The 57,671-nt window shown below is 73.1% G+C and carries 45 protein-coding genes and 1 tRNA gene (1 of these 46 running past the window's edge); 28 read left to right on the top strand and 18 right to left on the bottom strand.

Going from position 1 to position 57,671, the window contains the following annotated elements; genetic code table 11:
- On the top strand, positions 1-984 hold the 3' portion of the coding sequence (locus ACWDD7_RS16575) for a cytochrome P450 (RefSeq protein WP_450457818.1). It extends 582 nt beyond the left edge of the window; the window shows 984 of its 1,566 coding nt (coding positions 583-1,566); its start codon lies off the left edge, out of view; it ends in the stop codon at positions 982-984.
- Positions 985-1,064: 80 nt separating this feature from the next.
- Here the strand turns inward: ACWDD7_RS16575 and ACWDD7_RS16570 are convergent, their stop codons facing one another.
- On the bottom strand, positions 1,065-1,907 hold the full coding sequence (locus tag ACWDD7_RS16570; protein ID WP_450457817.1) for a pentapeptide repeat-containing protein: 843 nt from the start codon (positions 1,905-1,907) through the stop codon (positions 1,065-1,067).
- 200 nt (positions 1,908-2,107) lie between these two features.
- On the opposite strand from ACWDD7_RS16570, the gene ACWDD7_RS16565 reads away from it, so the two are divergent.
- Complete coding sequence (locus tag ACWDD7_RS16565; RefSeq protein ID WP_450457816.1) at positions 2,108-3,262, top strand: glutathione-independent formaldehyde dehydrogenase; 1,155 nt, start codon at positions 2,108-2,110, stop codon at positions 3,260-3,262.
- A 46-nt stretch (positions 3,263-3,308) separates the two neighbouring features.
- On the opposite strand, the gene ACWDD7_RS16560 is transcribed toward ACWDD7_RS16565, so the two are convergent.
- On the bottom strand, positions 3,309-4,610 hold the full coding sequence (locus tag ACWDD7_RS16560; RefSeq protein WP_450457815.1) for an alpha/beta fold hydrolase: 1,302 nt from the start codon (positions 4,608-4,610) through the stop codon (positions 3,309-3,311).
- Positions 4,611-4,901: 291 nt separating this feature from the next.
- On the opposite strand from ACWDD7_RS16560, the gene ACWDD7_RS16555 reads away from it, so the two are divergent.
- The 4 genes from ACWDD7_RS16555 (at position 4,902) to ACWDD7_RS16540 (ending at position 8,984) form a co-directional block, all read left to right on the top strand.
- Positions 4,902-5,657 carry a (Fe-S)-binding protein gene (locus ACWDD7_RS16555; protein ID WP_351878334.1) on the top strand — a complete coding sequence of 252 codons (756 nt, stop codon included), beginning with the start codon at positions 4,902-4,904 and terminating at the stop codon, positions 5,655-5,657.
- Positions 5,654-7,129: a LutB/LldF family L-lactate oxidation iron-sulfur protein gene (locus ACWDD7_RS16550; protein WP_450457813.1), complete on the top strand. Its 1,476-nt coding sequence runs from the start codon at positions 5,654-5,656 to the stop codon at positions 7,127-7,129. The genes ACWDD7_RS16555 and ACWDD7_RS16550 overlap by 4 nt, the downstream gene beginning before the upstream one ends.
- Positions 7,126-7,767, top strand: coding sequence for a LutC/YkgG family protein (locus ACWDD7_RS16545; RefSeq protein WP_351878339.1), 642 nt, complete (start codon positions 7,126-7,128; stop codon positions 7,765-7,767). The genes ACWDD7_RS16550 and ACWDD7_RS16545 overlap by 4 nt, the downstream gene beginning before the upstream one ends.
- 62 nt (positions 7,768-7,829) lie before the next feature.
- Positions 7,830-8,984: an ATP-binding cassette domain-containing protein gene (locus tag ACWDD7_RS16540; RefSeq protein ID WP_450457812.1), complete on the top strand. Its 1,155-nt coding sequence runs from the start codon at positions 7,830-7,832 to the stop codon at positions 8,982-8,984.
- A 24-nt stretch (positions 8,985-9,008) separates the two neighbouring features.
- Here ACWDD7_RS16540 and ACWDD7_RS16535 read toward each other — a convergent pair whose 3' ends face one another.
- Genes ACWDD7_RS16535 through ACWDD7_RS16525 form a run of 3 tightly spaced genes read right to left on the bottom strand, consistent with a single transcriptional unit; the run spans position 9,009 to position 11,321 of the window.
- Entirely contained in the window at positions 9,009-9,944 is a 936-nt protein-coding gene (locus ACWDD7_RS16535) for an ABC transporter substrate-binding protein (RefSeq protein ID WP_450457811.1), read from the bottom strand.
- Positions 9,941-10,612, bottom strand: a complete 672-nt coding sequence (locus ACWDD7_RS16530) for an ABC transporter permease (protein WP_450457810.1) — start codon at positions 10,610-10,612, stop codon at positions 9,941-9,943. Before ACWDD7_RS16530 ends, ACWDD7_RS16535 begins: the two co-directional genes overlap by 4 nt.
- Before the next feature lie 28 nt (positions 10,613-10,640).
- Entirely contained in the window at positions 10,641-11,321 is a 681-nt protein-coding gene (locus ACWDD7_RS16525; RefSeq protein WP_450457809.1) for an ABC transporter permease, read from the bottom strand.
- 199 nt (positions 11,322-11,520) lie between these two features.
- Here ACWDD7_RS16525 and ACWDD7_RS16520 point away from each other — a divergent pair, with 199 nt between their 5' ends.
- The 6 genes from ACWDD7_RS16520 to ACWDD7_RS16495 all read left to right on the top strand — a co-directional run bounded on the left by ACWDD7_RS16520 (position 11,521) and on the right by ACWDD7_RS16495 (position 17,500).
- A complete protein-coding gene (locus tag ACWDD7_RS16520) occupies positions 11,521-12,378 on the top strand; it encodes an AAA family ATPase (RefSeq protein WP_392213526.1) in 858 nt (285 codons plus the stop codon).
- Positions 12,375-13,721: a VWA domain-containing protein gene (locus ACWDD7_RS16515; protein ID WP_450457808.1), complete on the top strand. Its 1,347-nt coding sequence runs from the start codon at positions 12,375-12,377 to the stop codon at positions 13,719-13,721. The genes ACWDD7_RS16520 and ACWDD7_RS16515 overlap by 4 nt, the downstream gene beginning before the upstream one ends.
- Before the next feature lie 125 nt (positions 13,722-13,846).
- Positions 13,847-14,815, top strand: a complete 969-nt coding sequence (locus tag ACWDD7_RS16510) for a D-cysteine desulfhydrase family protein (protein WP_450457806.1) — start codon at positions 13,847-13,849, stop codon at positions 14,813-14,815.
- 667 nt (positions 14,816-15,482) lie between these two features.
- Positions 15,483-16,139 (top strand): RNA polymerase sigma factor, encoded by a 657-nt coding sequence (locus ACWDD7_RS16505; RefSeq protein ID WP_450457805.1) that lies wholly within the window; start codon positions 15,483-15,485, stop codon positions 16,137-16,139.
- Positions 16,136-16,468 carry a hypothetical protein gene (locus tag ACWDD7_RS16500; protein ID WP_450457804.1) on the top strand — a complete coding sequence of 111 codons (333 nt, stop codon included), beginning with the start codon at positions 16,136-16,138 and terminating at the stop codon, positions 16,466-16,468. The genes ACWDD7_RS16505 and ACWDD7_RS16500 overlap by 4 nt, the downstream gene beginning before the upstream one ends.
- Positions 16,469-16,534: 66 nt before the next feature.
- A complete protein-coding gene (locus tag ACWDD7_RS16495; protein ID WP_450457803.1) occupies positions 16,535-17,500 on the top strand; it encodes a pirin family protein in 966 nt (321 codons plus the stop codon).
- 131 nt (positions 17,501-17,631) lie between these two features.
- Here the strand turns inward: ACWDD7_RS16495 and ACWDD7_RS16490 are convergent, their stop codons facing one another.
- Positions 17,632-18,261, bottom strand: coding sequence for an LUD domain-containing protein (locus ACWDD7_RS16490; RefSeq protein WP_351877181.1), 630 nt, complete (start codon positions 18,259-18,261; stop codon positions 17,632-17,634).
- Between the two features lie 158 nt (positions 18,262-18,419).
- Here ACWDD7_RS16490 and sigJ point away from each other — a divergent pair, with 158 nt between their 5' ends.
- The 4 genes from sigJ to ACWDD7_RS16470 all read left to right on the top strand — a co-directional run bounded on the left by sigJ (position 18,420) and on the right by ACWDD7_RS16470 (position 24,232).
- The gene (gene sigJ / locus ACWDD7_RS16485; RefSeq protein ID WP_351877182.1) at positions 18,420-19,358 is read left to right on the top strand and encodes an RNA polymerase sigma factor SigJ; all 939 of its coding nucleotides are present in this window, start codon (positions 18,420-18,422) and stop codon (positions 19,356-19,358) included.
- A 302-nt stretch (positions 19,359-19,660) separates the two neighbouring features.
- Positions 19,661-19,867 (top strand): hypothetical protein, encoded by a 207-nt coding sequence (locus ACWDD7_RS16480; RefSeq protein WP_351877183.1) that lies wholly within the window; start codon positions 19,661-19,663, stop codon positions 19,865-19,867.
- Between the two features lie 3 nt (positions 19,868-19,870).
- Positions 19,871-23,485 (top strand): SpoIIE family protein phosphatase, encoded by a 3,615-nt coding sequence (locus ACWDD7_RS16475; protein WP_450457802.1) that lies wholly within the window; start codon positions 19,871-19,873, stop codon positions 23,483-23,485.
- 102 nt (positions 23,486-23,587) lie between these two features.
- A complete protein-coding gene (locus ACWDD7_RS16470) occupies positions 23,588-24,232 on the top strand; it encodes a LysE family translocator (protein ID WP_392216509.1) in 645 nt (214 codons plus the stop codon).
- Positions 24,233-24,346: 114 nt separating this feature from the next.
- Here ACWDD7_RS16470 and ACWDD7_RS16465 read toward each other — a convergent pair whose 3' ends face one another.
- Positions 24,347-25,663 carry a PP2C family protein-serine/threonine phosphatase gene (locus ACWDD7_RS16465; RefSeq protein WP_450457800.1) on the bottom strand — a complete coding sequence of 439 codons (1,317 nt, stop codon included), beginning with the start codon at positions 25,661-25,663 and terminating at the stop codon, positions 24,347-24,349.
- 689 nt (positions 25,664-26,352) lie between these two features.
- On the opposite strand from ACWDD7_RS16465, the gene ACWDD7_RS16460 reads away from it, so the two are divergent.
- From ACWDD7_RS16460 to ACWDD7_RS16440, 5 genes are read left to right on the top strand one after another with little or no spacing between them, the layout of a single operon-like run.
- The gene (locus ACWDD7_RS16460) at positions 26,353-30,000 is read left to right on the top strand and encodes a nitrate reductase subunit alpha (RefSeq protein WP_450457903.1); all 3,648 of its coding nucleotides are present in this window, start codon (positions 26,353-26,355) and stop codon (positions 29,998-30,000) included.
- Entirely contained in the window at positions 30,000-31,592 is a 1,593-nt protein-coding gene (gene narH / locus ACWDD7_RS16455) for a nitrate reductase subunit beta (RefSeq protein ID WP_450457799.1), read from the top strand. The genes ACWDD7_RS16460 and narH overlap by 1 nt, the downstream gene beginning before the upstream one ends.
- Complete coding sequence (gene narJ, locus ACWDD7_RS16450; RefSeq protein WP_450457797.1) at positions 31,589-32,302, top strand: nitrate reductase molybdenum cofactor assembly chaperone; 714 nt, start codon at positions 31,589-31,591, stop codon at positions 32,300-32,302. Before narH ends, narJ begins: the two co-directional genes overlap by 4 nt.
- Complete coding sequence (narI, locus tag ACWDD7_RS16445) at positions 32,299-33,042, top strand: respiratory nitrate reductase subunit gamma (protein ID WP_450457796.1); 744 nt, start codon at positions 32,299-32,301, stop codon at positions 33,040-33,042. The genes narJ and narI overlap by 4 nt, the downstream gene beginning before the upstream one ends.
- A 46-nt stretch (positions 33,043-33,088) precedes the next feature.
- Entirely contained in the window at positions 33,089-33,421 is a 333-nt protein-coding gene (locus tag ACWDD7_RS16440; protein WP_351877190.1) for a cupin domain-containing protein, read from the top strand.
- A 156-nt stretch (positions 33,422-33,577) separates the two neighbouring features.
- Here ACWDD7_RS16440 and ACWDD7_RS16435 read toward each other — a convergent pair whose 3' ends face one another.
- Complete coding sequence (locus ACWDD7_RS16435) at positions 33,578-35,605, bottom strand: cellulose binding domain-containing protein (RefSeq protein WP_450457795.1); 2,028 nt, start codon at positions 35,603-35,605, stop codon at positions 33,578-33,580.
- Positions 35,606-35,970: 365 nt separating this feature from the next.
- Here ACWDD7_RS16435 and ACWDD7_RS16430 point away from each other — a divergent pair.
- Positions 35,971-36,062, top strand: a tRNA-OTHER gene (locus ACWDD7_RS16430).
- A 161-nt stretch (positions 36,063-36,223) separates the two neighbouring features.
- Here ACWDD7_RS16430 and ACWDD7_RS16425 read toward each other — a convergent pair.
- Together ACWDD7_RS16425 and ACWDD7_RS16420 are read right to left on the bottom strand one after the other, a co-directional pair.
- Positions 36,224-37,378, bottom strand: coding sequence for a CU044_5270 family protein (locus tag ACWDD7_RS16425; protein WP_450457794.1), 1,155 nt, complete (start codon positions 37,376-37,378; stop codon positions 36,224-36,226).
- A complete protein-coding gene (locus tag ACWDD7_RS16420) occupies positions 37,375-38,034 on the bottom strand; it encodes an RNA polymerase sigma factor (RefSeq protein WP_450457793.1) in 660 nt (219 codons plus the stop codon). The genes ACWDD7_RS16425 and ACWDD7_RS16420 overlap by 4 nt, the downstream gene beginning before the upstream one ends.
- 93 nt (positions 38,035-38,127) lie before the next feature.
- On the opposite strand from ACWDD7_RS16420, the gene ACWDD7_RS16415 reads away from it, so the two are divergent.
- Entirely contained in the window at positions 38,128-38,826 is a 699-nt protein-coding gene (locus tag ACWDD7_RS16415) for a VOC family protein (protein ID WP_450457792.1), read from the top strand.
- A 73-nt stretch (positions 38,827-38,899) separates the two neighbouring features.
- Here the strand turns inward: ACWDD7_RS16415 and ACWDD7_RS16410 are convergent, their stop codons facing one another.
- Complete coding sequence (locus ACWDD7_RS16410) at positions 38,900-39,919, bottom strand: LacI family DNA-binding transcriptional regulator (protein ID WP_392216450.1); 1,020 nt, start codon at positions 39,917-39,919, stop codon at positions 38,900-38,902.
- Positions 39,920-40,298: 379 nt separating this feature from the next.
- Here ACWDD7_RS16410 and ACWDD7_RS16405 point away from each other — a divergent pair, with 379 nt between their 5' ends.
- From ACWDD7_RS16405 to ACWDD7_RS16395, 3 genes are all read left to right on the top strand, one after another.
- Positions 40,299-43,532: a glycosyl hydrolase 115 family protein gene (locus ACWDD7_RS16405; protein WP_450457791.1), complete on the top strand. Its 3,234-nt coding sequence runs from the start codon at positions 40,299-40,301 to the stop codon at positions 43,530-43,532.
- A gap of 73 nt (positions 43,533-43,605) precedes the next feature.
- Positions 43,606-44,937, top strand: coding sequence for an SGNH/GDSL hydrolase family protein (locus ACWDD7_RS16400; protein ID WP_450457790.1), 1,332 nt, complete (start codon positions 43,606-43,608; stop codon positions 44,935-44,937).
- Positions 44,938-45,017: 80 nt separating this feature from the next.
- The gene (locus tag ACWDD7_RS16395) at positions 45,018-45,704 is read left to right on the top strand and encodes a glycoside hydrolase family 11 protein (RefSeq protein WP_450457789.1); all 687 of its coding nucleotides are present in this window, start codon (positions 45,018-45,020) and stop codon (positions 45,702-45,704) included.
- Between the two features lie 66 nt (positions 45,705-45,770).
- On the opposite strand, the gene ACWDD7_RS16390 is transcribed toward ACWDD7_RS16395, so the two are convergent.
- The 7 genes from ACWDD7_RS16390 to ACWDD7_RS16360 all read right to left on the bottom strand — a co-directional run bounded on the left by ACWDD7_RS16390 (position 45,771) and on the right by ACWDD7_RS16360 (position 56,108).
- Complete coding sequence (locus ACWDD7_RS16390) at positions 45,771-47,102, bottom strand: protoporphyrinogen/coproporphyrinogen oxidase (protein ID WP_450457788.1); 1,332 nt, start codon at positions 47,100-47,102, stop codon at positions 45,771-45,773.
- A gap of 92 nt (positions 47,103-47,194) precedes the next feature.
- On the bottom strand, positions 47,195-48,205 hold the full coding sequence (locus ACWDD7_RS16385; RefSeq protein WP_450457902.1) for an AMP-binding protein: 1,011 nt from the start codon (positions 48,203-48,205) through the stop codon (positions 47,195-47,197).
- Between the two features lie 114 nt (positions 48,206-48,319).
- Positions 48,320-50,596: a lantibiotic dehydratase gene (locus tag ACWDD7_RS16380; protein WP_450457787.1), complete on the bottom strand. Its 2,277-nt coding sequence runs from the start codon at positions 50,594-50,596 to the stop codon at positions 48,320-48,322.
- Positions 50,597-50,669: 73 nt separating this feature from the next.
- On the bottom strand, positions 50,670-50,933 hold the full coding sequence (locus ACWDD7_RS16375) for an acyl carrier protein (RefSeq protein WP_351877290.1): 264 nt from the start codon (positions 50,931-50,933) through the stop codon (positions 50,670-50,672).
- Positions 50,930-52,201 (bottom strand): threonine ammonia-lyase, encoded by a 1,272-nt coding sequence (locus ACWDD7_RS16370; RefSeq protein ID WP_450457786.1) that lies wholly within the window; start codon positions 52,199-52,201, stop codon positions 50,930-50,932. The genes ACWDD7_RS16375 and ACWDD7_RS16370 overlap by 4 nt, the downstream gene beginning before the upstream one ends.
- 95 nt (positions 52,202-52,296) lie before the next feature.
- A complete protein-coding gene (locus tag ACWDD7_RS16365) occupies positions 52,297-53,784 on the bottom strand; it encodes an amino acid adenylation domain-containing protein (RefSeq protein ID WP_392216464.1) in 1,488 nt (495 codons plus the stop codon).
- Entirely contained in the window at positions 53,784-56,108 is a 2,325-nt protein-coding gene (locus ACWDD7_RS16360; protein WP_450457784.1) for a lantibiotic dehydratase, read from the bottom strand. The genes ACWDD7_RS16365 and ACWDD7_RS16360 overlap by 1 nt, the downstream gene beginning before the upstream one ends.
- Before the next feature lie 247 nt (positions 56,109-56,355).
- Between ACWDD7_RS16360 and ACWDD7_RS16355 the strand changes: the two genes are divergently transcribed.
- Together ACWDD7_RS16355 and ACWDD7_RS16350 are read left to right on the top strand one after the other, a co-directional pair.
- Positions 56,356-56,604 (top strand): MbtH family protein, encoded by a 249-nt coding sequence (locus tag ACWDD7_RS16355; protein ID WP_351877286.1) that lies wholly within the window; start codon positions 56,356-56,358, stop codon positions 56,602-56,604.
- A gap of 55 nt (positions 56,605-56,659) precedes the next feature.
- The gene (locus tag ACWDD7_RS16350) at positions 56,660-57,532 is read left to right on the top strand and encodes a 4'-phosphopantetheinyl transferase family protein (RefSeq protein ID WP_450457783.1); all 873 of its coding nucleotides are present in this window, start codon (positions 56,660-56,662) and stop codon (positions 57,530-57,532) included.
- Positions 57,533-57,671: the final 139 nt, after the last annotated feature.

Below are 57,671 nucleotides of genomic sequence, written 5' to 3'. Positions count from 1 at the left end.
TTCGGGTCCTTCGAGCGGGACCGGCCGCACCCCTTCGTCACGGCGATGATCGGCACCCTGACCTACGCACAGCGGCTCAACGCCGTGCCCGGACCGCTGGCCCCGCTGCTGCTGCGCGGCGCCGCGCGGCGCAACGCGGCCGACATGGCGCTCCTGAACCGTACGGTCGACCGCCTGGTCGAGGAGCGGCGCGGGTCGGACGGCGGCGAGGGGGACCTGCTGGACCGGATGCTGGCCACGGAGCACCCGTCGACCGGCGAGAAGCTGTCCGCGCAGAACGTCCGCCGACAGGTCATCACCTTCCTGGTCGCCGGGCACGAGACGACGTCCGGCGCGCTGTCCTTCGCCCTCTACTACCTCGCCCGGCACCCGGACATCGCCGCGAAGGCGCGCGCCGAGGTGGACCGCGTCTGGGGCGGCACCGGGCGCCCCGGCTACGAGCAGGTGGCCAAGCTCCGGTACGTCCGCCGGGTCCTCGACGAGTCCCTGCGGCTGTGGCCGACCGCCCCCGCGTTCGCCCGCGAGGCCCGTAAGGACACGGTGCTCGCCGGGGACCACCCGCTGCTCCGGGGCGCGTGGGCGCTGGTCCTCACCCCCATGCTGCACCGTGACCCCGCGGTCTGGGGCGACGACGCGGAGGCCTTCGACCCGGACCGCTTCACCCCCCAGGCGGTCCGCACCCGCCCCCCGCACACCTTCAAGCCCTTCGGCACCGGCCTCCGCGCCTGCATCGGCCGCCAGTTCGCGCTCCACGAGGCCACCCTGGTCCTCGCCCTCCTCCTCCGCCGCTACGACCTCCACGCGGACCCCGCGTACCGGCTGACGGTGACCGAGCGGCTGACCCTGATACCGGAGGACTTCCGCCTGGGGCTCTCACGCCGCACGGCACCGGGGCGGCCGGCGGCGGAGGACCCGGCGCCGGAGCAAGAGGACGGCGGGACTGCCGGGGGCGGCTGCCCGGCGCACGCGGGCGAGGGGGGCTGACCGTCCCGGCTCCGGAGCGCCGGCGCCGCCGGACGCGGCCGTTCCCGGTCATCGCCCCGCCGGCGGTACGTCCCCGCCGTTCACCCCCAGTGCGTCGGCCGGCTCAACGCCCCCGGCAGCTTCGTGCCCGCGTTTCCCCGTGCCGCGTTGACCTGCGGCTGGGTGAGGAAGAACGCGCCGGTCAGGTCGGCGTCGGAGAGATCGGCGTCGCGGAGGTCCGCGCCGATCAGGTCGGCGGCGCGGAGGTCCGCGCCGGTGAGGTCGGCGGCGATGAGGTACGCGCCGCGGAGGGTGGCTCCGCGGAGGTCGGCGCCCCGGAGCCGGGCGCCCATCAGGTCGGCGCCCCGGCGGTCCTTGCCCCTTCCGTTCTTCCCGCTCCTGCGGCCGGCCGAGCCGGCGCGGACCAGTTCGCTGGTGCGCAGGAGGAGGACGTTGACCTCCCGGCGGTGCGCGCCGACGTCCAGGACGGCCAGTTCCTCGGCGGACAGCAGGGTGAGGCGTTCGGTGTCCCCGAGCGCCCGGCGCAGATCGGCGTGGACGGGCCGGGCCGCGGGGAGGGACAGTGCCTCGGTCAGGTACCAGAGAAGCTCGTGCAGCTGTCGTACGACGGGAAAGACGTCGAACATCCGGCGGGCCCGCTCCTTGGGCGCCGTCCGCCAGTCCTGCCCGCCGAAGGTGTGCCGCGAGACCTTCTGGCCCGCGCCGAAGCAGTCGTAGACCGTGCAGCCGGTGAAGCCCTCGTCCCGCAGCCGGGCATGGACGCCGCAGCGGTGGTCGGCGGCGAGGTTGGGGCACGGCCGCCCCGCGGGCTTGTCGAGCGCGAAGTCGGCGGACGCGGCGAAGGGCAGGGCGACGCAACACAGCCCGAAGCAGTTTCCGCAGTCCCCGCGCAGCTCCGGAAGTCCGGCTGTCTGATCTGGCATGAGCACAGCCTACTGGGGTCGACCAGCCGGAATCCCGGCCCCCGGAGCCGGGGTTGCGACCCCCGGCGTACGGGCGTTACCTGGAAGTACCGGCGGTGACGCGCGCGCGGGGTTCCGGCACGTGACGAGGGCCCGGGGCGATGCTCCCCCGGCCCCGGCTCGCCGCCGTCATCCAGCGTTCCACGCGGAGGTGACCCAAGGTGAAAGCCGTCGTCTACGAAAAGCCGTTCAGCGTGACGGTGCGGGACGTCGATGATCCGCAGCTCCAGCACCCCAACGACGTGCTCGTACGCGTCACGTCCAGCGCGATCTGCGGCTCCGACCTGCATATGTACGAGGGCCGCACGGCGGCCGAGCCGGGCATCGTCTTCGGACACGAGAACCTCGGTGTGATCGAGGAGGTCGGCAGCGGCGTGTCCTCCCTGTCCGTGGGCGACCGCGTCGTGATGCCGTTCAACGTGGCCTGCGGATTCTGCAAGAACTGTCTCGCGGGCGAGACCGGCTTCTGTCTGACGGTGAACCCCGGCTTCGCCGGCGGCGCCTACGGATACGTGGCCATGGGCCCGTACAAGGGCGGTCAGGCCGAGCATCTGCGGGTGCCCTTCGCCGACTTCAACTGTCTGAAACTGCCGCCGGGCGAACAGTTCGAGACCGACTTCGTGCTGCTCGCCGACATCTTCCCGACCGGCTACCACGGCTGCGAGCTGGCCCAGGTCTCCCCCGGTGAGAGCGTGGCCGTCTACGGCGCCGGCCCGGTGGGTCTGATGGCCGCCTACTCGGCGCTGCTGCGCGGCGCGTCCAGGGTGTTCGTGGTGGACCGGGTGCCCGAACGGCTGGCCAAGGCCAAGGAGATCGGGTGCATCCCCATCGACTTCACCAAGGGCGACCCGGCCGAGCAGATCAAGGAACAGACCAACGGCGAGGGCACGGACAAGGGCGTGGACGCCGTCGGCTACCAGGCCCAGGCGCACGACGACACCCACCACGAGGAACCGGCCATCGTCCTCAACGCGCTGGTGCAGACGGTACGGCCGACCGGCAGGCTCGGCGTGCCGGGTCTGTACGTGCCGTCCGACCCGGGCGGACCCGACGAGCACGCCAAGCACGGCCAGCTGCTGGTCTCGATCGGCAAGATGTTCGAGAAGGGCCAGAAGGTCGGCACCGGCCAGTGCAACGTCAAGCGCTACAACCGCCAGCTGCGCGATCTGATCATCGCCGGGCGGGCCAAGCCCAGCTTCGTGGTCTCCCATGAACTGCCGCTGGAGGACGCGCCGCAGGCGTACGAGAAGTTCGACAAGCGGATCGAGGGCTACACCAAGGTCGTACTGCACCCGGGACACGCGCTCGCCGCATGACGGCCAGGGGTCCGGGCGCCCGGCGCGGGTGCCCGGACCCCCTGTGTCACACCTCGTCCCGGACCACCGCGAGGAGCCGGTCCAGCACCCGGGGCGCGCCGGTGCGCAGCCCGTCGTGCTCGTACTCGTCGGTGACCCAGGTGCGCAGCCCGCGGATGGCGCCGGCGGTCCGCAGGGAGTGGGCGGTGTCGACGTACATGTCGTCGTGGTAGACGGCCGCGGCGACCGGTACCTCGTTGCCGGCGAGGCGGTCGCGGTCGTACAGCGGGGGCCAGTCGCCGCGGGCGGCGAGCAGCTCGGCCGTCTCGCGCAGCGGGCGCAGCGCCGGGTCGTTCTCGAACATCCAGGGGTGGACCGTCTCGCCGGTGAACAGCACCGGGGCGTCGCCCGCGAGCGCCTTCGCGGCGTCGAACTGCGGGAACTCGGCGCGGACACGCTCGGCGGCCCAGGCGGTGGGGCGGGAGTCCTGGCCGTAGATCGACTCGTGGACGAGGGCGTAGAGGGGGTGTCCCGCGTACGACAGCAGGTTCTGGACCTGCTCCTGGAAGGAGTCCGCCAGGTCGAGGCCGGCCGGGGTGCGCACGAAGGCGTCCTCCAGCAGGTGGTGCAGGCGGTGGCTGCCGTCGCCGGTGCCGAGCATCAGGCCGAGGGACTGGAAGGCCTCGACGGTGAGGCGGTAGCCGTTCGGCAGGACCACGTCATGGGTGAGCAGGTGGTCGGCGATCCGGCGGGCCCGGTCGACGTCCTGCGGATACCGGGCGTAGTGCGCGGTGACCTTGCGTTCGATGCGGGGGTAGGCGGCGCGGTAGACGTCCTCGGCGTGCGCGTCGAGGGAGGGCAGCCCGCCGGTGATGAGCGCGGTGTCCAGGCCCTCGGGGGCGAGCGAGAGGTACGACACCGTGCAGAACCCGCCGAAGCTCTGCCCGAGCACGGTCCAGGGGGCGCCGCCGGTGACCTCGGCGCGGACGGCCTCGCAGTCGCGCACGATGGAGTCGGCGCGGAAGCGGGCGAGGTAGTCGGCCTGCTCGGCCGGGCCGCCGCGCAGCGGCAGCGTCTGCCGGGTGGCGGGCGTGGAGCTGCCGGTGCCGCGCTGGTCGAGCAGCAGCACCCGGTAGTCGTCCAGCGCCCGGTCGAGCCACGCCTGCCGCCCGACGAAACGATTCGCCCCGAAGCCCGGGCCGCCCTGGAGGTACAGCAGCCAGGGCAGGTCCTTCCCCGCCTTGTCCCCCGCGACCACCTCCCGCGCGTACAGCTCGATGCGCTCGCCACCAGGATCGGCGTGGTCGAGGGGCACGGTGAACCGGCGGTCGGTCAGGACGACGCCGGGCTGGCGGTAGCTGATGCTCAACGGGTCTCCCGGGAGGGGTGAGGCGGACGGGTCAAGTTCAGCACATGGGCGGGGACGGCAGGTGGACGGGCTTGGCGGTTGCCCGCTGGGCGGGTTCCGCACAAGCCGGCCGGCGGGGGGGACGGTCTCCTCCGGAGCCTTGGCGGGCGCCGTGCGGATGACCGACGGCGATCGCCCGGCGGCGATCCGGCCGCCCGAGCTCCACCGCCGCGCCCCGAGCCTCGGTCCGCGCCGCTCCCGATCCGGCGGTTAGGCTGCGTCGCGCCCCGTGATCGACCCCGAGGAGCCGCGATGCGTGTCGCCCTGTTCCTGACGTGTGTCAACGACACGCTCTACCCGGAGACCGGGAAGGCCGTGGTGAGGCTGCTCGGGAGGCTGGGGGTCGACGTCGACTTCCCGATGGGGCAGACGTGTTGCGGGCAGGCGCACTACAACACCGGGTACCGCCACGAGGCGGAGCCGCTGGCGCGGAGGTTCGCCGAGGTGTTCGGGGAGTACGACGCGGTCGTGACGCCCTCCGGGTCCTGCGGGGCGATGGTGCGGGAGTCGTATCCCCGGATGGGGGAACGGGCCAGGGCCGAGGGGCGGGGCGACTCGCTGGCGCGGGCCGTCGCGCCGGTCGTGCCGAAGACCTACGAGCTGACGGAGTTCCTGGTGGACGTGCTGGGCGTGACCGACGTCGGCGCCCGGTACCCGCACACGGTCACCTATCACCCGACCTGCCACGGCCTGCGCGGCCTGCGCCTCGGGGACCGGCCGCGCCGGCTGCTGGAGGCCGTGGCGGGGCTGGACCTGGTGGAGTTGCCGGGCGCGGACGAGTGCTGCGGGTTCGGCGGGACCTTCGCCGTGAAGAACCCCGCGGTGTCGGCGGCGATGGGCACGGACAAGGTGCGCAACGCCGAGTCGACGGGCGCCGAGGTGCTGTGCGCCGCGGACAACTCCTGTCTGATGCACATCGGCGGCACCATGAGCCGCCTCAGAGTGGGCATGCGGTCCGTCCACATCGCGGAGATCCTGGCGAGCACGGAGGAGGACCCGGCGGTATGAGCGGCACCTTCGTCGGTATGCCGGCCTTTCCCGAGGCCGCGCGGAGCGCCGTGGACGACCCGACCCTGCGCGGGAACCTGCGGCACGCCACCCACACCATCCGCGCCAAACGGGCCGGCGCGGTCGCCGAGTTGGCCGACTGGGCGCAGCTGCGCGAGGCGGGCCGCCGGATCAAGGACCACACGCTGCGCCATCTCGACCGCTATCTGGAGCAGTTGGAGGCGTCGGTGACCGCGGCCGGCGGCACGGTCCACTGGGCCGCCGACGCCGACGAGGCCAACCGGATCGTGACCCGACTCGTCAAGGAGACGGGCGAGTCGGAGGTCGTCAAGGTCAAGTCGATGGCCACACAGGAGATCGGGCTCAACGAGGCGCTGGAGGCCGAGGGCATCCGCGCCTACGAGACCGATCTCGCCGAGCTGATCGTGCAGTTGGGGAGGGACCGCCCCTCGCACATCCTCGTCCCGGCCATCCACCGCAACCGCGGCGAGATCCGCGACATCTTCCGCACCGAGATGGCCGCCTGGGGTCGCCCGGCCCCCGCGGACCTCACCGACACGCCCGCCGACCTCGCCGAGGCGGCCCGGCTGCACCTGCGGGAGAAGTTCCTGCGGGCCAGGGTCGGCATCTCCGGCGCCAATTTCATGGTCGCCGAGACCGGCACCCTGGTCGTCGTGGAGTCCGAGGGCAACGGACGGATGTGCCTGACCCTGCCGCAGACGCTGATCTCGGTCGTCGGCATCGAGAAGATCGTGCCCACCTGGCGCGACCTGGAGGTCTTCCTCCAGACCCTCCCCCGCTCCGCCACCGCCGAGCGGATGAACCCCTACACCAGCACCTGGACGGGGACCACCGAAGAGGACGGCCCCCGCACCTTCCACCTGGTGCTGCTCGACAACGGCCGCACCGATGCCCTCGCCGACCAGGTCGGCCGCCAGGCCCTGCGCTGCATCCGCTGCTCGGCCTGCCTCAACGTCTGCCCCGTCTACGAGCGGGCCGGCGGGCACGCCTACGGCTCCGTCTACCCCGGCCCCATCGGCGCCGTCCTCACCCCCCAGCTCCGGGGCACCACGAGCGAGATCGACGCCTCGCTGCCGTACGCGTCAAGTCTGTGCGGGGCCTGCTACGAGGTGTGCCCGGTCGCCATCGACATCCCCGAGGTACTGGTGCACCTGCGCGAACGGGTCGTCCAGGGCGGCCCCGCGGTACGGCAGGGCAACAAGGTGGTGCTGCGCCCGGCCAAGGGACACGCGGCCGAGCGGGCCGCGATGCGGGCGGCGGCCTGGGCGTTCGGCCACCCGGGCGCCCTGCGCGCCGGCCAGCGGATCGCCTCCCGCTCCCGCCGGCTGCACCCCCGGACCCTGCCGGGCCCCGGGCGGGCGTGGTCCGGCACCCGGGATCTGCCGGCGCTGCCCGCGGAGCCGTTCCGCGACTGGTGGCAGCGCACGCGCGGTGGAAAGGAAGCCAAGTGAACAGCAGGGAGCGGATCCTGGGCCGGGTGCGGCGCGCGCTCGCGGACGTACCCGCGAACGAGCGGCCGTACGAGGAGGCCGTGCCCCGGGACTATCTGCGCGAGCACGGGGAGCGGACGACCGAGGAGACGGTCGATCTGCTGGCCCGGAACCTCGCGGACTACCGCGCGATCGTGCACCGCGCCGACGCGGAGGAGTTGCCGCTCCTCATCATGCGGTTGCTGGCCGAGCGCGGCTCCCAGGAGGTGATGGTGCCGCCCGGCCTGCCGCCCTTCTGGATGGCCGCCGCCGATCCGGTGCGGATCCACGACCGGGCCGGGCTCACCCCGGACCGCATCGACCGGGTGGGCAGCGTGGTGACGGGCTGTGCCGTGGCGATCGCCGAGACCGGCACCATCGTCCTCGACGGCTCGCCCGACCAGGGCCGACGCCGGATCACGCTCGTCCCCGACCACCACATCTGTGTGGTCGAGGTCCCCGGCCAGGTGGTCGCCTCCGTGCCGCAGGCCCTCGAACGCCTCGACCCCACCCGCCCGTTGACCTGGATCTCCGGCCCGTCGGCCACCAGCGACATCGAGTTGGACCGGGTGGAGGGCGTCCATGGACCGCGCACGCTGGAAGTGATCCTGCTGGGCTGAGGGCCGGTACGACGGCCGCCGTCGCCGCGCGTCGTTCCGGCGGCGCCGCTAGCGTGGAGGACATGATCCGGTTCGAGCACGTCACCAAGCGCTACCCGGACGGTACGACGGCCGTGGACGACCTCTCCTTCGAGGTGGCCGAGGGGGAGCTGGTGACGCTGGTCGGTCCCTCGGGCTGCGGCAAGACCACGACCGTGATGATGGTCAACCGGCTCATCGAACCGACCTCCGGGCGGATCCGCGTCGGCGGCGAGGACATCGCCGGCGTCGACCCGGTGCGGCTGCGCCGCCGCATCGGGTACGTCATCCAGCAGGTGGGCCTCTTCCCGCACCGCACCGTGCTGGACAACGCCGCGACCGTGCCCGCGCTGCTCGGCTGGACGCGGGCGCGGGCGCGGGCCCGCGCCGCCGAACTGCTGGACCTGGTCGGCCTCGACCCGAAGACGTACGGGCCGCGCTATCCGGACCAGCTGTCCGGCGGGCAGCGCCAGCGGGTCGGGGTGGCCCGGGCGCTGGCGGCGGACCCGCCGGTGCTGCTGATGGACGAGCCGTTCGGCGCGGTCGACCCCGTGGTGCGCGAGCAGTTGCAGGACGAGTTCCTGCGGATGCAGGCGGCGGTGCGCAAGACGGTGCTGCTGGTCACCCATGACATCGAGGAGGCCGTCCGGCTCGGCGACCGCATCGCCGTGTACGGGCAGGGGCGCATCGAACAGTTCGACACACCGGCGGCGGTGCTGGGGGCGCCCGCGACACCGTACGTCGCCTCCTTCGTGGGCGCGGACCGGGGGCTGAAGCGGCTGTCGGTGACCCCGATCGAGCCGGACGACCTCCGGCAGCCGCCCGTGGCCCGGCCGGACGAGCCCGCCGGACGGGCCCGGGAGCGGCTGCGGGAGCAGGACGCGCGCTGGGCGGTCGTCCTGGACGCGCACGGTGATCTGCACGGCTGGGTCGGCGCCGAGGACCTCGCGGCGGGCGGCACGGTCGGGGAGCTGGCCCACCGGATGACCGCGTGGGTGCCGGTGGGGGCACCGCTGAAGCAGGCGTTCGGGGTGATGCTCCAGTACGACGCCGGGTGGGTCGCGGTGCTGGACGGGGCCCGCTTCCTCGGGGTGCTGACCCCGGCGAAGCTGCACGAGGCGCTGCGCCGCTCGGTGGACGCGGACGCGCGGGGCGTGGCGCGCGGGCAGGTGCCCTTCGACTCCGTGTCGGACGCGTGAGATCCGGCGCCGGCGGACGAGGGCCTACGCCAGCAGGCCCCTGTCCTTGAGGTAGGCACGGGCCACATCGGCGGGGAGCCTGCGCCAGCTGTCGACCTGTTCGTTCAGATCGGCCAGGTCCTGCGTGGTGAGGACGTCGTTGATCCGGCCGAGGACCCTGGTCACCCCGGCGCCGCCCGCGCGGGAGCGGTTGACGACGGGGACCACGTAGTCGGCGTTCTGGAGATGCCGGTCGTCGGCGAGCAGGACCAGGCCGAACTGGTCGAGGGTGGCGTCCGTGGTGGTCGTCAGCACCATCTGGTCCCGGCCGTCCCGCACCGCCTGCTTCGCCGGGGTGGTGCCGACGCCCTTGGGGTCGACGCCGGTCACGTCGATGCCGTACACCTGGCGCAGTCCCGGTGCGCAATACGGCCGTTGCACGCATTCGTCGCCCGCGGCGAGCCGTACCCGCAGGCCCGACGCGCCGAGATCGCCGAGCGTCCTCAGACGGTGGCGGCGGGCGTAGGCGGCGGTCACCGCGAAGGCGTTCTGGTCGACGGCCCGGCCCGGCGGGAGGACGGTGAGGCCGCGGGGGGTGGCGAGCGCGCGCAGGGCCCTCATCGTGGCCCCGAGGTCGGGCGAGCCGACCGGTTCGGCCCCGGCGCCGTGGGTCTTGGCGTTCAGCCAGTCCGCGAAGGTGGCCGCGAACTCGGGCACGACGTCGATCTGCCCGGATTCCAGGGCCGGTTCGTACAGCTCACGGTTGGAGACGGTGAGGACGGAGGTTCTGTAGCCGGCTCGGTTCAGCAGCTGCGCGTACATCTGGGCGAGCAGATCGCTCTCGGTGAAGCCGGCCGATCCGATGGTGAGGTGGTGGCTGTCCCCGGGCGGCGCGGTGACCTGACCGCGGTTCTCCAGGGAGGGGCCGGTGGCACAGGCGGTGAGGGCGAGGAGTGCGAGCACGCAGGGAACGGTCCTCATCGGCCGCCCCTGGCCCACGCCGGTCCCAGCCGTTCGGCGATCCCGAAGACGCCCTCCACGACCAGCGCGAACACCGCGACCAACAGGGCGCCCGAGACCACCTGGGGCGTGCTGGCGAGGTTGAAGCCCGCCGTGATGATCCGCCCGAGGCCGCCGCCGCCCACGAGCGCCGCGATGGTGGCGGTGGCGACGAGCTGCACGGCGGCGATCCGCACCCCGTTCAGGAGCAAGGGGAGCGAAAGGGGCAGTTCCACGTGAAACATCAGCTGCCGGCCGGTCATCCCCATGCCCCGGGCCGCCTGCACGACGCCCCGGTCGACCTCGCGCACCCCGACGTAGGCGTTGGTGAGCAGCGGCGGCACCGCGAACAGCACCAGGGCGACGACGGTGGGGCCCTCGGCCCAGTCGCCGACAGGGGTGAGGAGCAGCAGGACCAGCACGGCGAAGGTGGGTACGGCGCGGCCGACGTTGGAGATGTTCACGGCAAGGGCGCCGCCCCGGCCGAGGTGGCCGAGGACCAGGGCGACGGGCAGGGCGATCAGGCAGCTGAGGACGAGGCAGACGACGGTGAGGACGAGGTGCTGGAGCAGCCGGTGCCACACGCCGCTCTCGCCGTACCAGTGCGCGGGGTCGGCGAGCCAGTCCCAGGTGGCGGTGAGCACGCTCATGGGCGGTCCGCCCCCGCGCGGGCCCCGCTCACGCGCGCGTCACCCTCGTCCACGGCGTGAGCAGCCGTTCCACGCCCAGCAACAGGAGATCCGCGGCGACCGCGATCAGCACGCACAGCACGGACGCGGTGAGCACCTGTGCCTTGAAGTACGTGTTCATGCCCGCGTAGACGAGGTTCCCGAGGCCCCCGTAGCCGACGATCGCGCCGACCGTGACCAGGGAGACGGCGGAGACGGTCGCGACGCGCAGCCCGGCCATCGCGGCGGGCAGGGCGAGGGGCAGTTCCACGGCGAGCAGCAGCCGGATCGGGCCGTAGCCGAGGCCGCGTGCGGCCTGCCGGGTCTCCTCCGGGACCGCGCGCAGGCCCGCGAGGATGTTGCGGACGAGCAGGGTCAGCGAGTACAGCACCAGTCCGGCGACGACCAGGGTGGCGGAGAGTCCGTAGAGGGGCAGGAGCAGGGAGAACATCGCCAGGGAGGGGATGGTGTAGAGGATCGTGGTGACGGCGAGCACCGGTCCCGCCGCCCAGCCCCAGCGGCGGGCCGGCACCGCGAGCGGCACCGCGACGAGCAGCCCGATCAGGACGGAGAGGGCGGTCAGCTGGAGGTGCTGGACGACCGCGTCGAGCAGTATCCCGCGGCGGCTGCTCAGATAGGCGCCGCAGATCCAGTCGTTGCGCGCGAGGCAGTCGTCGGGGGCCGCGGTCACGGGTCCATTGGACCGGGCGGGACGCGGGGGCCGCGCGGGGTGGTGGGCCGTACGGGGGAGCGGACGGGGTGAGGCCGCAGGACCGGCGCGTGGCCCGCGCGTGACAGCAGTACTGAACAAGCGCTTAGATAGGAGCGATTGGACAGAAGCGCTCGGACAGCATCCTGGACGCTGCTCCCCGACCCGCCGGAGGACCCCGTTGTTCACGTCCGTCGACGATGTCTCCGCCCGCCTCGCCGAGACCGGCTACCTCGCCTCGCCCGCGGTCGCCACCACGGTGTTCCTCGCGGCCCGGCTCGGGAAGCCGCTGCTGGTGGAGGGCCCCGCCGGGGTCGGCAAGACCGAGCTGGCCAAGGCCGTCGCCCAGGTGGCCGGCGCCCGCCTGGTCCGGCTCCAGTGCTACGAGGGCGTGGACGAGTCCCGGGCGCTGTACGAGTGGAACCACGCCAAACAGCTGCTGCGCATCAGCGCGGGCCGGGACGAGAGCTGGGACGAGACCCGGACCGACATCTTCAGCGAGGAGTTCCTGCTCCCGCGCCCGCTGCTGACCGCGATCCGCGGCGACGAGCCGACGGTGCTGCTGATCGACGAGACCGACAAGGCCGACGTCGAGATGGAGGGCCTGCTCCTGGAGGTGCTCAGCGACTTCCAGGTCACCGTGCCGGAGCTGGGCACGGTCACCGCGACCCGACGCCCGTTCGTCGTGCTCACCTCCAACGCGGGCCGGGAGTTGTCCGAGGCGCTGCGCCGCCGCTGCCTGTTCCTGCACATCGGCTTCCCGGAGGAGGAGCTGGAGCGGCGGATCGTACGGCTGAAGGTACCGGGGCTGCCCGAGGCGCTGACGGAGTCGGTCGTGCGGGTGGTCGGGGCGCTGCGCGCGATGGACCTGCGCAAGGCGCCGTCCGTCGCCGAGACCGTCGACTGGGCGCGCACCCTGCTGGCCCTGGGCGCGGACACGCTGGACGAGACGGTCGTGCGGGACACCCTCGGGGTGATCCTCAAGCACCAGGACGACATCCAGAAGGCCGCGGCCAAGCTCGACCTGGACGCGCTGTGACGGACCCCGCCGAGCGGATCACCGGCCTGGTCGGGGCGCTGCGCGCGCACGGGGTGCGGATCGGCACCGGGGAGACGGTGGACGCGGCCCGCGCGGCCGAGGCGCTGGGGCTCGCGGACCGGGAGCTGCTGCGCGAGGGACTGGCCGCGACCCTGCTGCACGGCGCGGCCCAACGTGCCGTGTTCGACCCGGTCTTCGACCTCTACTTCCCACGTGGGGTGGGCGGTCCGGGCGGCGGACCCGCCGACCGCGAGACCCTGCGCGACCGGCTCGCCGAGGCGCTGGCGGCGGACGGAGCCCTGCTGGCCCAGTTGGCGGCTCAGGCGGTCGACGGCCTCGGCGGATACGGGAGTTCACCGCAGTCGGACGGGTGGTCGGCGTACCAGACCCTCGAACGGCTGCGTCCGCAGACCCTGTTGGCCCGTGTACGGGACGATGTGCGGGCCCGCGCGGGGGACGGCGCCTTCGCGGACCGGCTGCTGGACGACGAGATCCGGCGCCGTATCGAGGAGTTCGGGCGGCTGGTCGGGGCGGAGGCGCGGCGCCGGGTCGCGGAGCGGCGCGGGCGGGACGAGATCGCGCGGCGCGGGGTGCGGCCGACCGCCGACCGGGTGGACTTCCTGTTCGCGAACCGGGACCAACTCGCCGAGCTGCGCAGGGCCGTTCAGCCGCTGGCGCGCAAGCTCGCCACCAGGCTCGCCGCACGCCGCCGCCGGGCCGCGCGCGGCACCGTCGACCTGCGCCGGACCCTGCGTTCCTCGCTCTCCACGGGCGGCGTCCCGATGCGGCCGGTACTGCGCAGGCGCCGCCCGGTCCGCCCCGAACTCGTCCTGCTCTGCGATGTGTCCGGCTCCGTCTCGGGCTTCTCGGACTTCACGATGCTGCTGGTGCAGGCGCTGCACGACCAGTTCAGCAAGGTCCGGGTGTTCGCCTTCGTCAACCGGCTGGACGAGGTGACCGGCCTGCTCGACCACGGCCGCGCCGACCCCGAGGGCCTCGGCGCCCGCATCCGCGACGAGGCCACGCTCACCGGCTGGCACGGCAGCAGCGACTACGGCATGGCGCTGGGCGAGTTCGCCGAGCGGTACGGCGCCGCGGTCGGCCCGCGCACCACGGTGTTCGTCCTCGGCGACGCCCGCACCAACCGGAGCGACCCGAACCTGCCCGCGGTCCGCGAGATCGCCCGGCGGGCCCGGCGGGTGTACTGGCTGAACCCCGAGCCGGCCGGCCAGTGGGGCACCGGGGACTCGGTGGCGCCGGCGTACGCGGAGCTGGTGGAGATGCACGAGTGCCGGACGGCGCGGCAGCTCGGGGGGCTGGTGGGGCGGCTGTTGCCGGTGTGAGGCAGGCGGCGGCCCGCACGGCGGCGGGTGCCGGGGTGTGACGTACGACGCCGGCTGTGATCGACTGGCCGTCGTACCGCCGTCACCGTACCGAGGGCCCCGGCCCCCCGCCCGCGAGGATGTCCATGACGCACCCGCCCGTGCCGCTCGGCACCTTCCCCACCCCGCTCGAACCGGCCCCCCGGCTGGCCGCGGCACTGGGGCTCGGCCCGGAGGACCTGTGGGTCAAACGGGACGACCTGACCGGTCTCGGCGGTGGCGGCAACAAGATCCGCAAGCTGGAGTGGACGGTGGGCGCGGCGCTCGCCGAGGGCGCGGACACGCTGGTGACCACGGGCGCCGCGCAGAGCAACCACGCCCGGCTGACCGCCGCCGCGGGCGCCCGGCTGGGCCTGGACGTCGTCCTCGTGCTGCGCGGCGCGGCCGGTGCCTCCCGCTCCGGGAACCTGGCGCTGGACGGGCTGTTCGGGGCCCGGCTCGCCTGGGCGGGCGACGTGGACCGGGCGGGTCTGGACGCGGCCGCCGCCGAGGTGTGCGACCGGCTGCGCGCGCGAGGGGCCCGGCCCGCGCTGATCCCGTTCGGCGGGTCCGGGACGCTGGGCGCCCGGGGCTATGTGCGCTGCGGCGAGGAACTGCGCGCCCGAGTGCCGGACCTGCGGACGGCGGTGGTCGCGCTCGGCTCCGGCGGCACCATGGCGGGCCTGGTCGCCGCCCTCGGCACCGGTTCCGTGCTCGGCGTCGACGTCGGCGCGCTGGCCGACCCGGCCGCGGCGGTGGTGGCCTTCGCGGCGCCGCTCACCTCGGAGGCGGTCACGGCGGAGAGGCTGCGGGTACGGCGGGACCAGGTGGGCACGGGGTACGCCGCGCTGACCGAGCCGGTGACCGAGGCCCTGCGGCTGGCCGCGCGTACCGAGGGGATCGTGCTGGATCCGACATACACGGGGCGGGCCCTGGCCGGGCTGCGGGCGGCGGTGCGCGACGGTTCCGTACGGCCCGGTGAGAAGACGGTGTTCGTGCATACCGGGGGGCTGCCCGGTCTGTTCGGGCACGCGGACGCGGTGGCGGCCGCGGAGGAGGGGGCCGGGGTGTACTGAGCCGGCGCCGGCGAGGCGGTACGGGTCGTACGGGAAATCCGCCGGCCGGTACCCGCAACCTCGCCCGGGGCCGGGCGTCTGTCGGGGTGGAGGCCTCCACTTCGACCAGTCGTCCGACCCGAACCCCGAAGGAACCCATGTCCGCACACCGTGTCCCCCGCCCGAGCCGCGCCCGCAGGCTGCGCGCCGCCCTGGGGGTCTCCGCGCTGGGCGCGGCACTTGCCGTCACCGGCACCGTGGCCGCGCAGGCGGCGCAGTCCCACCACCACGCCGCGGCGACGCCGAGGCCGGTGCCGTCTGCTCCGGCGACGCCGACACCCGTACCGTCGGTTCCCGGCGGTACCGCGACCCCGACACCCGTACCGTCGGTTCCGGGCGGTACCGCGACCCCGACACCCGTACCGTCGGTTCCGGGCGGTGCGGCGAGCCCGGCTCCCGCACCGGCTCCCGCGCACCCGGCGTCCCCGGCCCCGGTGCCGTCCCCGGCGCACACCGCGACGCCCTCCCCCGTGCCGTCGGCGCCCGCCGCCCCGCACCACGGGCAGGCGGGGCCGCGGCCCGTACCGCCCCACGGCCCGGCCACTCCGGCGCCGGTTCCGCAGCACTGAGGTGGGGCGGGTGCGGGAGCCGTCGCGCGGCGGCTCCCGCACCCGGTCCCGGGAGATCCATGACGACAACCACACCACCGGCGGCCCTGCCCTGGGAACGGTCCGGTGCGGCGCAACCCCCCACGTCCTGGCGGAGGTTCATCGGGCTCCTCGCCCGCACCCGCACGGACACGACCACCGGGCCCGCACCGCGCCCCTTGCTCGACGGCACGCCGACCGCCCTTGAACCATCGCCGGGGATCGAGGAGTTGTACCACCACCGCCGACTGCCCCTGGTGCGCCTGGCGGTGCTGCTGGTGGACGATCTGCCCACGGCCGAGGACGTCGTACAGGACGCGTTCACCGCGCTGTTCCGCCGGCACGGGCATCGACTCGCCTCCCTGGACGACCCCGAGGCGTACCTGAGGACCAGCGTGGTCAACGCGGCCCGCTCGGTGCTGCGCCGCCGCAGGACCGCGCGGGCGCACACCCCCGACCCGGAGGGGCACGCGCCCGCGCCGGAGGAGGACGTCCTGCTCCACGAGGAACACCGGGAGGTGCTGGCGGCGCTGCGCACCCTGACCCGGCGCCAACGGGAGGTACTGGTGCTGCGCTACTGGTCGCATCTGACCGAGGCCGAGATCGCGGCGACGCTCGGTCTGTCGCGAGGGGCCGTCAAGTCCACGGCAAGCCGGGCCCTGGACGCGCTCGGCCGGCGTCTGGAGGGCTCCCGGTGAACCACTCGCCCGTCGAGGAACGGCTGCGCGCCGCCCTGTCCGCCCGCGCGGACGCCGTCGGTCCGGCCGACCTGCGCCCCCGGCACCCACCGACCGCCGCGCCGCGGGCCCTCCGTCCGTCCCCGCGCGGGACCCTGGCGGGCCTGCTGGCCCTGGCGGCGGTGGCGGCCCTGCTGTTCCTCACCGTCCACGGCACCCGGGCGCACCCGGCGGAACCGGCCCGCTCCCCCGCCCCGACGGTCAGCACTCCCTCACCTCACCCGAGTTCCGCGTCCCCCACCCCGCTCCCCAGGGCCGTCCCGTCGTCCCCCGCGCCTCCTCCGCGGTGAGACGGCGACCGAATCGCACCCGTTCGCGCTCACCGGTCCGGCCTCCGCACCGCTAGGTTGGGCCGTATGAGCAACCTTGACCGCGCGCCCGTGCCCTCCGTCTGCGGTGGCCGTGGCTTCGTCGTCGCCGAACCCGTCCGCGAACTGCTGAGCCCCCACCAGGTCAAGCTGGGGGAGTCGACCGAGGTGCGACGGCTGCTGCCGAACCTCGGCCGCCGCATGATCGGCGCGTGGGCCTTCGTCGACCACTACGGCCCGGACGACATCGCCGACGAGCCCGGCATGCAGGTCCCGCCGCATCCCCACATCGGGCTGCAGACGGTCAGCTGGCTGCACGAGGGCGAGGTGCTGCACCGCGACTCCACGGGCAGCCTGCAGACGATCCGGCCCCGCCAACTGGGTCTGATGACCGCGGGGCGCGCGATCAGCCACTCCGAGGAGAGCCCCCGCCCGCACGCCCGTTTCCTGCACGGCGCGCAGTTGTGGGTGGCGCTGCCCGACGCCCACCGGCACACGGACCCCACGTTCGAGTTCCACGCCGACCTGCCCACGGTCACCGCGCCCGGCCTGACCGCCACGGTGATCCTCGGCGACCTCGACGGCTCCGTCTCCCCCGGCACCGCCTACACCCCGCTCCTCGGCGCCGACCTCGCCCTCACCCGGGGCGCGGACGTCCGGCTGCCCCTGCAACCCGACTTCGAGTACGGCGTCCTCGCGATGTCCGGCGAGGTCCACGTGGACGGCGTCCCCGTCCTGCCCGGCTCGATGCTCTACCTCGGCTGCGGCCGCTCCGAACTCCCCCTGCGCGCCGAGTCCGACGCCGGCGTCATGCTCCTCGGCGGCGAGCCCTTCGCCGAGGAGCTCATCATGTGGTGGAACTTCGTGGCCCGTACCCAGTCCGAGATCGAGGAGGCGCGCGAGGAGTGGATGAAGGGGGCCCGGTTCGGCGAGGTGAAGGGCTACGACGGAGCTCCGCTGCCGGCACCCGAACTGCCGCCGGTGCCGTTGAAACCGCGCGGAAGGGTGCGCTGACCCGTCCGTATCCGGACCCGACGAGTTCAGGTGGAGGGGGAGGTCTGAAGCGGCGTCCCCAGAAGCAGTGGCCCTGGTGGCTCACCCCGCTGCCGCTCCGGATCAGCCTCGGCCGGACGACTCCTGGTGGTTCAGAAGCCGATGGCTTCGCGGAGCAGCAGGACGGTGCCGCGTCCCGGGGCGAATTCCGCGTTGAGGATGAGGAGACGGTTGATGGCGCTGGGCCACCCGTGGACTGCCTGGGTGCGGGCGCTTTCCAGGGGGAGGCAGTGGTCTTCGACGCGGCGCAGCGCGGTGGGCAGGTCGGGTACGACCTTCTGCGCCCCGACGATCCAGATCGCGCGGGCGGCGCCGCCGGCACTGCCGGGCAACTGGTTTCCGCTGCCCGAGGCGATCACGAGGGAGCCGGTTTCGGTGACGGCGTGGACGCTGCCCACGATGACGTCGGGGCCGGCGGTCAGCCGCCGGATCTCGTCCATCTGGGTGGCGCGGTCCATGGCCAGGGCGCGCGGTTTGATGGCGTCGTATCGCCCGCTGTCGTTGATGTCCTCGGCGATGCCTGACAGGCGGAGGGTCTCGCTGGCCCCGGTGAACACGCCGGCGCCTTCCGGTATCAGATCCCTGACGCGCGCACGCGCGGCGGCGGCGTCGTCGAGGATCTCCACGGTGAAACCGTGTGCGGTCAGCGCGGTGGCGGCCCGCTCCAGGGACTGGGCGGGCGCCGGGTCGGCGAACGGTGTGGCCGGCAGTGGGGTGGTCATGATGTCTCTGAGCTCCCTGTTCGCTGGATGATGGGTCCGTCTCAGCAGTTCGACAACTCAGCCCCCCGGAATGTGAGGCGACGCACCGGCCTCACATTCCGGTGCGCTGTCTTGTCGGACCGGTGAGGACAGACGCGACCGAGGGAGCTGCCGGCACGATGACCACCCGATCCGAGCCAGGACAGGACCGGCCCGATCCGGGCCTGGACGCGATCATGAGCGAACGGCGTCAGCTGATCAATCTCTCCTACCGGCTTCTGGGCTCCCTGGCCGAGGCCGAGGATGCCGTCCAGGAGACGTACACCCGTTGGTACGCCATGTCCCGGCAGCAGCGGGACGCCATCGAGTCCCCCGGCGCCTGGCTGACGACGGTCACCGGCCGCATCTGCCTCAACCTGCTCGGCTCGGCACGGGCCCGGCGGGAGACCTACGTGGGTGAATGGATTCCCGAGCCGCTGCCCGAGCGTACGGAGTGGATCAGCGGGCGGCAGGGCGGCACCACGGTCGATCCGGCCGACCGGGTCACCCTGGACGAGTCGGTCAACCTGGCGTTCCTGGTCCTGCTCGAATCGATGACCCCGGCCGAGCGCGTCGCGTTCGTCCTGCATGACGTCTTCTGCCACTCCTTCGCCGAGGTGGCCGAGATCGTCGGCCGTACCCCGGCGGCCTGCCGCCAGCTGGCCTCCTCGGCCCGCCGCCGCATCCGGGCCGCGCGGCCCGCCGCGACTCCGGCGGCCCGGCGCGCCGGCCTCGTCAGGGACTTCAAGCAGGCGTGGGAGGCCGGGGACATCGACGCCCTGATCGGCCTGCTCGACCCCGACGCCACGGCGATCGCCGACGGTGGCGGCGTCGTCACCGCCTTCCTGCACCCCATCGAGGGCGGCGAGCGGATCGCGCACGCCTGGGCCGAACTCGCCCGCCGCAGGCCCGCCGACATGACATTCCTGGAACGCACGGTCAACGGTCAGCCCGGCCTGGTGGCCCAGCAGGACGGCGTCACCGTGACGGTGCTCGCGTTCGAGGTCACGGGCGACCGGATCAAGCAGATCTGGGTGGTACGCAACCCCGAGAAACTCCGTCGCTGGACGGCAGAGTGAGACGCGTCCCCCTGCCGGCACCCGCAGTCCGTGATCGGGGCCACGTTCTCGGGGGTCTTCCAGCGGGCTTCCGGTCTCGAACCCGTGCTCGCAAGCGCGTCCCGTCGACGCCGGAGGGATGACCGTCCTTCACGCGCAGCACGCAGCGGGTGTGGCGGCTCGGCGAGGTAGCAGACGTCTCGGCGCCGTGTTGAACTGAGCAGAGTGCGCGTCGCTACGGCGCCGATCGACACCTCAGCGTGACCTGGCACAAATTCGGGCGTGCGCCGCACAGCACGACTTTGAGGACGTGGAGGCGGTTCATGGCGGAGTCGCGAAACGACGAGCAGCTCAGTCTGCGCCTGGCGGCCGTCGCGGCGTTGGGCTTCATACTGATCGTTCCGCCGTTCCTGGCGCGGTTCGATCGCATGGGCCAGGTCTTCGGCGTCCCCGTTCTCGCGACTTACCTGTTTCTCGTCTGGGCGATCGTGATCGGTCTGGTCGCCGTGATCGGCGGCAGATCGAGGTAGGCCGTGCTCCAGACCTGGTTCATCGTCGTCGTTTCGGCCGGGTACCTCGGCCTGCTTTTCGCGGTGGCCTTCTACGGTGACCGGCGGGCGGATTCCGGTCGGAGCGTCATCAACAACGCCACGGTCTACGCGCTGTCGTTCGGCGTGTACGCCACCTCGTGGACGTACTACGGCAGCGTGGGCTGGGCCGCCACGTCGGGAGTCGGCTTCCTGACGGTCTACCTGGGGCCGACGCTCATGCTCGCGCTGAGCTGGCTGGTGCTGCGCAGAATCATCCGGATCAGCCGCCGGCACCGGGTCACCTCGCTGGCCGACTTCGTCTCCGCCAGGTACGGCAAGAGCACCGCGCTGGGCTGCCTGGTGACGATCATCGCCGTGGTGGGGGTTGTCCCCTACATCTCGCTGCAGCTCAAGGCGGTCTCCCTCACCTTCGCGATCGTTCGGCGGCACCCCGAGATCGCCTCCACCCCGCAACTGAGCCGTATTCCCCTGTTCCAGGACACCGGGTTGTACGCAGCGCTGGTGCTCGCCGCGTTCACCATCGTCTTCGGCACCCGTCATCTGGATGCCACCGAACGCCACGAGGGCATGGTCGCCGCTATCGCGCTGGAGTCCGTGGTCAAGCTGGTGGCGTTCCTCTCGGTCGGGATCTTCGTGGTCTTCTGGATGTTCGGGGGGCTCCACGATCTGTTCTCGCGGGCCGCGGACGCCGACCTCACCACGATGTTCACGCTGCGGGAGCACACCGGTTACGGCATGTGGGTGTGGCTCATCGTGCTGTCCATGCTGGCGATCGTGCTGCTGCCCCGGCAGTGGCAGATCAGCGTCGTCGAGAACGTCGACGAGAGGCACCTCAAACGGGCGATGTGGCTGTTCCCGCTGTACCTGCTCGTGATCAGCGTCTTCGTGCTCCCGATCGCGGCCGGCGGGCTTCTGCGGTTCGGAAAGGCCGTCGACGCCGACACCTATGTGCTGACCCTGCCGATGGCCGAAGGCCAGCAGGCGCTCACACTGCTCGTCTTCATCGGAGGTCTCAGCGCGGCCACCAGCATGGTCATCGTCGAGACGACCGCGCTGAGCACCATGGTGTCGAACTCACTCGTGATGCCGCTGCTGCTGCGCAGCAGGTCGAGGCTGGCGCACCGGGACAAGCTCGCCGGACTGGTGCTGGGCATTCGCCGGGCGACCATCGTGCTGATCCTGCTGCTCGGGTACGCGTACTTCCGGTTCGCCGGCGAGGAGACGGCACTGGTGTCGATCGGCCTGGTGTCGTTCGCGGCTGTGGCACAGTTCGCGCCCGCCGTCCTGGGCGGCCTGTTCTGGCCGGGTGGTACCCGCCGGGGCGTGCTGGTCGGGCTGGTGGCGGGGTTCGCCGTATGGGCCTACACCCTGGTGCTGCCGAGCCTCGCCGATGCGGGGGTGCTGTCTGCTTCCTTCCTGCGGGACGGCCCACTCGGCATCGGGCTGCTCCGGCCGCGGCAGTTGTTCGGCCTGGCGGGAATGGACCCGATCAGCCATGCGATGTTCTGGAGCGCGCTGCTGAACTTCGGCGGGTACGTCGCGGTCTCCCTCGCGGACCGGCCGGACGCCGCCGAGCGGGCGCAGGCGGAGCAGTTCACCGAAATCCTCGGAGAACCCGTCAGGGAGCGGCACTGGCGGGTCCGTGTCACGGTCGGCGAACTACAGACCCTGCTGGAGCGCTTCCTCGGGTGGGAGGGCGCCCAGCGGGCGCTGCGCTCCTACCCCGGAGAGAGACCCGGCTCACCGGCGGCCGAAGCGCCGCCGGAGCTGGTCCATCACGTGGAAGCCCAGCTCGCCGGTTCGGTGGGCGCCGCGTCCGCGCGGCTCGCGGTCGCCGCGGTGGCCGGGGAGGAGGAGCTCGGCACCGAAGAAGTGATGGAGATGATCGGCGAGGCGTCGCAGAGGGTCGAGTTGGTCCGGTGGCGGCTGAAGTTGCTCTACGACGCGACCGGCGGCATCGGCACCACCCTCGACGTGACCCGTACAGCCGAAGAGCTGACGCAGGTCGCGGTGCCGCGCTTCGCCGACTACGTCGCCGTCGATCTGGCCGAGTCCGTGCTGCACGACGGGGAACTGGGGATGAACGGCACGAGCGACGGCGGCAAGCGGATGCGGCGCGCGGCCGTCAGCGGCATCCGCGACGACGCTCCCTTCTTCGCCGTCGGTGACCTGATCACTTTCGGACCGGCCTCGCCACAGACCCGCAGCATCGAGAGCGGGCAGGCGGTCCTGGTGCCTCGTCTGCGTGATGCCACGCGCTGGCAGGAGATGGACCGCAGGCGGGGCTCCCGTATCATCGACTACGGAATCCATTCGCTCATCACGGCGCCGCTGTCCGCCCGCGGCGTGCTGCTGGGCGTCGTCCATTTCTGGCGCTCCCAAAAGCCCGAGCCCTTCGACCAGGACGATCTCTCCCTCGCGGCGGAACTGGCCACCCGAGCCGCCGTGTCACTCGACAACGCACGCCGCTATACCCGTGAGCACGGCCTGGCCGTGGCGCTGCAGCGGAGACTGCTGCCCCGGGCGCTGCCCGAACAGAGCGCCGTCGAGGTCGCTTCCCGTTACCTGCCCGCAGAGGCGGTGGGCGGCGACTGGTTCGACGTCATCCCGCTGCCAGGCGCCAGGGTGGCGCTGGTCATGGGCGACATCGTCGGGCACGGACTGCATGCCGCGGCCACCATGGGGCAGCTACGCACCGCCGTACACAACTTCTCCACCCCCCTGGACCTGCCGCCCGACGAACTCCTCAGCCACCTCGACGAGTTGGTCGCCCTTATCGACCAGGACGCGATCGCGGCCGGCGACAAGACCACCGTCACCGGCGCGACCTGCCTGTACGCGGTCTACGACTCCGTGTCCGGCGACTGTGCCGTCGCCAGCGCCGGTCACCTCGCGCCCGCGCTCGTACACCCCGACGGGACGGTGGAATTCCTGGACGTACCGTCCTGCCTTCCCCTCGGCATCGGCGGACTGCCCTTCGAGTGCGCCGAATTGCGTTTGCCCGAGGGCAGCAGGCTCGTCCTGTTCACCGACGGCCTCGTCGAGCGCCGCGGCCAGGACGTCGACACCGGGCTCCGGCTGCTCCGCGAGACGCTGACGCACGCGGGCCGGTCGCCGGAGGAAACCTGCGACGCCGTGCTCGACGCCCTGCTCCCGGAGTTCCAGAGCGACGACATCGCGCTGCTCGTCGCCCGGACCCGGGTGCTGGGGCCCGCGCACGTCGCCGAGTGGGACGTGGAGCGCGACCCCGCCGCCGTCCGCCGCGTGCGCGCCGCCGTTTCCGCCCAGCTCGTGGAGTGGGAGCTGGACGACCTCGTGCCCACCACGGAGCTGATCTGCAGCGAACTGATCACCAACGCCATACGCCACGCCACCGGGCCCATCAAGACGCGGTTGATCCGCAACAACGCGCTCTTCTGCGAGGTCTCCGACCACAGCAGCACCTCGCCGCACCTGCGTTACGCGGCCAGCACGGACGAGGGCGGACGGGGCCTCTTCCTCGTGGCCCAGTTCGCCGAGCGCTGGGGCACGCGCTACACCAGGGACGGCAAGGTCATCTGGGCGGAGCAGCCGACACCGGGGACACGCGGCGGGTGATCGGCTGCGGACAGGGGGGACCGGGGACGCCTGGGCGGTGATGACCGCCTTCGATGCCGGGGTGGCACCTGTCGCGCCGCGTCTGACAGGGTGGCGTGTGTGATGATCTCATCGGCGGCAGCCGGCGGAATGGCCCTGGTCGAACTGGGACTGGCACTGACGCCGGGCCCGAACATGGTGTACCTGGTGTCCCGGAGCGTCAGCCAGGGCCGCGGGGCCGGGCTTGTCTCGCTGGTCGGGACCGCGGTGGGCTTCCTTGTGTACATGACCTTGGCCAACGTGGGCCTGGCGGTGGTCTTCGTCGCCGTCCCGTGGCTGTACATCGGTTTCAAAGCCGTCGGCGCGGCCTACCTCGCGTTCCTGGCCTGGCAGGCGCTCAGGCGCGGCGGCCGCGGGTTGTTCGAGCCACGCAGCCTCCGGCGCGACTCGCACTGGAGGCTGCTGCGGATGGGGCTGATCACCAACCTGCTCAACCCGAAGGTCGCCATCCTGTACCTCGCGCTCATCCCTCAGTTCATCGACCCCGCACGCGGCCACACCACGGCCCAGGGGTTCGAGCTCGGCGCTGTGCAGATCGCGGTGGGCCTCACCGTGAACGCGCTGATCGTGCTCGCGGCCGGATCCATCGCCGGCCTGTTCAAGAGCCGCCCGGCATGGCTCACGTGGCAACGCTGGACCACCGGGAGCCTTCTCGCTGCCGTCGCGATCGCCCTCGCCCGGGAGGTACCCGCCCGCGCGCGGGCTTGACCCCCGTCCGCAGACCACCCGTTGGTCGGGGTCGGGTTCGGGCGAGCGGGACGGCGGGGAACGCGGCTCGACGTCGTCGGGGTGGGCGGCGAGCCGGTCCAGGAAGCCTGCTTCTCACCGTGCCGGGTCGTCCGAGGGGATACGCAGGGCGAGCAGAGCGACGTCGTCGTCGAACACCTGCCGACTCCGGCTGATCAGAGCGTCGCACAGCTCGTCCGGCGGGGCGGTGGCCAGGCGGGCGGCCTGTTCGGCCAGGTCGTCCAGCCCCGCGTCGATGTCCTGGTCGCGGCGCTCGACCAGCCCGTCGGTGAACAGCAGCAGGGTGCTCCCGGGCGGAAGGGGGTGCTCGTGGCTGTACCGGGGGACGGATGCCTCGATGCCCACCGGGATGCCGTGACGGGCGGGTGCCAGGTAGGTCGTGCCGCCGTCCGCGCCGACCACCAGCGGCGGCAGATGCCCCGCGTTGCTCCAGCCGAACGTGTACTGCCCGCCCTCTCCACGGCCGCGCTCGATGCGACCGAACACCAGGGTGGCCGTCGGCGGGTCGTCGGACATCATCAGGGCGCGGTCCAGTCGGGACACGACCAGACCGGGCGGCTCGCCCCGGTCGAAGGCGAGTGCCCGCAGCATGTTGCGGATCTGCCCCATCAGCGGGGCGGCCTCCACGTCGTGGCCGGTCACGTCCCCCACCACGACACATGTGGCGCCGTCCGGCAGGACCATGGCGTCGTACCAGTCCCCGCCCAGCCTGGGCAGCTCGGAGGCGGGCTCGTAACGGGCGGCGGCCTGAAGCGGCGCCAGGTCGGGAAGAACGGGCAGCATGCGGCGCTGGAAGTGCTCGGCGACGCGTTTGAGGTGCTCGTACAGACGGGCGTTCTCCAGACTGATGCCCGCGGCGCTGGCCAACGCCGTCAGCAGGCCCTCGTCGTCGTCGTCGAAAGGCGTACCGTCCCTCTTGTCCGCGACGTAGAGGTCACCGTGGACCGTGCCGCGCATCGTGAGCGGAACGCCCAGCAGAGTCCGCATGACCGGATGCCCGGGCGGGAAACCGGCCGAACGAGGGTGCGCGGCCACATCCGCCACCCGCAGCGGCTCCTGGTCGTCCACCACGGTGTGCAACAGGCCGTGGCCCTGCGGCAGGCCCATGGCGGCGCACATCTGTGGATCATCGATGCCCACGGTGATCAGATCGACGACCGTGCCGCTCTCGTCGAGCACGCCCAGTGCCCCGTAACGCGCGGCGACGAGGTCGGTGGCCGCCTCCACGATGCGACGCAGCACGGTGCGCGTGTCCATGTCGGTGCTGACCGCCCCGACCGCGTCCAGCAGGTGCCGCAGCCGGTGCCGGTCCAGGGCACGCTGCGGCGGTCGCGTGATCGGGCCGTCCCCGGCCTGTCCACGTCCCCGCTCCTGCCACGGATCGTGCGCCATGGTGCTTCCTCCCGGCGCGGTCGAACGCCGTCATCATGTCGCCCCGCCTTGTCACACTACGCGCACACCTGGTCGGAGGCAGGCCGCGGCGAACGCGCCGCCTGCTCACGACCCTGAAGGCCGCCACGGCCGGCGTGGTCGCGGAGAGTGCGCCGGCGCGTCCCGCGTGCGGCCGGGCGAGGGCGTCGGCCTCTCGCTCCAGCAGCGCAGGACGCGCCGAGCAGTGGGTGCGGCGGGGACTGCGGACGGTCATCGGTCACGGCCGCGTGCACGGCACCCGACGTCGGCACACCCGCGTCCCGCCCCGGCCTCCGCCTCGCCCGGCTCCCGGGACGCCACCCCGTACACGCCGATGGGAAGGACGATGCTCCACAGGCTTGTCCCGTACCGCGGTGGCACGCGGCGCGCACGTGTCGCCGCGCCCCCAGGGCGAGGAGGAGCGGTCCCCGGCGCCCGGCCGCACGGAAGGCGCCGCGGTCCGCGCTTCAGGCTTCCGGCCTACCCCGTGTGTGGGCTGGCGGAGTGTCGGCCCCGTCCGCTCCGGCCGTCGGCAGAGCATGGTGGTCACGCCTCCCCACAGCCGGCCGCGCGAGGCACCGGAGCAGGCAGGGCACGAGCAGGCGACCGCAGCATCCGAGGAGGCGAATCGCGTGAGTACCGACCGGGCGGATGCCGCGGCCGAGCGGCTGATGCGCACGGCGCAGTACTTCTTCCCCGGCACCCAGTCACCCGACCGGCGGATGCTGTACCGCGAGGGCGGCCGGGCGGCGGAGGAGTTCTACCGGGAACGGTGGCGCCACGACCGGGAGGTGCGCTCCACGCACGGGGTGAACTGCACGGGGTCGTGCTCGTGGCGGGTGTTCGTCAAGGACGGCCTGATCACATGGGAGACCCAGGCGACCGACTACCCTTCGGTCGGCCCGGACTCCCCGGAGTACGAGCCGCGGGGCTGCCCGCGCGGCGCGTCGTTCTCCTGGTACACCTACTCCCCCACCCGCATCCGCCACCCCTACGTGCGCGGCCCGCTGCTTCGGTTGTGGCGGCAGGCGAAGGCACGGCACGCGGACCCGGTCGAGGCGTGGGAGTGGCTGACCTCGGACCCCGGGCGGTGCGCCGCCTACAAGCGGGCCCGCGGCAAGGGCGGGTTCGTACGCTGCGACTGGCGCGAGGTCACGGAGTTGCTGGCGGCGGCGCAGGTGCACACCGTGAAACGGTACGGTCCGGACCGGATCGTGGGGTTCTCCCCGATTCCGGCGATGTCCATGGCGTCCTACGCGGCCGGGACCCGGTACCTCTCCATGATCGGCGGAACGATCTCCTCGTTCTACGACTGGTACGCCGACCTGCCGATGGCCTCACCGCAGGTGTTCGGCGACCAGACGGACGTTCCGGAGTCCGGCGACTGGTGGAACGCCGGCTACCTGATCGTGTGGGGCACCAACCTGCCCATCACCCGCACCCCGGACGCGCACTTCATGACCGAGGCCCGCTACAAGGGGCAGAAGGTCGTGGTGGTCTCGCCGGACTACGGCGACCACACCAAGTTCGCCGACGACTGGCTCGCGGCGGCCCCCGGCACGGACGGCGCCCTGGCGCTGGCCATGGGGCACGTCATCCTCACCGAGTTCTACCGCGACCGGCAGGTGCCGTACTTCACCGAGTACGCCAAGACCTACACCGACCTGCCGTTCCTGGTGCGGCTGCGCGAGCGGGACGGCGGCGGGTACGTGCCGGACAAGTTCCTCACCGCCGCCGACCTGCCCGACCCTGCCGCGGAGGCCGCCGAGTTCAAGACGGTGCTGCTGGACGGGCGCACCGGCGAACCGGTGGTGCCGAACGGATCACTGGGCTTTCGCTGGTCGGAGTCGGGCCAGGGCCGGTGGAACCTGCGGCTGGACGGGGCCGACCCCCTGCTGACCCTGCACGGGTGTCCGGACGGGGAGGCGGTGGCCGTCGACCTGCCGCGGTTCGACACGGGGCCCGGCGAGTCCGGCGGGGTGCTGCGGCGCGGCGTACCGGCGGTGCGGGTCGGCGGGCACCTGGTGACCACCGTCTTCGACCTGGTGCTCGCCCAGTACGGGGTGGCCCGCGAGGGTCTGCCCGGCCGGTGGCCGGGCGGTTACGACGACAGGGACAGCCCGTGCACGCCGGCCTGGCAGGAGGCGATCACCTCGGTGCCGGCCAAGGTGGCGGCCCGGGTGGCCCGGGAGTTCGCCCGCAACGCGGAGCGCACGGGGGGCCGTTCGATGATCGCGATGGGGGCGGGCACCAACCACTGGTTCCATTCCGACCAGATCTACCGCGCCTTCCTGTCTCTGGTGATGCTGACGGGCAGCCAGGGCGTGAACGGCGGCGGCTGGGCTCACTACGTCGGCCAGGAGAAGGTACGGCCGCTGACCGGATGGTTCCATCTCGCCTTCGGCCTGGACTGGCAGCGGCCCACCCGGCACATGGTGGGCACGCCGCTGTTCTGGCTGGCCACCGACCAGTGGCGCTACGAGGCGTTCTCCGCCGACGCCCTGGCCGGCCCGCTCGGACGGGGTACGCTCGCGGGCCGCACGCTGCCGGACTGCAACGCGCTGGCCGCCCGGCTGGGCTGGATGCCCTCCCATCCGGCGTTCGACCGCAACCCGCTGGACGTGTGCGACGAGGCGGAGCGGGCCGGCAAGGACGTACCGGAGTACGTCGTCGAGGAGCTGAAGGCCGGCAGATTGCGGTTCGCCGCCGAGGACCCGGACGACCCGGCCAATTTCCCCCGCGTCCTGCTCATCTGGCGGGCGAACCTGTTCGCGTCGTCGATGAAGGGCCATGAGTACCTGCTGCGGCACCTGCTCGGCACCGACGACGCCGTCACCGCCGCGGAGACCCCGCCCGAGCTGCGGCCGAGGGACGTCACCTGGCGCGAACAGGCCCCGGTCGGCAAGCTCGACCTGTCGGTGGCGGTCGACTTCCGCATGACTAGCACCTGCCTGTTCTCCGACGTGGTGCTGCCGGCCGCCACCTGGTACGAGAAGTACGACCTGTCCTCCACCGACATGCACCCGTTCGTGCACGCCTTCAGCCCGGCGATCGCGCCTCCGTGGGAGAGCCGCACCGACTTCGACGTCTTCCACACCCTCGCCGCCGAGTTCGCCAAGCTCGCCGCCGTCCATCTGGGTGTGCGCCGGGACGTGATCGCCGCCCCGCTCGCCCACGACACGGCGGACGAGATGGCGCAGCCACACGGGCGGGTACGGGACTGGAAGGCCGGGGAGTGCGAGCCGGTACCGGGTCGGACGATGCCGAAACTGATCGTGGTGGAGCGCGACTACGCGGCGGTGGCCGAGAAGATGGCCGCCGTCGGCCCGCTGCTGGACAGCCTGGGCACCACCACCAAGGGCGTGACCTGGAAGCCCGAGCAGGAGATCGACCACCTGCGCCGTCGCAACGGCACCGTGCGCGGCGGCATCGCCGACGGACGTCCCTCGATCGCCCGCGACGACCAGTTCTGCGAGGCGATCCTGGCCCTGTCCGGCACCACCAACGGCCGCCTGGCCGTCCAGTCGCTGCGCGCGCTGGAGAAGTGCACCGGCGTGGAGCTGGCCGATCTCGCCGGGGAGCGCTCCGGCGACCGCATCACCTTCGAGGACACCCGCACCCAGCCCCGCGCGGTGATCACCTCGGCGGAGTGGTCCGGCACCGAGTCCGGCGGCCGCCGCTACTCCCCGTTCACCGTCAACGTCGAACGCCTCAAGCCCTGGCACACCCTCACCGGCCGCCAGCACTTCTTCCTCGACCACGACTGGATGGCCGAGTTCGGCGAGCAACTCCCGGTGTACCGGCCGCCGTTGAACATGGTCGCCCATTTCGGCGACCCGACCCGCTCACCGGACGGCCGCCCGGAACTCGTGGTGCGCTACCTGACCCCGCACTCGAAGTGGTCGATCCACTCCGAGTACCAGGAGAACCTGCACATGCTCACCCTCTTCCGCGGCGGCCCGGTCATCTGGATGAGCCCGAAGGACGCGGAGCGGATCGGGGTGGCGGACAACGACTGGATCGAGGCGTACAACCGCAACGGCGTGGTCGCCTGCCGCGCGGTGGTCACCCACCGCATGCCCGAGGGAACCGTGTACATGTACCACACGATGGACCGGCACCTGAACGTGCCGAAGACGGAGACCTCCGGCCTGCACGGCGGCGGCGACAACTCCCTCACCCGCCTGCTGATCAAGCCCACCCATCTCATCGGCGGCTACGCCCAGTTCTCCTACGGCTTCAACTACATCGGCCCCACCGGCAACCAGCGCGACGAGATCACCGTCATCCGGCGGCGGGCACAGGAGGTGGAGTTCTGATGCGTGTGATGGCGCAGGTCGCGATGGTGATGAACCTCGACAAGTGCATCGGATGCCATACCTGCTCCGTCACCTGCAAACAGACCTGGACCAACCGGCCCGGAGCCGAGTACGTCTGGTTCAACAACGTCGAGACCAAGCCGGGCGCGGGATACCCGCGCCGCTACGAGGACCAGGAGAGGTGGAAGGGCGGCTGGACCCTGAACCGGCGGGGCGGACTGACGCTGAAGGCCGGCGGCCGGGTGCGCAGGCTGCTCAGCCTCTTCTACAACCCGGACCTCCCCTCGCTCGACGACTTCTACGAGCCGTGGACGTACGACTACCAGAGCCTGACCACCGCGCCGCTGTCCGACAGCTTCCCCACCGCCCGCCCCAAGTCCTGGCTCACCGGCCGGGACATGCGGCCGGTGCACGGCCCGAACTGGGACGACGACCTCGCCGGGGCCGCCGAGTACGCCACCGCCGATCCGAACCTGAAAGGTCTGTCGGAACAGGTGCGGATGGAGTTCGAGCACGCGTTCATGTTCTACCTGCCGCGCATCTGCGAGCACTGCCTCAACCCCTCCTGCGTCGCCTCCTGTCCCTCGGGCGCCATGTACAAACGGCAGGAGGACGGCATCGTCCTGGTCGACCAGGACCGCTGCCGCGGCTGGCGGTTCTGCGTGTCGGGCTGCCCGTACAAGAAGGTGTACTTCAACCACCGCACCGGGAAGGCCGAGAAGTGCACCTTCTGCTACCCGCGCATCGAGGCCGGGCAGCCCACCATCTGCTCCGAGACCTGTGTGGGCCGGCTGCGCCACCTGGGCGTGATGCTCTACGACGCCGACGCCGTCCGGGGCGCCGCCTCGGTGAAGGACGAGAAGGACCTGTACGAGGCGCAGTTGTCGGTCTTCCTCGACCCCGAGGACCCCGGGGTACGGGCGGCGGCGGAGCGCGACGGCATCGCCCGCGACTGGATCGAGGCCGCCCGGCGCTCCCCGGTGTACGCGCTGGTCAGGAAGCACCGGGTGGCGCTGCCGTTGCATCCGGAGTACCGCACCCTGCCCATGGTCTGGTACGTCCCACCGCTGTCCCCGGTCACGGACGCGGTGCACGCCACCGGCCACCACGACGACGACCCCGACCGCGTCTTCGCGGCCATCGACGCCCTGCGCATCCCCATGGAGTACCTGGCCAACCTCTTCACCGCCGGTGAGACCACCGTGGTGGAGGGCGTGCTGCGCAAACTGACCGCGATGCGCGCCCACATGCGCGCGCTGCAACTCGGCGACCCGCCCGACCAGGACCTGCTCCGCCAGGTCGGCGCGAGCGCCGAGGACATCGAGGACCTGTACCGGCTGCTGGCCATCGCCAAGTACGACGACCGCTACGTCGTCCCCCGGGTGCATGCCGAGGGCTCCGGCGCGCTGATGGCCCAGCACTGCTCCCTCGACCACCCCGGTGGCGTCGCCCCGCCGCCCCCGCCGGGGCCGGCCCCCTCGGGCGGCGGCAGTCGGTTCCGCGACAGCGACGGCAAGGTGCGCTTCAACCTCCTCGGCTGGAACGGTTCCGGCCCCGCCCCCGGCCTCTTCGACGACGGGAACGACCGGTGATCCGCCGCCGGCGCGCGCGGGCCGACACGCCACTGGTGCACCGCATCGCCTCGGTCCTCCTGCGCTACCCGGACGAGGCGGTGCTCGCCTGCCTCGGCGACGTGACCGCCGCGCTCCCCGCCGTCGTCGACCCGGTCGACCGCACCCGGCTCGCCGCCGTGTGCCACCACCTGTCGGGCCTGTCCCCCACCGAAGCCGCGCAGCGGTACGTGGACACCTTCGACCACACGCGCCGCCGCAGCATGCACCTGACCTACTACCGGCACGGCGACACCCGCGCCCGCGGCATGGCGCTGCTCACCCTCAAGCACACCTACCGACAGGCCGGCCACGAGCCGCCCGAGAGCGAACTGCCCGACTTCCTGCCGCTGGTCCTGGAGTTCGCCGCCCTCGCCCCCGGGCCCGGCCATCGCGTCCTGCTCCAGTGCCGGGCCGGACTGGAACTCCTGCGGCAGGCACTGCGCGAACACTCCAGCCCGTACGCCGGCGTCCTCGACACGCTCAGCGGCCGGCTGCCGGAACCGGGCCGGGGGGAGCGCGACGCGTGGCGGCGGCTGGCCGCCGAGGGACCGCCGGGCGAACAGGTCGGGCTGGAGCCCTTCGGCCCACCGGAGCAGACCGGGCTGGAACCGTTCGCTCCGCCCGAACGCCCGGCACCGTCCGCGTATCCGGCACAGGAAGCATTCCCGAGAGCTGAGGAGGGCCGGTGAGTTCCTGGGACCTGTGGTGGTGGGTGATCCTGCCCTACCTCGCCCTTGTCACCTTCGTCGTCGGCCACGTCTGGCGCTGGCGCTACGACCAGTTCGGCTGGACCAGCCGCTCGACCCAGCTCCAGGAGCGCCGCCTGCTGAAATGGGGCGGGCCGCTCTTCCACTACGGCACGTTCGCCGCCATCGCCGGACACGTCATGGGCATCCTGGTCCCCGAGTCGTTCACCCGGTGGCTCGGCATCCCGGAGGGCACCTACCGCTGGTTCTCCTCCATCGGCGGCACCGTCGCCGCGCTGGCCGTCGCCTCCGGTGTGGTGATCCTCGCCTTCCGCCGCACCGCTGTGCCCCGGGTGCGGGCCACCACGAGCCCCGTCGACTGGGTGGCCCTCGTCCTGCTGGCGATCGTCATCGTGCTCGGCATCATCCCGACCATGGGCGTCAACCTCTTCGGCGCCGGCTACGACTACCGCCGGAGCGTGGCGCTGTGGTTCCGCGGACTGTTCGTCGGCGACCCGGACGTCGACGCCATCTCCCACGCACCGCTGATCTACCAGGTCCACGCCACCGCCGCCTGGGCCATCCTCGCCGTGTGGCCCTTCACCCGGCTGGTGCACGCCTGGAGCGTCCCGCTGTGGTACCTGTGGCGGCCCTTCGTCCTCTACCGCAGCCGGGTCCCCGCCCACCCCGCCGAGCCAGGCACCAGCGGACGCCGCTGGCGCCGCGTCGGCGCCCGCTACTGACGCCGACGCGCGCGAAACCCTCCGACACAGAAACGGCAACCGAGCCATGCAGAAGCTCTCCCTCGACACCAAGGCCGACGAGCACCTGGAGCGGGCCGCGGCCTCCTCCACGGGCCGCAGCGCCGAGACCCTCTATGGCGGCCGCGAGCACACCCTGCGCCAGACCCTCCTCGCCCTGCGCGCGGGCACCACCCTCGCCGAGCACGAGAATCCCGGCGAGTCCACCGTCCTCGTGCTGCGCGGCCGGGTGCGGCTGCACAGCGGCGACGAGACGTCGGAGGGCATGGCCGGAGACCTGCTCGTCGTCCCACCCGCCCGGCACAGCCTGGAGGCCCTTGAGGACGCCGCCGCACTGCTGACCGTCGCCAGGACCGCCTGACCCCGGCGTCTACCGGCGGGCCGGCCTTCGGGCACCGGGCTGCGCGTCCGGATCGGCGGCCGAAAGCGAGCGGGGGCCTCGGATACGGCCTCCACGGGTCTCCGGGCGGGGCTGCGGGCGGGACGGCCAGAGCCGCCCCGCCCAGGGTGCCGTGGCTCAGGAGATCGTCCGGCAGACCGTTCCGTTGAGGGTGAAGGCCGTCGGAGAGGGGTTGGCACCGTCGTTGGCGCCCACGAAGCCGAAGTCGACGGAGTTGCCGCCGTTCGGCGCGAGTTCGGCGTTGTTCTCGCCGTTGGTCACGTGGACGTGCTGCCCCTCACCGGTGACCTCGGCGTTCCACGACGAGGACACGGACTGCCCGGCCGACGGCCAGTCGAAGGTCAGCGTCCAGCCGTCGATGTCCGCGGGCCCGACGTTGCTCACCACGACGTGGGAGACGAATCCGTTGCCCCAGCCGGAGGTCACCTGGTACGAGACGGTGCAGGTGCTGTCGTCCGGCGTACTCGTGGTGAAGGTCAGCGGGACGGAGGGCCTGGAGAGGTGGCCCGCCTTGTCCCGGGCCAGCACGTTGACGGTGTGCCGGGAGCCGGCCGGCAGGTTGGGGAGCGTGACGGAGGTGCCGGTGGAGGAGCCGAGCAGCTGGATGTTGGTGCCGAGCTGCTCGTAGACCTCGTACCGGTCCACCGAGCCGTCGGCGGCCGGCCAGCTCAGGGTGGCGCTGTCGGCGCCGACCGAGGTGGTCCTCGGCGCCCCGGGGGTGCCGACGGTGGCGGCGGACGAGCCGGTGCCGCTCTTCGGGTGCATCGTCAGCACGGTGAGGGAGTACGGCGCCAGGGTCGCCGAGCCGGCCGTGGCGGTGCCGGTGGCGTCCACCAGGCCGTCGTCACCGGGTGCCCACCGCTGGACCCGGGGCGCCGTGGAGTCGGCGGTGAAGCCCAGGTAGCGCAGGTCCACGGTGTGCTCGGTGTCGGAGCTCTCGTTGAGCAGCAGGACGCTGAGGTCGCCGTCGGCCCTGAGCACCGCGTGCGAGGAGACCTCGGAGCTGGAGGTGCCGGAGGCCACCATGCTGTCGCCCGGGTCGCTGAGGGCGCCGAGCGTCTCGATCCCGTGGTACGGCGCGAACGGGGTGTTCACCGCGGGCTCGCAGACACCGCCCGAGCAACTGCCGTTCGACAGCATGCCCATGTCTCCGTAGTCCGTCTCACCGCCGACGGTGGTGATGCCGCCCGCGCCGTTGTGGGTGTCCCACCAGTCCACGGTGAAGACGCCGTTCTCCAGCGCGGTGCTCATGGCCTCCGCGGCGAACAGGCCGTTGGGGCGGCTGGTGAAGGCGCCACCGCCGGAGTCGGAGTTCACCTCGGTCATCGCGATGCCGACGCGGGCGGAGTCGGCGCCCGCGTACCGGTCCACCAGGTTCCTCACCTCCCGCAGCTCACCGGGCAGTCGGCGTACGGCGGCCAACGACTGTTCGCCGTCGCTGGTGTTGGGGTACCAGTGGACGCTCACGAAGTCGATGTCGTGGGCGACGGCGGCGAGCACGGTGTGGTTCCAGTCGCCGGTGTCACCGCCGGCCACCGAACCGTCCGGCCAGTTGCCGGGCATGGTGAGCACCGCGCCGATCCTGATCGTGGGGTCCACCGCCTTCATGGCCTCGGCGTAGGCCTTGACCTCCCGGGCGTACTGGTCCGGCGTCTTGTCGGCGTGGGTGTCGTTCTCCCAGCCGCTGCCGTAGACGCCGTTGCCGTAGATCTCGTTGCCGATCTCCCAGTACTTCGCCCCGTAGCCCTTGGTGACGTTCGCGTACCGGACCCAGTCCGCGGCCTCCTGGGCCGTCCCGGAGCCGTAGTTGGCGATCAGGATCGGCTGGGCGCCGGAGGCCTTCACGGTGCCCATGAAGGCGTCGAAGTCGGTGCCCGGAGCGACGTAGCCGCCGGGCGCGGTGTTGTCGACCCAGTGGTACATGTCGGAGTAGGAGCCGCCCGGGTAGCGCAACGCGCCGATCCCCGCGGACTTGTAGAGGGAGGCCACCTCGGGGTCGTTCATGTGCGAGTCCCAGACGGCGGTGTTGGCGCCGAGCGCGGTGGGAGCGACGGTGCCCAGGCCCGCGCTCGCGTTGACGGTGACCGTGGTGTCGCCCGTGGCGGCCGGATCGGCCGAGGCGGCGGGCGCGGAGAGCGGCAGCACGGCGGCCGCCACGGCCAGGGCCGCCGACGCCGTCGCGCCGAGGGGGCGAAGCCCGGTTGATCTCCCGCGTAATCTCCTGCGGGCTGGTCCGCTGCGGAACAGCATGGGGGTGTTCCTCCCGGGTGATGCGCCGGCCCGGGGCCACGCCGCGGAACCGGACGGTGGACGGGGAACATGAGGCTTGGGAGCGCTCCCATCATGGGAGCGCTCCCAAGGCATGTCAATCTTCCTGACGCACAGAGACCCTCGTTCCCGGTGTCGAGGTGGCGCGGCGGGTCCTGGCGGTCGGCGAGGGCGTCGAGGGCCCGGCGACCGGGCGTCGCCCCGCTGGGCGGCCTGGACATCGAGCCGTCAGCGGCCTGTCAGGGTGTGGTCAGCGGTTCCTGGCACTGTTCTTCCTGTGACCGGCATCGGGCCCCTTCGGGGGCCCACGCAGGTTCGAATCCTGCCCTCTCCGCCGAAGCCCCGTCCCGGAGGCCGGTACGCCCCGGACCATGCCTGCGGGAGCCGGACGTCTTCGAGCGCCGCCGGCCGCGACGCGGAGCCGGTGGCCGTGGGCGAGGAGGCTTGTGGGCCCGTGCCCCGCGGGGCGGTTCGCCGCGGGGCACGGGTGGACGGTCAGGTGGTGCGCGTACGGTCCGCGCCCGTCCCGTCGGCGGGCAGCCGGCCGGCCTGGTCGACGACGGCGTGTGCCAGTTCGGCCGAACTGGACAGCAGGGTTCCGGCCTTGGCGTACGGCATGTCCTTGATCAGGTAACTCCGGGAACCGAGGAAGGAGTAGTCCTTCGGGTCGAAGACCCACTCGGTGCGCACGCCGTAGCGGGCGTCGTCGCGGACGATGCCGATGCCCTGCCGGCCGATCGCGTCCCGCGCCACGGCGGTCCGGCTGACGCCGGGGATCTCGGCGGCGGCCCGGTAGAGCGCGGCGGCGGTGCGGGGTGGCATCACTCCGCCGAGCAGGCTGCCGATCTGCTCGAACACCGCTTGGTCGCGCCCTCGCCGCTCGGTCACGGGCGTGTTGGCGTACAGGTAGACGAGCAGCTTGTCCGGATCGGTGGGCAGGGAGCCGAGCCAGCGGTAGGTGGGCCGGCCGAGGCCGGCCGGGGTGCCCTCGGTGTCTCCGAGTTCGGCGTTGAGGGGCATGGTCTCGCCGTCGACGCGGATCAGGCCGAGCTTGCGCAGCGGACCGGGCCGCTGCGCCAGCCACTTCTCGTAGTCCTCCAGCGGGCCGACGACGGCCTTGCCGCCGGTCAGGTCGGTGTCGCGGATCTTCTCCCGGGTGTAGACGAACTGGTCGTCGCGCACGGTGGGTGTGCCGCGGTCGGCCGCGGCGTCGGAGATGCGGTGCAGCAGGGCCGCGGCGGGCCGCGTGTCCACGGCCGCGCTGCCGACGCCCTTCTCCCCGCCGGTGCCGGTCAGGACGGCACCCGCGGTCACCGCACCGGCCAGGGTCAGCGCGGTCGCCGTGACGAGGAGAACGGGCCGCAGCAGCTGCCGGGCGCGCCGGACGGACGGGCCGCCGGGTGCGAGGGGTCCGGTGGATGCGGCGGGTCCGGTGGGCACGGCGGACTCGGTGGACATGGCGGATTCGGTGGACATGGCGGATTCGGTGGATACGGCCTGGTCGCTGTCGATGTGTCGCATGAGCAGGTCCTTGTGACGAAGGTGCTGCTCGCGCGGGAGGTCCCGGTCGGCCGGGGCCGGCAGCAGACGCGCGATCTCGTCGCGGTCGTCGTACTGCTCGCGGGACGTGAAGGCGGTCCTGTCGTTCATGTGAGTTCCTCCCGCACGGGCAGGGCCGCGATCGCGGCCGCACTGGTTACCTCTCCGCGACGCGCCCGCGGTTCCCGGCCGTCGACCAGCGGCTCCCGGCCGTCCGCCGCGCTCTCGTCGGCGAGCCGGGCGAGCTTCTTGCGGGCACGCGACAGCCGGGAACGCACGGTGCCGACGGCGATGCCCAGCGCCTCGGCCGTCTCCTGGTAGTCCAACCCGGACCAGACGCACAGGGCGAGCACCTCCCGCTCCTGACGCCGCAGCCGCCCCAACGCCTCCTGCACGGCCCGCAGTCGCCGCGCGTCGTCGATGCGCCCCGCCGTCCGGGCGGCGAAGTCCTCCACCTCTCGCGCCGGCGACTGGCGCGCCAGGAACACCTGCCGCCGGCGCGCGCTCCGGCGCGCGTTGTCCGCCTTGTGGGTGGCGATGCCGAGCAGCCAGGGCAGCAGCGAACCCCCGCCCTCCTGGACCCGCGCACGCGTGCGCCACGCGGTCAGAAACGTCTCTGACATGACCTCTTCGGCCGTCGACCAGTCACCGGTCAGCCGCAGCCCGTGGTTGTACACGGGCCGGGCGAACTCCTCGTACAACTGGGCGAACGCCTCTCGGTCCCCCTCGCGCACGCGACGGCGGACGTCGTTCTCTGACTTGTTCACACTCACTTCTCTCCGCACGGCACGGGGGGTTCCTGTGCCGTGCGTCACGGCAGCGCGATCCGCGTTGTCGGACCCGCACGGCACGTTGAGCGGATGACCCACGCGAAGGGCACGACGGAGCGCATCAGGCCGCAGCGGTTCCACGAGGCCGCCGGCGTGGAGGACTGGCGGGTCGTGGGCGAGGGGGCGTGCGCGTACTTCCGCGGTGGGTCCTTCGCGGCCGGCGCCCGGTTCGTGCAGGCGATCGGCGAGATGCCGGGAATCGAGGACGGCTGCCTCGATGTCGACCTGCGGCAGGAGGGCGTGATCGTGCGGCTGATCACGCTCACGGACGACTACTACGGACTGACCGAACATCACGTCGATATGGCGCGGCGGATCTCAGCGGTCGCCCGCACGCTCGGCCTACCCGCCGATCCGTCCGGCGTGCAGACCGTCCAGGTCACCATCGACGCCCTCGCGGGTCCCGCGGTGGTGGCGTTCTGGCGTGCCCTGCCCGGTTACGAGGCCCGCGCGAACAGCGGCGAGGACCTGCTGGACCCGCGCCGCCGCGGCGCACCGTTCTCCTTCCAGCAGATGGACGCACCGCGCCCGCAGCGCAACCGGGTCCATGTCGACGTGTGGGTGCCGTACGACCAGGCCGAGGCCCGGACAGCCGCGGCGCTCGCGGCCGGCGGACGCCTGCTGAACGACGCCGAAGCGCCGTCTCACCGGGTACTGGCCGATCCCGAGGGCAACGAGGCGTGTGTCGGCGTGGCCGGGCCGCCCGGCCCGGCCGCCGAGACCGCCTGAAGGGCCCGGCCCGGCCGGACGAGGGCGACATCCGGTTCCGCGTGGTTCCGCGCGGGGCCGGGCGTCCGGGGCCTCATCCCCGCACCGGCCCCGTGCTGCTCCTCACCACCAGTTGGGTGGCCAGCTCGATGTGCGGGCTCTCCAGCGTCTCGCCCTGGATCAGCCGCAGCAGCGTACGCGCCGCGACCTGGCCCATTTCGTCCAGGGGTTGGCGGACCGTGGTCAGGGGCGGGGGGGACCACTGGACCTGCGGGAGGTCGTCGAAGCCGACCACGCTGAGGTCGTCGGGGATGCGGAGGTCGTGCTGGCGGGCGGCCTCGTAGACGCCGAGGGCCATCTGGTCGCTGGAGGCGAAGATCGCGGTCGGTGGGTCGGCGAGGGTGATCAGCCGGGTGCCGGCGGCGAAGCCGGACTCGTGGGAGAAGTCGCCCTGGCGGATGAGCCGGTCGTCGATCTCCACGCCGGCGGATTCCAGGGCGGCACGGTAGCCGTCCAGGCGGGCGCGGCTGCACAGCAGGGTCGACGGGCCGGTGATGACGCCGATCCTGCGGTGCCCGAGGGAAAGCAGGTGCTCGACGGCGCTGCGCCCGCCCGCCCAGTTCATGGCGCCGATCGTCGGTATGCCGAAGGTGGGCACACCGGCCGGATCGATGATGACGGTGGGCACGCCCAGGCGCCGTAGCTCGGCGTGCAGTTCGGGCGCGAGGTCCGAGGTCACGAGGACGACGCCGTCGGAGGCCCGCGCCCGCAGGTTGACCAGCCACTGCTGGGCCGACGTACTGCGGTGGTGCACCGCGGAGACCACGGTGCCCAGGCCGGCCGCGTGCGCCACGTCCTCCACACCGCGCAGGATCTCCACGGCCCAGGGGCTGTCGAGGTCGTTGAAGACGAGGTCGATCAGTTCCGCCCGGCCCGCGGTCTGGGCGGCCCGCCGCCGGTAGCCGTGGTGGGCCAGCAGGTCCTCGACCCGGCGGCGGGTCGAGGGGGACACGTCGGCGCGCCCGTTGAGCACCCGGGAGACCGTCGGCAGGGACACGCCCGCCTCCCGGGCGATGTCCGCGATCGTGACGCGGCCCGCGTCCTGTGCTGCCATCCATGCCTCCTCGCCTGCGGTCCCTCAGCATAGGCAATCACCGGTCGCGGGGCCCGCGCGCGGCCACCTGAGTCGTCCTACGGACAAGGCCCGGAGGACGTGGGGCAGTTGATGCCGGGGGGGTTGACGGGCAGTCGGTGCGACCCTAACGTTTCGCGACAACTTCCGGAAACTTTCCGGAAACAGTATCGGCCCCTTTCGATGCTCCATCCCATCCGGAGGACCGTCCTCGGGGGCCTTCCACACCCGCGACCGGCCTACAGCAGTCGCCCCGCCCTGGACACCGGACCGCACAACGGACGTTCTCCAGCGGCCAGTTCGGCGTGGCAGTACGCACAACTCGACGACGAAGGGGCTCCCCGTCCCCATGGAGAGCGGCATGGACTCTGCGCGGCGCAGGCCCGCCACCACACGACCCGACACCCCCGCGGCCGGCGACGGCCTTCCGAGCGGTATGAGCCGACGCACGGCACTGGCCCTCGGGGTCGGGCTGACCGCGCTGGCGACGCCCATGGCCTCCGTGCTGGGCACATCGAGCCCCGCCTGGGCGAGCGGGACCGGCACCGCGGCGCGGCCCACCGACCCGGGGTCGTACATCACCACCTCGCGCGGGGCCGGCACCTTCCCGCTCGTCGAGAACGGCCGGGCCGCCCCCCTCGTGGTCAGCGCCGACGACCACCCGGGCGTCGTGCGCGCGGCCGGCGACCTGCGGGACGACCTCGAACGGGTCACCGGCGTCAAGCCCGCCCTGTCCCAGGACACCCTCCCGGCCGGCCGGCGCGACATCGTGCTCATCGGCACGATCGGCAAGAGCCCGCTGATCGACAAGCTGGTGGCCGCCGGAAAGCTGGACGTGACCGGGATCGCCGGCAAGTGGGAGACCTCCCTGGAGCAGGTGGTGGACAACCCGCTGCCCGGGATCGACCGCGCCTTCGTGATCGCCGGCAGCGACCAGCGCGGCACCGTCTACGGCATCTACGACGTCAGCCGGGGCATCGGTGTCTCGCCCTGGTACTGGTGGGCCGACGCCACCCCGAGCCACCAGGACCTGCTGCACGTGCTGCCCGGCCGCCACACCCAGGGCACGCCCGCCGTCAAGTACCGCGGCTTCTTCATCAACGACGAGAACCCCGAGCTGGGCACCTGGGCGCCGGCCTACTTCGGCCCCGGTCTCGCCGACGGCCACCCCGACGGCTTCAACCACGCCTTCTACGCCAAGGTCTTCGAGCTGATGCTGCGGCTGAAGGCCAACTACCTGTGGCCCGCGGTGTGGGGGCGCGCCTTCGCCGAGGACGACCCGGAGAACCACGCCACCGCGACGGCGTACGGCATCGTCATGGGCACCTCCCACGAGGCGCCGATGATGCGCGGCATCGAGGAGTGGAACCGGCACGCCGTGCCCGCCGTCCGCGACAGCCACGGCAACATCGTCACCCCGGGCAGCGACCCCTACGGCGGCACCGGCGAGTGGAGCTTCCGGCACAACGCCGAGGCGCTCAAGGCGTACTGGACCGACGGCATCCGCCGCAAGGTGGACGAGGGCTTCGAGGGCGTGGTGACCCTCGGCATGCGCGGCAACGGCGACACCGCGCTTCCCGACGGCGACGGCATCGACCTGATGCAGAGCATCGTCTCCACCCAGCGCCAGATCATCGCCGACGTCACCGGCAGGCCGCAGACCGAGACCCCGCAGGTGTGGACGTTCTACAAGGAGGTCCAGCGCTACTGGGAGCAGGGCCTGCGGGCGCCCGACGACGTGACGGTGGTCTTCACCGACGACAACTGGGGCAACCTGCGCCTGGTCCCGAGCCCCTCCCTGCCCGCGCACAGCGGGGGTTACGGCCTCTACTACCACTTCGACTACGTCGGCGCCGGGCGCAACTACAAGTGGGTCGACACCGCCAACCTGGCCAATGTCCAAGACCAGCTCAGCCAGGCGTACGCCTTCGGCATCCGGCAGCTGTGGATCGTCAACTCCGGTGACCTGAAGAGCAACGAGCTGTCCACCCAGTTCTTCCTCGACTACGCGTGGAACCCCGAGCGCTGGACGGCCGACGACGTGCCCGCGTGGCTGGAGTACTACGCGCGGCAGAACTTCGGTCCGGGGCACGCCGCGGACATCGCCGAGGTCCTCGGCACCTACGGGTTCCTCCAGGCCCGCCGCAAGCCGGAGTTGCTCAACCGCAGGATCACCGTGGACCCGAGCAAGGATCTGGCCACCGACTCCTCCGCCGTCGTCTACGACGACCAGGCGACTCCGTTCAGCATCACCGACTACCGGGAGATGGAACGCGTCACGCAGGAGTGGAAGGAGCTGTCCGCCGCGGCCGAGCGCGTCGGCGGGGCACTGCCGGCGAACAAGCGGGACGGCTACTACGAACTCGTCCTGTATCCGGTGAAGGCGACGGCCAACCTCTACGCCCTGCGCCAGGCCCAGTTCACCAACCTGCTGTACGCCGGGCAGGGCAGGACCGTCACCAACTCCCTCGCCTCGGCGGCGGAATCGTACTTCGCCGAGGACAAGGCCCTGGCCGACCACTTCAACAACGAGGTGGCGAACGGGAAATGGAAGGGGTTCCAGACCCAGCCGCACATCGACTACGGCGATGTGGCCCGGTACGGCCCGGACGCCCCCTGGCAGCAGCCGCAGATCAACAACGCGGCGATCCCCGACGTCATCTTCCCGGCCGTCAAGCGGATCACCCCGGACACGTCGTCCCGGATGGGCGTCGCCGTCGACGGCAGCGACCAGGCGTGGCCCGGCTCCACTGCCGAGTGCGTGCTGCCCGCGCTGAGCCCGTACGCCAGCGGCCCGGCCCCGTACATCGAGATCTTCAACCGCGGTACGGAGCCCTTCGACTACCAGATCCGCACCGGGGTCCCGTGGCTGTCCGTCGACGCGACGAGGGGGCGCGTCGACGGACAGGCACGTGTCACCGTCCGCGCGGACTGGTCCCGCGCGCCCAAGGGCAGGACCACCGTGCCGATCACGGTCACCGGTCCGGACGGCCTGCGGGTGACGGTGCAGGCCCCGGTGGACAACCCGGACGTGCCCGCGCGGAAGGTGAGCGGATTCGTCGAGGCGCGCGGCTACGTCTCCATCGAGGCCGACCACTACTCCGCGGCCCACGGCGGGGGCGGCGTCTCCTGGCGGCGCATCCCCGGGATCGGCCGGACCGGCTCCGGCATGGAGCCCTTCCCGGTCACCGCGGCCCGGCGGACACCGGGCGGCGAGAGCCCCCGGCTGGAGTACACCGTCACGCTCTTCACGACCGGTCCGGTCACGGTGGCGGCGTACCTCTCGCCCCGCAACGACGTCCTGGCGAACGGCGGTCTCGCCTACGCCGTGTCCTTCGACGACGACCGGCCGCAGACGGTGAACATCACCAAGGCCACCGGCGCCGACGACGGCACGATGAACGCGCAGTGGCAGCGGAACACCTCCGACAACGTGAACGTCACCACGACCACGCACCGGATCACCGAGGCGGGGGTCCACGTGCTGAAGTTCTGGATGGTCGATCCCACCGTCGTCCTGCAGAACCTCGTCGTGGACACCGGTGGCCTCAAGCCCAGTTACCTCGGCCCGCCCGAGAGCCTCCGGCTGCGCTGACCCCCGCGACCCGCGGGAAGCAGGCGCGGACATGACCCGTCGTCATCGATTCTCCTGAGAGGGAAAGCAGTTCATGGGCCGAACATCCGCTCTTGTGGTGAGCCTGGCCGCCGCGGCCGTCCTCACGGCCACCGGCTTCGCCACCTCCCCCGCGGCCGGCGGGGAACGCACGGCGAGCACAGCCCAGGTCGCCGCGGCCGGGCACTGGGTGAACACCTGGACCTCGATGCCGCAGCTGACCGAGCCGGGCAACATGCCTCCGGCGCCGTTCACCCAGCCGGGCAAGGTCTTCGCCGACAGCACCGTGCGCCAGACCGTGCACGTCTCCCTCGGCGGGACGCATCTGCGGCTGCGCTTCTCCAACGCGTTCGGCGGCGCGGCGCTGCCCATCACGGGCGTCTCGGTGGCGCTCCCGGCCGGCGGGCGCGCCGGGGTCGGCGCCGTCCAGGCGGGCACCACCCGGCAGCTGACGTTCGACGGCCGGACCTCCACGGTGGTCCCGGTCGGCGCGGAGGCCGTCTCCGATCCGCTGGACTTCGACCTGCGGCCGGGGTCCAACCTCACGGTGACGCTCTATCTGGCCGACGGGCAGGCCTCGGACGACATCACCTCGCACCCGGGCTCGCGGACCACGTCGTACATGGTGAGCGGGAACCACCTGGACGACGCGGACCTCGGCGGGGCGGCCACCGCCCAGCACTGGTACTTCCTCAGCGGGGTCGAGGTCTGGTCGAAGCGCGGCACCGCGGCGGCCGTCGTGGTGGGCGACTCGCTGACCGACGGCCGCGGCTCCACGACCGACGCGAACGACCGGTGGCCGGACCAGCTGCTCACCCGGCTGCGGTCCCGGCCCGAGACCTCCGGCGTCGCGGTCCTCAACCAGGCGGCCGGCGGCAACCGGGTGCTGAACGACGGCCTCGGTCCCAACGCGCTGGCCCGCTTCGACCGCGACGTGCTGGCACAGAGCGGCGTCAAGTGGCTGATCCTCTTCGAGGGCGTCAACGACATCGGCACCGCCGACGCCACCGAGACCGCGCAGAAGAAGGTCGCGGCGGATCTGATCGCCGCCTACGACCAGATCATCGTGCGGGCGCACGCGCAGGGCATCCCGGTGTACGGGGCCACGCTGACGCCCTTCGGAGGGAACACGGGCTACGACGACCCGAACGGCTACCGCGAGGCGGCCCGGCAGACGGTCAACCGGTGGATCCGCACCAGCGGCCGGTTCGACGCCGTGCTCGACTTCGACCGGGCGGTCCGTGATCCGCGGCAACCCCGGCAGATCCAGGCGTCGTTGGACGTCGGCGACCATCTGCATCTGAACCCCGCCGGCTACCAGGTGCTGGCCGACACGGTGCCGGCCCGGCTGTTCGAGCAGCCCGTGCCGGACTTCGGTCTCCGCTAGCGGGACCGACCTGTGCCCCCCGGGGCCGCACGGCGCGGCCCCGGGTTCTCCACGAGCCTTCCTGAGGAGGAAGCATGCACATGGAGGAGCAACCCCCCGCCAACCCGATCAGCCGCAGGAATCTTCTCGCCGGTGCCGGGGCCGGTGCCCTGGCACTGGCCGCCTCCGGGCTGCTGCTGCCGGGGACCGCCGAGGCCGCCACGACCATCACCACCAACCAGACGGGCAGCAACAACGGCTACTGGTACTCGTTCTGGACCGACGGTGGCGGTTCGGTCTCGATGACCCTGGGCTCAGGCGGCAACTACAGCACCTCCTGGACCAACTGCGGGAACTTCACCTGCGGCAAGGGCTGGAGCACCGGCAGCCGCAGGAACGTGAACTACTCCGGCAGCTTCAACCCGTCGGGCAACGGCTACCTGTCGCTCTACGGCTGGACCACCAACCCGCTCGTCGAGTACTACATCCTCGAAAGCTGGGGCACCTACCGGCCCACGGGCACGTACAAGGGCACCGTCACCAGTGACGGCGGCACGTACGACATCTACGAGACGACGCGGACCAACGCCCCCTCGATCATCGGCACCGCGACGTTCAACCAGTACTGGAGCGTGCGTCAGTCCAAGCGCGTGGGCGGCACCATCACCACGGGCAACCACTTCGACGCGTGGGCGAGCCACGGGATGAACATGGGCGCCTTCAACTACATGATCCTCTCGACCGAGGGCTACCAGAGCAGCGGCAGCTCCAACATCACGGTCAGCTGACCGGGGATCACCGTACCTGGGGAGGGCCGGGGCGCCCCGGCCCTCCCCGCGCCGACGGGCGGGCGGTCAGCGGGCGTCGGCGGCCAGGACGCGGCGCGTGGCCAGCGTCGCCGAGTGGGCGGCGGCCTCGCTGTTGGGGCGCAGGGCCAGCCAGTCGCCGGCGTAGTCGACGCGGCGCAGGGGACGGTCGAGGAAGGCCCGGCGCAGGCGCAGCGCGGCCGGGGCCGCCTCCGGGAGGCCGTTGGGCCAGCGCGCCACGAGGGCGGTACGCGTCGCCTCGGTCAGGCCCGGGAGGTAGCGCTCGGCGTGCGCGCGGACCTCGGAGACGATCTCGTCGTCGGTGTGCGCCAGCAGGCGCGTCGAGGCGTACGGCGAGGCGAACAGGCTGACCAGACCGCGGCCGGGCGGTACCCGGCCGGGTGCCTTGACGTGGTCGAGGATGGCCCCGGCGAACACCGGGTCCTCCACGGCGGGGACCTGGAGTCCGTAGGAGGGCCGGCGGGTCGGGCTCGGCAACGGGCGGTCCAGCAGGCAGAGCACCTTGAGCATCGGACGGTAGGTGCTCGCCGCGAGGTAGGGGCGCTCGTCGTCCGGGACGTCGGCGTGGAGCGCGAGGGCCACGGGCGCGGGTACGGCCAGTACGACACGCGCGGCGGTCACCGTCCGCCCGTCGCCCAGGTCGAGGCGTACCGAGCGCGGGCCCGGCTCGACCGCGACGACCGGGTTGCCGGTGACGACGTCCAGCCGGTCCGCCAGCGCCCTGGCCAGGGTGTCCATGCCGTCCCGGTACGCCACCCAGCGCTCCCCGGCACCGCCGACGGCGAGCAGGAACGCGGCCATCGGCCCGATCGCCGAACGCTCCGGCCGCCAGCCGAAGAACGTGCCGCACATCGGCTGCAACAGGCGCTCGTACAGGTCTCGGTGGTGGCGGCGGGCGTACTCCTCGATGGTGGCGTCGCCCAGTGGTGTGGCCTCCGGGTGATCGAGGTCGAAGCGCCTGCGGTGGCGCAGGAGCGTCGCGGTGAAGCGCAGCCAGGACAGCCGGCCGCGCCAGGACATGCCCGCCCCGGTCAGCAGCCCCGCGGGGTGGCCGAAGTCGGGGCGGGCGCGGCCGTCGCGCCAGACCGCCATGCGGCCGCCCACCGGCACGACGGCGTCCGCGGGCAGGCCGACCGCCCGGATCAGCCGCCAGGTGGCGTCGTAGCCGCGGGTGGCGATCTGCTCCGCTCCCTCGTCCAGGACGTAGCCCTCGTGGCGGCGGCCGGCCATCCGCCCGCCGACCCGGCCGCACGCCTCGAACACGCGGACCGACCTGCCGGTGGCCGCCAGGTGGAAGGCGGTGGCCAGGCCCGAGATCCCGGCTCCGACCACGGCGACGTCGACGTCTGTGTCGGCCATCAGCGGTTCTCTTCCTCGCGTGCGGGTGTACGGGTGCGCGGTGCGGCGGTGCGGACCGGGTGCGGTGGCCGGGTCCGGGGCGGTGCCGCGGGTCAGGTCCAGTGCCCGGTTCCGTAGGGTGACGCGCCGTCGAGCAGCCGGTCCCGCAGTTCCTGTCGCCGTACCTTGCCCGTTGCGGTGAGCGGGAGCCGGTTAAGGGGCAGGAGCACCGGGTCGCCGAGCGGCGGCAGATCGGCGACGGCCCGGCGCCAGGTGTCGCGGGCGAGCGTCCCGTCCCGGGTCACCAGGACGGGCAGCGGCAGCCCGTTCGCCCGGCCCAGCACCACCGCCTCGACCACGTCCGGCAGCCGGTCGTGGAGCACGTCCTCGATCTCGACGCAGCTGCCGCCCGGCACGGCGTCCACCTCGCGGTCGAGCAGCCGCAGCCGGCCGGACCGGGTGGCGACGCCGAGGTCCCCGGTGGCGAACCAGCCGCCGGCGGACTTGGCCAGCAGCCGCTCCTGTTCCCCGACGTATCCCGCGCACAGGGCGCCGGTCCGGGCCATCACCAGGCCGGGCCTGCCGGGCGGCACCGGCCGCAGGGTCGCCGGGTCCACCACCCGCAGCCGCGTCCGGCCGGGCACCGGGCGCCCCAGGTCGCGGGTCGTGGGGTGCCGCTCCCCCGACGCCCGCACCGATCTGCGGGTGAAGCAGCGGAAGGTGAGCGGCCCGGTCTCGGACTGGCCCCAGACCTGCACCCACAGCGGCAGCCGGCGGCGCGTCGCGGCGAGGAAGGCGCGCACCGTGGGCGGGTGGATCGCGTCGAAGGTGTTGAGATACAGGCGCACGTGGCCGAGCGGGTTGTCCGGCGCCGCCGCGAGCGACTGCCAGCGCACATAGGCCGAGGGGGTGGCCTCCAGCACGGTGGGGCGGTGGGCGCGCAGGACGGGTTCGGCGCGCCGGGGTTCGAAGCCGTCCAGGAGCACCACCTCGCGCGGGGCGAGCGAGAACACGCTCAGCGTCCAGGCGAGGCCGCGCCCATGGGCGTACGACGTCGCCTGCGCGACGGTGTCGTCGCGCCGGCTGGCCACCAGCGGCCAGCGTCGTGCCTCGGCGGCGACGATCCGGTGGACCAGCGAGCCGGTGGCCAGGTCTGCCTCGGCTCGGGCGAGGGCGCCGTTCGACCGCGTGGACGCATGCTCGTTCGTCGCGATGACCGCTGTCGACCCGGTTCCCCCTCACGAGGTGGTGTCGAAGGCCACGAAGCGCAGTTCGGAGGTGTAGCGGTGGCCCTGGTCGTCGGTGAGCCAGCTCTGTTCGGGGGTGGGGAGCATTTCGGTGAACGTGGCCGTGGCGGAGGGGTCCTTGCGGGAGAGGCGGCGCAGGGCCTTGGCGAGGATCGTGACGTAGACGGGGCTGTCGAAGTCGACGTAGAAGGGGCGGGATTCGGTCGGGGAGACGACGAAGACGTAGCGGGGCAGGCCCAGTCGGGTGCGCCACCGGCGGGCCCGCACGAAGCGGCGGGCCTCGTCCTTCTCCTCGGCGAACGCCGCCTGTCCGGCGGGCAGTCGCCAGGTCTCGCGGGCGACCACCAGGCGGTCCAGGGTGACGCGGGGGGTGTGGTCGGCCTCGGGGAGGAGCTGGAAGAGGTCCATCGACAGGGTGGTCAGGACGTGGGAGAAGACGTCCAGGGCGGGGAACGTCGAGCCGTCCGGGAGGCGGACGACGAGGTCGCCCGCCCGGTTCTCCACGGTGGCGTCGGCGCTGCGGATCGTGCGGGCGGGGTCGGCGGCGAAGTCGGCGAGGGCGACCTGGTGGTCCTGGGGGCGTACGAGGGTGTGGCGGACGCGGGCCGAGAGGCGGGAACGGTGCTCCTTGGGGATCAGGGGCATCAGGCGGGGGGTCGGGTGGTCGCGGTCGGTCAGCTCGAAGAGTTCCGCGATGTCCGGGTGCTGGTGGGTGAAGAGGGAGGCGCCCAACGTGTTGGAGGCGATGTGGAGTTCGCCGAGGACGAGGGTGAAGTCGCCGCGTTCGACCGACTCCGTGCCGTCGGCGGCGATCAGGATGTCCGGGCTCAGGTAGCGGGCCGTCGTCCAGCTGTCGCCGCCGGACCCGAACCGCTCTCGTACCGCCGTCCCGATGTCGGCCGTCGCCACGGTCACCCGGCGGGCGCCCTCCGGGACCGCCAGGATGTGCCGCCAGCGGCCGGCGAACTCGCGTTGCAGGTCGGCGGCCCTGGTACGGGCGGCGCCGTGCAGCACCGGCAGGCACGCGAACCAGAAGGAGGCGAGGTCGACCGGGCCTTCGGCGGCCAGGCGGTCGTGGACGCGGCGGGTCTCCTCCCGGACGGTGGCGGCGAGTTCGGAGGTCAGCCAGGCGGCGCTGTCCATCAACAGCTTCAGCGGGCGCAGCGCTTCGAGCATCGCCGGGCCGAGGCGGGCGGTGGCCGAGCGGCGGGTGTCGGAGTACACCAGCGAGCGGCAGGGGGCGGTCGAGGCGGACTTCTCCCGTACGGCGGCCGTGGCGGTCAGCTCGGTGAAGTCGTGTTCGAGTCCGGCGAGGGCCTGGACGAGGGTGTCCACGTCGGTGGCCGCGGCGACGTGGGCGCGCCCGCGTTCCAGCCGGTCCAGCGCCTCCAGGCCGCGTCGGCGGGGTTCGGGCGCGCCGACGGTCTCCAGCCAGGCGCGCAGGGCGCGGTCCGGGTGGGTGTCGGCGGGTACCTCCAGCCGCCAGACCACCCAGCGGCGGGCGACCAGGTCGGCCAGGACGGCGGGGACGTCGGTGCCGGGGAGTTCGGCGGCGATGGTCCGGGCCGGTCGGGCGCCGTCGCAGCGGGCGAGGACGGCCGCCGTCTCGGCGGGCACGGGGATCGGGCGGCGGCCGGGTACGCGGACGCGGTCGCCGTCCAGCACGAGGAAGGGTACGCGCCGGGGGGCGATCCATTCGCGCAGGGCGGGGTCGGTGTCCAGGGTCTTCGCGAGTGCGTCGATGCCCCAGCTCGCCCAGTAGACGGACGATTCGGCGATCAGACCGGCGCCGGGGTCCACGGCGACGGCCGCGGTGCCCCGGTCCCAGCGGCCCCAGCCGACCGGGCCGAAGAAGCCGATGGTGTCGTTCTTCACGCAGAACCGCTGCCAGTAGTGCGCGACCAGTTCCTCGCGCTGGCGGGGCATGCTGCTGCGGCTGCCCGCACTCGGGGTCCAGCGCAGGAACGGGGCGATCCCGGAGGCGAGCACCGGCCGGTTCTGCCAGGCCACCGCCTCCCGGAAGGCCGGCGTACGGGCGATGTCCTGCAAGGTGTGCGCGGTCTCCACGGCGGCGTCCGCGAAGAGGCGGGCGAAGCCGCTCCACTCGGGGCCGTCGAGCGGCTCGCCGGCCCCGAACTTGTCGGCCGCCTCGGCCAGTCCGGGCGGGGCGAGGCGCAGCACGCCGTCGGCGGGGAAACCCGCCCCGCGCAGGGCGAACTGTTCCCACAGCCGCCAGCGGCCGAGGGACGGCACGAGATCTTCGGTCATGGCACGGCTCTCCTTGGCGAGCGCGGGTGGACGGGCACGAGGGGCGGTGGACGGGACGCGGCGGGGGATACGGTCAGGCCGCGCCGTAGTCGGCCTCCACCACCTCGGCCAGCTCCAGCGGCGTCGGGTAGGCGAAGACCAGGGAGACCGGGACGTCGGCGCCGAGGATCTCCTGGAGGCGGCCGGTGATCTGGAAGGCGGTGAGCGAGTCGCCGCCGGCCTCGTAGAAGTCGGTCTCGGCGGTGAGGTCGGGCAGGCTCAGCACGTCCCGGAAGATGTCGACGAGCAGGTCGACGGTGACGACGGGGGTGGCGGTGGTGGCGGTGTTCGAGGTCATGGCGTGGGCTCCTTCGTGTCGTGACGGGTGAGGGTGTGCGCGGGCGTGTGGTGCGGGGGGTGCAGCCGGGCGGGGGTGTTGCCGCCCGAGACGATGGCCACGGCGCGTTCGCGGCGGCCGGCGCGCAGCGCGCCGGCCAGGGCGACGGCTCCGCTGGGTTCGGCGCCGATGCCGAGGCGGTGCAGCAGGGCGGTGGCGGCGAGGATCTCCGCGTCGCCGACGGCGATCAGTTCGTCGACGCGGTCCCGGATGACCGGGTAGGGCACGGCTCCGGGGCACTGGCCGCGCAGGCCGTCCGCGACGGTGGCGCTGGCCGGGAGCCGGACCGGGTGGCCGACGGCCAGGGAACGGGCGTAGCGCGGGGTGAGGGCGGGTTCGACGCCGACCACGCGGACCGGGTGGCCGGCGGCGGCGACGCAGACGCCCGCGAGGAGTCCGCCGCCGCCGGTGGGGACGTAGACCGTCTCCGTGTCGGGGGCCGCGGCCAGCAGTTCGAGGCCGACGGTGCCCTGTCCGGCGACGACCAGGGGGTGGTCGGAGGACGGTACGAGTACGGCGCCCTGCTCGTCCGCGAGGGCGCGGGCGCGCTCCTCCCGCTCGGCCACTCCCCCGCCCACCTGGACGGTGTCGGCGCCGAGCGCCCGGATGGCGGCGGCCTTCGACGGCATCGCGCCCGCCGCGAGGACGACGGTCAGCCGGATGCCGAGTGTCCGGGCGATCCTGGCGAGGGCGATGCCGTGGTTGCCGGAGGAACCGGTGACGACCCGGTCGGCGCCCAGCGCGAGGACCGCGTTGGCGGCCCCGCGCATCTTGAACGAGCCGCCGAGCTGGAGGTGTTCGGCCTTCAGCAGCAGCCCCGTCCCGTGGGCCTCGGTCACCGGGCCGGGCAGGAGGGGGGTGCGGACGACGTACGGCGCGATGCGGGCGGCGGCGGCGAGGAGGTCGGGCTTGCCGAGGGCGTGACCGGCGGTCTCGGGGCCGCCCGCGTCCGGCGGGTGATCGGCCGTACGGACGGCCGGCTCGGCGGTGAGTCCGTACCCGCCGCGCTCATAGGTCCGCGCGGCCGTGTCGCGTCCGTACCCGCCGCGCTCGGGAGGCCAACCGGCCGTGTCGCGTCCGTACCCGCCCCGCTCGGGAGCCCAACCGGCCGTGTCGCGTCCGTGGTGCGTCGCGTCGGTGCCCCGTTCGGGCGTGTGGAGGCGGTGTCCGAGCCCGGCGGACCGCGGGTCGGCGGCCGCGGCTCCCATGTCGTCGGTCCCGGCCGGCACGCCGACGGCTCCCGGCCGTGCGTGACCGGTCCCGCCCGGCGCACCCGCGGCCTTCGCCCACGGCCGCGCGCCCCCGCCTCGCGGTTCTGACGTACTCATACCGGCCCCCCGCCCGCCAGCACCCGCCGGTCTGCCTTTCCGCCGCGTGTCGTCGGCAGGGTCTCCAGGCGTACGAAGCGGCGCGGCATCAGGTGCGGGGGCAGGGTGCGGGCGAGGTGGCGGCGGAGGGTGGCGTCCGTGGTGTCCGACAGGGCGCCGGTGACGTGGGCGAGCAGGTGCAGGCGGCCCAGGTCGTCGGTGTGCGGGGTGACCACCGCGCCGGTGACGCCGGGGTGGGAGAGCAGGGCGCCCTCGACTTCGGCGGGGTCGACGCGGTAGCCGCGGATCTTGAGCTGGCGGTCGGTGCGGCCGGTGTAGTGGAGGCCGCCGGGACCCCACCGGCCGAGGTCGCCGGTGCGGTAGAGGCGGGTGCCGGGCGGGCCGAGGGGGTCGGGGACGAAGTGGGCGGCGGTGCGGGCCGGTCGGCCGCCGTAGCCGCGGGTCACTCCGGTGCCGCCGATGTAGACCTCGCCCACCGTGCCGTCGGGGACCGGGGCGAGGTCCGCGTCCAGGACCCGGACGACGGTGCCCGCGCGGGGGGTGCCGACGAGGTCGGTGGTGGGGTCGGGGGCGGCGGGCACGTCGTGCCGGGTGGTGGTCATGGTGCACTCGGTGGGGCCGTACTGGTTGACCAGCCGCCCGGGCACGAGGCCGCGTCCGCCCGCCGCGAGGAACGGCCGCAGGGACTCGCCGCTGGAGGCGACCAGGGAGACACCGGCGAGGGGTTCGGGGAAGTCGGTCTGGCCGCCCAGGTGGGTGAGGAAGGACGGGGTGACGCTGAGCAGCGCGGTCACCCCGTGCTCGCGGACGGTCGCGGCGAACTCCGCGGGCCGCAGCAGCCGGGCCCGGTCCACGATCACCAGCCGGGCTCCGGCGAGCAACGGTACGAAGGTGTCGCGGATGGACGCGTCGTAGCCGAGCGGTGCCGTCTGGAGGGCCACGCTGTCCGGGCCGAGGCCGAACGCCCTCGCGGTGTCGCGGAGATAGGCGTCGAGACTGCCGTGTTCGACCAGGACGGCGCTGGGTTCGCCGGTGCTGCCGGAGGTGTGGCTGACGTAGGCGAGGGCCTGCGGGTCGGCGCCGCGGTCCACGGCCGGGCCGTCCGCGTGCTCCTGGTCCAACAGGACCGTGGGCACGTCGAGTCGGAGCCCGGGGGCGAGGGAGGAGTGGGTCAGCAGCAGCCGTGCGCCGGCGCTGCGGACGAAGGCCGCCAGCCGGTCGTGGGGCTGGCCGACGTCCAGGGTGAGGAAGGCGGCGCCGCAGCGCAGCACGGCGGCCATGGCGGCGACCGCGTCGGCGCCGTGTTCGACGGCCACGGCGCAGACGGTCTCGGGACGGGCCCCGCGGGCCCGCAGCAGCCGGGCGATCTCCTCGATGCGGCCGGCCAGTCGTGCGTACGTCACCTCGCCGGCCGGGGTGCCGAGGGCGACGCGCCCGGGGTGGCGCAGGGCGTGGGCGGCGATGTCGTCGGCGACGGTGCGCATCACCGCTCCCCCGCGTCGGCGACGGTCATGTCGACGGCCACGAACCGGAGTTCGGAGGTGTAGCGGCTGCCCTCGTCGTCGGTGAGCCAGGCCTGCTCGGGGGTGGGCAGCATCTCGCTGACCTTCAGCCGGGCACCGGGGTCCTTGCGGGCGAGCCGGCGGGCGGCCTTGGCGAGGATGGTGAGGTACACCGGGCTGTCGAAGTCGACGTAGAACGGCCTGGGTTCGGTCGGTGAGACCACGAACACGAACCGGGGCAGCTCGTGCCGGCGCTGCCAGTGCCGGGCCTTCACGAAGCGGACGGCCTCCGCCTTCTCGTCGGCGAAGTCCATTTCGGCTACGGGCAGTTGCCAGGTCTCGCGGGCCACGGTCATCCGGCCGAGGGTGATCCGCGGGGTGTGCTCGCCGTCGGGGCGCAGGGTGAAGCGGTCCATGACCCGCTGGGTGAGGGTGTTGGCGTAGGCGTCGAGCACGTCGTACTCCGTGCCGTCGGGCAGTACCGCGGTGAGCCGGCCGGAGCGGTCCTCGACCCGGATGTCGGCGCCGAGCACGGTGCGCGGGCGGTGCGGGTCGCCGGTCTGGTCGACCAGGGCGACGTAGTGGTCCTCGGGCCGGTCCAGCGAGGGCCGGCTGCGGGTGGACCACTTCAGGGGCAGCTCCTTGGGGAGCATGGGCAGCAGACGCGGGCCGGGGAAGTCGCGGGTGGTCTCGGCGAGCAGCTCGTCGCGGTCGGGGTGCTGGTACACGAACAGGGAGGCGCCCATGGTGTTCAGGGCGCAGTGCATCTCGCCGAGGACGAGGTCCACGTCGCCGCGGGCGAGGGCGGCCTCGTCGTCGGCGATGACCAGGACGTCGGGGCTGATGTAGCGGGCCAGCGACCAGCCGTCGCCGGGCTCGTCGAACTCGCGGCGCACCCGTTCGGCCAGCTCGGCGGTGGTCAGCCGGACCCGGCGCACGCCCTCGGGCAGGTCGAGGATGCGGGCCCACCTGGCGCGGAGTTCGGCCTGGGCGGCGTCGATGAGGTCGCTCGCGTCGGGGTGCGGGGAGGGCAGGGTGTTCAGCCACAGGGTGCCCAGGTCGACCGGCGAGCCGCCGGCCGCGAGGCGGTCGTACACGGTGTGCAGGCGGGCGCGGATGGCCTCGGCGACGCGGTTCGTCATCCAGCGGGCGGACGTCAGGCACAGCTGGAGCGGTTCGAGGTGGTCCAGCAGGGCGGTGCCGGTGGTGGCGGTGGCGGCGCGCCGGGTGTCGGAGTACACCAAGCCCCGGCAGGGCGCGGTGCGTTCGCCCTTGGCGCGCTGGGCCTCGATGTCGGTCAGGGCGGCGAAGTCGGCCTCCAGCGCGGTGATCGCGGCGGTCAGCGCGCCGGCGTCGGTGCCGGCGGCGCGCACGGCGTCCCGGCCGCGTTCCAGCACCGCGAGCCGCTCCAGGGCCCCTTCCCGCACGGCCCGGTCGGGAACGCGCTCCAGGATGTCGCGCAGGGCGCGGTCGGGATGGGTGGCGGCGGGCACCTCCAGCCGCCAGTGCACCCAGCGGCGGGAGATCAGGTCGCCGACGATCCGGGTCACCTCGTCCTCGGGCAGGCCCAGTTCGGCGGCGATGGCGGGCATGTGCCGGGTGCCGTCGCAGCGTTCCAGCACGGCGCGTTCGTGCCCGTCGACCTGCCGGGCCGGGCGGCCCGGGACCTGGACCGTGCCGTCCGCGCAGCGCACGAAGGACACCCGGCGCGGCGCGATCCAGCGCATCAGCGCGCCGTCCGCGGCCAGGACCTTCGCCAGGGCGTCGATCGCCCAGCCGGAGAAGTACACCTCCCGCGCGGCGAGGAAGCCGTCGCCCGGGGTCGTGGTGACGCCGCCCCGGTCGGCGAGGTCCCAGCGGCCCCAGCCGACCGGGCCGAAGAAGCCGATGGTGTCGTTCTTCACGCAGAACCGCTGCCAGTAGTGCGCGACCAGTTCCTCGCGCTGGCGGGGCATGCTGCTGCGGCTGCCCGCGCTCGGGGTCCAGCGCAGGAACGGGGCGATCCCGGTGCGCAGGACGGCGGGGTTCTGCCAGGCGAGCGCCGCCTGGAAGCGGGGCCGGGCGGCGATCTCCTGGAGGTGGCGGGCGGTGTCCACGGCGGCCGCCGCGAGGTCCTCGGTGAAGGCCGTCCACTCCGGCCCGGACAGCTCGCTGCCGGGGCCGAACTTGTCGGCGGCCTCGGCGAGTCCGGGCGGGGCGAGGCGCAGCACGCCGTCGGCGGGGAAACCGGGGCCGCGGAGCGCGAACGGCTCCCACAGCCGCCAGCCTCCGCCCGGCAGCAGGACAGGTGCGTGCTCGTCCGACATCGCGTGCTCCTTCCGGAAATGGGGTGCGCGGGAAATCGCGTGGCCCGGGGGTTTCCGGGGTGCCGGGCGGCCCGCGACCGGACAGCACGTTCCCGCGTCGGGGCCGTTGGCCACCAGAGAAGATCCGGCAGCAACGGGCGCCACCGCTTCGGCGCGTTCGTCCCTGACCCGGCCGGGCCAGGGCGGGGCACGCTTGCGTCGCCGGACCCGGATCCGCGGCCGGCCCATCACCTGCGGGAGGTTCACCGTGACGCAACCCGACTCCGCGAACGGCGCCGGCGACAAGGCTCGCCCCGACACCGAGGACGTGTACCTCGTGGTGCGCAACGACGAGGAGCAGTACTCGATCTGGCGGGCGGACCGCGAGCTGCCGGCCGGCTGGTACCGGGAGGGCCGCAGCGGCAGCCGGCAGGAGTGCCTGGACCACATCGACGTCGTCTGGACGGACATGCGCCCGCTGAGCCTGCGCCGCCGGCTCGCCGGGGCCGATGTCTGAGGTCCGGCCGGCCCCGGTGCCGGCCAGGCCGGCCAACGCACCGCCGACGGGGCGGGTGACGACGGGGGCCGGCGTCGTACCTGCGGGGGCAGCGGCGGGCGTCGTACCGCCGACGACACGACCGAGGGCGGGGGCGGGCGACCTGCTGACCCGGCCGACGGACGTACCGCCCCCGGCCCGCGCGAACGACCTACCCCCGCCGGCCTCGCTCCCGGGCCCCCTGTGCCCGGCGCTCCTGGACCTGCCCGGTCCGCGGTACGCCCCGTACCCCGTCGGGCCCCGCCCGCTGCGCGGCCCGCTGGAGCTCTACCTGACCGAGGTCGGCGCCCAGGACGACCGGTCGCTGCTGCGCGCGCAGGAGTTGCTGGACGCGGAGGAGCGGGCGCGGGCCCGTGCGTTCAGGCGGGCCCGGGACCGTGACGCCTATGTGATCGCGCATGCGACGCTGCGCGCCCTGCTCAGCCCGCTGCTGGGCGTCCCGGCGGACGAGCTGCCGTTGATGCGGGAGCCCTGCGCGGGATGCGGGAAGCCGCACGGGCGGCCGGCGCTGCGCACCTCGGGGGTGCACTTCTCGCTGTCGCACAGCGGGGACCTGGTGCTGGTGGCGCTCGCGGGCGCACCGGTCGGGGTCGACGTGGAGGGCGTGGCCACCGTGGAGGCGGTGCGCGGCGCGCAGTGCGCGCTGCACGCGGCGGAGGTGGCGGAGCTGGCCCTGCTCCCGGCGCGCGACCGGCAGGCGGCCTTCACCCGGACCTGGGTCCGCAAGGAGGCGTACCTCAAGGGGCTGGGCACAGGGCTGGTGCGCGATCCCGCCCTGGACCACGTCGGCACGGGACCGCGGCCGGTGTCGCCCTCGCCGGAGTGGGTCCTGCGGGACGTGCTCGTCCCGGCGGGGTACGCGGCGGCCGTGGCGCTGCGACGGGAGTGAGCCCAGGGCGGGCACAGCGCACGCCAAGACGGCGGGGACCGGTCCGGCGACCGGTCCCCCCCCGCGAGGGGGGGGGCGGCGCCCCCCCCCGCCCCCCCGTCCCCACATCCATAAAGTAAAATCACACCAAATAAAAACA

Source organism: Streptomyces sp. NPDC001056 (assembly GCF_053598955.1).
Note: the sequence above shows the minus strand (reverse complement) of the source record. Positions and strands in the feature narration are given on the sequence as shown.

Coding starts and splice junctions, on each gene's coding strand:
- ACWDD7_RS16360 (WP_450457784.1), bottom strand. CDS start 56,108: ATGTCGGACGAGCACGCACCTGTCCTGCTGCCGGGCGGAGGCTGGCGG.
- ACWDD7_RS16410 (WP_392216450.1), bottom strand. CDS start 39,919: ATGGCAGCACAGGACGCGGGCCGCGTCACGATCGCGGACATCGCCCGG.
- ACWDD7_RS16470 (WP_392216509.1), top strand. CDS start 23,588: ATGATCTCATCGGCGGCAGCCGGCGGAATGGCCCTGGTCGAACTGGGA.
- sigJ (WP_351877182.1), top strand. CDS start 18,420: ATGACCACCCGATCCGAGCCAGGACAGGACCGGCCCGATCCGGGCCTG.
- ACWDD7_RS16480 (WP_351877183.1), top strand. CDS start 19,661: ATGGCGGAGTCGCGAAACGACGAGCAGCTCAGTCTGCGCCTGGCGGCC.
- ACWDD7_RS16440 (WP_351877190.1), top strand. CDS start 33,089: ATGCAGAAGCTCTCCCTCGACACCAAGGCCGACGAGCACCTGGAGCGG.
- ACWDD7_RS16550 (WP_450457813.1), top strand. CDS start 5,654: ATGAGCGGCACCTTCGTCGGTATGCCGGCCTTTCCCGAGGCCGCGCGG.
- ACWDD7_RS16510 (WP_450457806.1), top strand. CDS start 13,847: ATGACGCACCCGCCCGTGCCGCTCGGCACCTTCCCCACCCCGCTCGAA.
- ACWDD7_RS16395 (WP_450457789.1), top strand. CDS start 45,018: ATGGAGGAGCAACCCCCCGCCAACCCGATCAGCCGCAGGAATCTTCTC.
- ACWDD7_RS16555 (WP_351878334.1), top strand. CDS start 4,902: ATGCGTGTCGCCCTGTTCCTGACGTGTGTCAACGACACGCTCTACCCG.
- ACWDD7_RS16425 (WP_450457794.1), bottom strand. CDS start 37,378: ATGAACGACAGGACCGCCTTCACGTCCCGCGAGCAGTACGACGACCGC.
- ACWDD7_RS16400 (WP_450457790.1), top strand. CDS start 43,606: ATGGGCCGAACATCCGCTCTTGTGGTGAGCCTGGCCGCCGCGGCCGTC.
- ACWDD7_RS16465 (WP_450457800.1), bottom strand. CDS start 25,663: ATGGCGCACGATCCGTGGCAGGAGCGGGGACGTGGACAGGCCGGGGAC.
- ACWDD7_RS16375 (WP_351877290.1), bottom strand. CDS start 50,933: ATGACCTCGAACACCGCCACCACCGCCACCCCCGTCGTCACCGTCGAC.
- ACWDD7_RS16490 (WP_351877181.1), bottom strand. CDS start 18,261: ATGACCACCCCACTGCCGGCCACACCGTTCGCCGACCCGGCGCCCGCC.
- ACWDD7_RS16530 (WP_450457810.1), bottom strand. CDS start 10,612: ATGAGCGTGCTCACCGCCACCTGGGACTGGCTCGCCGACCCCGCGCAC.
- ACWDD7_RS16415 (WP_450457792.1), top strand. CDS start 38,128: ATGACCCACGCGAAGGGCACGACGGAGCGCATCAGGCCGCAGCGGTTC.
- ACWDD7_RS16390 (WP_450457788.1), bottom strand. CDS start 47,102: ATGGCCGACACAGACGTCGACGTCGCCGTGGTCGGAGCCGGGATCTCG.
- ACWDD7_RS16460 (WP_450457903.1), top strand. CDS start 26,353: ATGCGCACGGCGCAGTACTTCTTCCCCGGCACCCAGTCACCCGACCGG.
- ACWDD7_RS16505 (WP_450457805.1), top strand. CDS start 15,483: ATGACGACAACCACACCACCGGCGGCCCTGCCCTGGGAACGGTCCGGT.
- ACWDD7_RS16535 (WP_450457811.1), bottom strand. CDS start 9,944: ATGAGGACCGTTCCCTGCGTGCTCGCACTCCTCGCCCTCACCGCCTGT.
- ACWDD7_RS16570 (WP_450457817.1), bottom strand. CDS start 1,907: ATGCCAGATCAGACAGCCGGACTTCCGGAGCTGCGCGGGGACTGCGGA.
- ACWDD7_RS16365 (WP_392216464.1), bottom strand. CDS start 53,784: ATGCGCACCGTCGCCGACGACATCGCCGCCCACGCCCTGCGCCACCCC.
- ACWDD7_RS16540 (WP_450457812.1), top strand. CDS start 7,830: ATGATCCGGTTCGAGCACGTCACCAAGCGCTACCCGGACGGTACGACG.
- ACWDD7_RS16405 (WP_450457791.1), top strand. CDS start 40,299: ATGGACTCTGCGCGGCGCAGGCCCGCCACCACACGACCCGACACCCCC.
- ACWDD7_RS16495 (WP_450457803.1), top strand. CDS start 16,535: ATGAGCAACCTTGACCGCGCGCCCGTGCCCTCCGTCTGCGGTGGCCGT.
- narH (WP_450457799.1), top strand. CDS start 30,000: ATGCGTGTGATGGCGCAGGTCGCGATGGTGATGAACCTCGACAAGTGC.
- ACWDD7_RS16380 (WP_450457787.1), bottom strand. CDS start 50,596: ATGACCGAAGATCTCGTGCCGTCCCTCGGCCGCTGGCGGCTGTGGGAA.